This window comes from Hymenobacter sp. H14-R3 (assembly GCF_030063445.1).
GTDB lineage: Bacteria > Bacteroidota > Bacteroidia > Cytophagales > Hymenobacteraceae > Hymenobacter.
The window spans coordinates 1-49,779 of record NZ_JASITD010000029.1; the positions used below are offsets into that span (position 1 = coordinate 1).

The 49,779-nt window shown below is 59.8% G+C and carries 46 protein-coding genes; 33 read left to right on the top strand and 13 right to left on the bottom strand.

Translation table 11 applies throughout. The features are described from left to right. Positions 1 to 150 precede the first annotated feature (150 nt). Positions 151 to 1,230: an NAD(P)-dependent alcohol dehydrogenase gene (locus QMK33_RS19935; RefSeq protein ID WP_283566383.1), complete on the top strand. Its 1,080-nt coding sequence runs from the start codon at positions 151 to 153 to the stop codon at positions 1,228 to 1,230. Positions 1,231 to 1,325: 95 nt separating this feature from the next. Here the strand turns inward: QMK33_RS19935 and bglX are convergent, their stop codons facing one another. Beyond that, positions 1,326 to 3,647 carry a beta-glucosidase BglX gene (bglX, locus tag QMK33_RS19940; protein ID WP_283566384.1) on the bottom strand — a complete coding sequence of 774 codons (2,322 nt, stop codon included), beginning with the start codon at positions 3,645 to 3,647 and terminating at the stop codon, positions 1,326 to 1,328. A gap of 345 nt (positions 3,648 to 3,992) precedes the next feature. On the opposite strand from bglX, the gene QMK33_RS19945 reads away from it, so the two are divergent. The 4 genes from QMK33_RS19945 to QMK33_RS19960 all read left to right on the top strand — a co-directional run bounded on the left by QMK33_RS19945 (position 3,993) and on the right by QMK33_RS19960 (position 10,515). Further along, positions 3,993 to 5,639 (top strand): OmpA family protein, encoded by a 1,647-nt coding sequence (locus QMK33_RS19945; RefSeq protein ID WP_283566385.1) that lies wholly within the window; start codon positions 3,993 to 3,995, stop codon positions 5,637 to 5,639. A gap of 188 nt (positions 5,640 to 5,827) precedes the next feature. Then, positions 5,828 to 7,348, top strand: coding sequence for a T9SS type A sorting domain-containing protein (locus QMK33_RS19950; protein WP_283566386.1), 1,521 nt, complete (start codon positions 5,828 to 5,830; stop codon positions 7,346 to 7,348). 102 nt (positions 7,349 to 7,450) lie between these two features. Further along, positions 7,451 to 8,848 carry a PQQ-dependent sugar dehydrogenase gene (locus QMK33_RS19955; protein WP_283566387.1) on the top strand — a complete coding sequence of 466 codons (1,398 nt, stop codon included), beginning with the start codon at positions 7,451 to 7,453 and terminating at the stop codon, positions 8,846 to 8,848. Positions 8,849 to 9,072: 224 nt separating this feature from the next. After that, on the top strand, positions 9,073 to 10,515 hold the full coding sequence (locus QMK33_RS19960; protein WP_283566388.1) for an amidohydrolase family protein: 1,443 nt from the start codon (positions 9,073 to 9,075) through the stop codon (positions 10,513 to 10,515). Between the two features lie 152 nt (positions 10,516 to 10,667). On the opposite strand, the gene QMK33_RS19965 is transcribed toward QMK33_RS19960, so the two are convergent. Further along, positions 10,668 to 11,345, bottom strand: a complete 678-nt coding sequence (locus QMK33_RS19965) for a hypothetical protein (RefSeq protein WP_283566389.1) — start codon at positions 11,343 to 11,345, stop codon at positions 10,668 to 10,670. A 170-nt stretch (positions 11,346 to 11,515) separates the two neighbouring features. Between QMK33_RS19965 and QMK33_RS19970 the strand changes: the two genes are divergently transcribed. Next, on the top strand, positions 11,516 to 12,022 hold the full coding sequence (locus QMK33_RS19970) for a hypothetical protein (protein ID WP_283566390.1): 507 nt from the start codon (positions 11,516 to 11,518) through the stop codon (positions 12,020 to 12,022). A 165-nt stretch (positions 12,023 to 12,187) separates the two neighbouring features. On the opposite strand, the gene QMK33_RS19975 is transcribed toward QMK33_RS19970, so the two are convergent. Next, positions 12,188 to 13,084, bottom strand: coding sequence for a mechanosensitive ion channel family protein (locus QMK33_RS19975; protein WP_283566391.1), 897 nt, complete (start codon positions 13,082 to 13,084; stop codon positions 12,188 to 12,190). 146 nt (positions 13,085 to 13,230) lie between these two features. Between QMK33_RS19975 and QMK33_RS19980 the strand changes: the two genes are divergently transcribed. From QMK33_RS19980 to clpB, 11 genes are all read left to right on the top strand, one after another. Further along, positions 13,231 to 14,199: an NmrA family NAD(P)-binding protein gene (locus QMK33_RS19980; RefSeq protein ID WP_283566392.1), complete on the top strand. Its 969-nt coding sequence runs from the start codon at positions 13,231 to 13,233 to the stop codon at positions 14,197 to 14,199. Positions 14,200 to 14,215: 16 nt separating this feature from the next. Next, the gene (locus QMK33_RS19985) at positions 14,216 to 14,464 is read left to right on the top strand and encodes a hypothetical protein (RefSeq protein ID WP_283566393.1); all 249 of its coding nucleotides are present in this window, start codon (positions 14,216 to 14,218) and stop codon (positions 14,462 to 14,464) included. A gap of 148 nt (positions 14,465 to 14,612) precedes the next feature. Continuing rightward, a complete protein-coding gene (locus QMK33_RS19990; protein ID WP_283566394.1) occupies positions 14,613 to 14,927 on the top strand; it encodes a hypothetical protein in 315 nt (104 codons plus the stop codon). Positions 14,928 to 15,001: 74 nt separating this feature from the next. Further along, the gene (locus QMK33_RS19995) at positions 15,002 to 15,280 is read left to right on the top strand and encodes a hypothetical protein (protein ID WP_283566395.1); all 279 of its coding nucleotides are present in this window, start codon (positions 15,002 to 15,004) and stop codon (positions 15,278 to 15,280) included. Between the two features lie 40 nt (positions 15,281 to 15,320). Then, positions 15,321 to 15,560 carry a hypothetical protein gene (locus tag QMK33_RS20000; RefSeq protein WP_283566396.1) on the top strand — a complete coding sequence of 80 codons (240 nt, stop codon included), beginning with the start codon at positions 15,321 to 15,323 and terminating at the stop codon, positions 15,558 to 15,560. 101 nt (positions 15,561 to 15,661) lie between these two features. Continuing rightward, complete coding sequence (locus QMK33_RS20005) at positions 15,662 to 15,976, top strand: PIN domain-containing protein (protein ID WP_283566397.1); 315 nt, start codon at positions 15,662 to 15,664, stop codon at positions 15,974 to 15,976. A gap of 248 nt (positions 15,977 to 16,224) precedes the next feature. Beyond that, complete coding sequence (locus QMK33_RS20010; RefSeq protein ID WP_283566398.1) at positions 16,225 to 16,449, top strand: hypothetical protein; 225 nt, start codon at positions 16,225 to 16,227, stop codon at positions 16,447 to 16,449. Positions 16,450 to 16,459: 10 nt separating this feature from the next. Further along, positions 16,460 to 17,764, top strand: coding sequence for a putative endonuclease domain-containing protein (locus QMK33_RS20015; protein ID WP_283566399.1), 1,305 nt, complete (start codon positions 16,460 to 16,462; stop codon positions 17,762 to 17,764). Between the two features lie 307 nt (positions 17,765 to 18,071). Next, positions 18,072 to 18,239 carry a hypothetical protein gene (locus QMK33_RS20020; RefSeq protein WP_283566400.1) on the top strand — a complete coding sequence of 56 codons (168 nt, stop codon included), beginning with the start codon at positions 18,072 to 18,074 and terminating at the stop codon, positions 18,237 to 18,239. Beyond that, entirely contained in the window at positions 18,229 to 18,798 is a 570-nt protein-coding gene (locus QMK33_RS20025) for a hypothetical protein (protein ID WP_283566401.1), read from the top strand. The genes QMK33_RS20020 and QMK33_RS20025 overlap by 11 nt, the downstream gene beginning before the upstream one ends. 133 nt (positions 18,799 to 18,931) lie before the next feature. Beyond that, positions 18,932 to 21,538 (top strand): ATP-dependent chaperone ClpB, encoded by a 2,607-nt coding sequence (clpB, locus tag QMK33_RS20030; RefSeq protein WP_283566402.1) that lies wholly within the window; start codon positions 18,932 to 18,934, stop codon positions 21,536 to 21,538. Between the two features lie 50 nt (positions 21,539 to 21,588). Here clpB and QMK33_RS20035 read toward each other — a convergent pair whose 3' ends face one another. Next, complete coding sequence (locus tag QMK33_RS20035) at positions 21,589 to 21,861, bottom strand: hypothetical protein (RefSeq protein WP_283566403.1); 273 nt, start codon at positions 21,859 to 21,861, stop codon at positions 21,589 to 21,591. A gap of 321 nt (positions 21,862 to 22,182) precedes the next feature. Beyond that, on the bottom strand, positions 22,183 to 22,407 hold the full coding sequence (locus QMK33_RS20040; protein ID WP_283566404.1) for a hypothetical protein: 225 nt from the start codon (positions 22,405 to 22,407) through the stop codon (positions 22,183 to 22,185). Positions 22,408 to 22,614: 207 nt separating this feature from the next. Here QMK33_RS20040 and QMK33_RS20045 point away from each other — a divergent pair, with 207 nt between their 5' ends. Beyond that, positions 22,615 to 22,740 (top strand): hypothetical protein, encoded by a 126-nt coding sequence (locus tag QMK33_RS20045; protein WP_283566405.1) that lies wholly within the window; start codon positions 22,615 to 22,617, stop codon positions 22,738 to 22,740. Positions 22,741 to 22,811: 71 nt separating this feature from the next. Here QMK33_RS20045 and QMK33_RS20050 read toward each other — a convergent pair whose 3' ends face one another. Together QMK33_RS20050 and QMK33_RS20055 are read right to left on the bottom strand one after the other, a co-directional pair. After that, entirely contained in the window at positions 22,812 to 23,156 is a 345-nt protein-coding gene (locus tag QMK33_RS20050) for a DoxX family protein (RefSeq protein ID WP_283566406.1), read from the bottom strand. 4 nt (positions 23,157 to 23,160) lie between these two features. Then, entirely contained in the window at positions 23,161 to 23,511 is a 351-nt protein-coding gene (locus QMK33_RS20055; protein WP_283566407.1) for a DoxX family protein, read from the bottom strand. 582 nt (positions 23,512 to 24,093) lie between these two features. Between QMK33_RS20055 and QMK33_RS20060 the strand changes: the two genes are divergently transcribed. Next, a complete protein-coding gene (locus QMK33_RS20060) occupies positions 24,094 to 25,401 on the top strand; it encodes a flavin monoamine oxidase family protein (protein WP_283566408.1) in 1,308 nt (435 codons plus the stop codon). Between the two features lie 4 nt (positions 25,402 to 25,405). On the opposite strand, the gene QMK33_RS20065 is transcribed toward QMK33_RS20060, so the two are convergent. Then, the gene (locus QMK33_RS20065; protein WP_283566409.1) at positions 25,406 to 25,969 is read right to left on the bottom strand and encodes a hypothetical protein; all 564 of its coding nucleotides are present in this window, start codon (positions 25,967 to 25,969) and stop codon (positions 25,406 to 25,408) included. 17 nt (positions 25,970 to 25,986) lie between these two features. Then, a complete protein-coding gene (locus tag QMK33_RS20070; RefSeq protein WP_283566410.1) occupies positions 25,987 to 26,493 on the bottom strand; it encodes a hypothetical protein in 507 nt (168 codons plus the stop codon). A 465-nt stretch (positions 26,494 to 26,958) separates the two neighbouring features. Between QMK33_RS20070 and QMK33_RS20075 the strand changes: the two genes are divergently transcribed. After that, on the top strand, positions 26,959 to 27,564 hold the full coding sequence (locus QMK33_RS20075) for a HupE/UreJ family protein (RefSeq protein WP_283566411.1): 606 nt from the start codon (positions 26,959 to 26,961) through the stop codon (positions 27,562 to 27,564). 247 nt (positions 27,565 to 27,811) lie between these two features. After that, entirely contained in the window at positions 27,812 to 30,178 is a 2,367-nt protein-coding gene (locus tag QMK33_RS20080) for a M1 family metallopeptidase (protein WP_283566412.1), read from the top strand. Between the two features lie 80 nt (positions 30,179 to 30,258). Here the strand turns inward: QMK33_RS20080 and QMK33_RS20085 are convergent, their stop codons facing one another. Beyond that, positions 30,259 to 31,914: a hypothetical protein gene (locus tag QMK33_RS20085; protein WP_283566413.1), complete on the bottom strand. Its 1,656-nt coding sequence runs from the start codon at positions 31,912 to 31,914 to the stop codon at positions 30,259 to 30,261. 154 nt (positions 31,915 to 32,068) lie between these two features. On the opposite strand from QMK33_RS20085, the gene QMK33_RS20090 reads away from it, so the two are divergent. The 11 genes from QMK33_RS20090 to QMK33_RS20140 all read left to right on the top strand — a co-directional run bounded on the left by QMK33_RS20090 (position 32,069) and on the right by QMK33_RS20140 (position 44,230). After that, positions 32,069 to 32,941 carry a helix-turn-helix transcriptional regulator gene (locus QMK33_RS20090; RefSeq protein ID WP_283566414.1) on the top strand — a complete coding sequence of 291 codons (873 nt, stop codon included), beginning with the start codon at positions 32,069 to 32,071 and terminating at the stop codon, positions 32,939 to 32,941. An 88-nt stretch (positions 32,942 to 33,029) separates the two neighbouring features. Further along, positions 33,030 to 33,440 (top strand): DUF983 domain-containing protein, encoded by a 411-nt coding sequence (locus tag QMK33_RS20095; protein ID WP_283566415.1) that lies wholly within the window; start codon positions 33,030 to 33,032, stop codon positions 33,438 to 33,440. 232 nt (positions 33,441 to 33,672) lie between these two features. Continuing rightward, positions 33,673 to 34,320 carry a (2Fe-2S)-binding protein gene (locus QMK33_RS20100; protein ID WP_283566416.1) on the top strand — a complete coding sequence of 216 codons (648 nt, stop codon included), beginning with the start codon at positions 33,673 to 33,675 and terminating at the stop codon, positions 34,318 to 34,320. A 4-nt stretch (positions 34,321 to 34,324) separates the two neighbouring features. Beyond that, entirely contained in the window at positions 34,325 to 35,302 is a 978-nt protein-coding gene (locus QMK33_RS20105; RefSeq protein ID WP_283566417.1) for an FAD binding domain-containing protein, read from the top strand. Positions 35,303 to 35,380: 78 nt separating this feature from the next. After that, positions 35,381 to 37,708, top strand: coding sequence for a xanthine dehydrogenase family protein molybdopterin-binding subunit (locus tag QMK33_RS20110; RefSeq protein WP_283566418.1), 2,328 nt, complete (start codon positions 35,381 to 35,383; stop codon positions 37,706 to 37,708). 154 nt (positions 37,709 to 37,862) lie between these two features. After that, a complete protein-coding gene (locus QMK33_RS20115) occupies positions 37,863 to 38,468 on the top strand; it encodes a nucleotidyltransferase family protein (protein WP_283566419.1) in 606 nt (201 codons plus the stop codon). A gap of 110 nt (positions 38,469 to 38,578) precedes the next feature. Next, positions 38,579 to 39,964, top strand: a complete 1,386-nt coding sequence (locus QMK33_RS20120; RefSeq protein ID WP_283566420.1) for an AAA family ATPase — start codon at positions 38,579 to 38,581, stop codon at positions 39,962 to 39,964. A gap of 4 nt (positions 39,965 to 39,968) precedes the next feature. Continuing rightward, positions 39,969 to 40,793, top strand: coding sequence for an HNH endonuclease family protein (locus QMK33_RS20125; RefSeq protein ID WP_283566421.1), 825 nt, complete (start codon positions 39,969 to 39,971; stop codon positions 40,791 to 40,793). A 12-nt stretch (positions 40,794 to 40,805) separates the two neighbouring features. Beyond that, positions 40,806 to 42,137, top strand: coding sequence for a DUF2254 domain-containing protein (locus QMK33_RS20130; protein ID WP_283566422.1), 1,332 nt, complete (start codon positions 40,806 to 40,808; stop codon positions 42,135 to 42,137). A 124-nt stretch (positions 42,138 to 42,261) separates the two neighbouring features. Further along, entirely contained in the window at positions 42,262 to 43,680 is a 1,419-nt protein-coding gene (locus tag QMK33_RS20135; RefSeq protein WP_283566423.1) for an MFS transporter, read from the top strand. A 31-nt stretch (positions 43,681 to 43,711) separates the two neighbouring features. Further along, positions 43,712 to 44,230 (top strand): DinB family protein, encoded by a 519-nt coding sequence (locus QMK33_RS20140; RefSeq protein WP_283566424.1) that lies wholly within the window; start codon positions 43,712 to 43,714, stop codon positions 44,228 to 44,230. Between the two features lie 266 nt (positions 44,231 to 44,496). Here QMK33_RS20140 and QMK33_RS20145 read toward each other — a convergent pair whose 3' ends face one another. Beyond that, entirely contained in the window at positions 44,497 to 46,155 is a 1,659-nt protein-coding gene (locus QMK33_RS20145; protein ID WP_283566425.1) for an amidohydrolase, read from the bottom strand. Between the two features lie 188 nt (positions 46,156 to 46,343). Further along, positions 46,344 to 47,114 carry an AMP nucleosidase gene (locus QMK33_RS20150; RefSeq protein WP_283566426.1) on the bottom strand — a complete coding sequence of 257 codons (771 nt, stop codon included), beginning with the start codon at positions 47,112 to 47,114 and terminating at the stop codon, positions 46,344 to 46,346. A 190-nt stretch (positions 47,115 to 47,304) separates the two neighbouring features. Between QMK33_RS20150 and QMK33_RS20155 the strand changes: the two genes are divergently transcribed. Further along, on the top strand, positions 47,305 to 47,775 hold the full coding sequence (locus QMK33_RS20155) for a type I restriction enzyme HsdR N-terminal domain-containing protein (protein ID WP_283566428.1): 471 nt from the start codon (positions 47,305 to 47,307) through the stop codon (positions 47,773 to 47,775). Between the two features lie 354 nt (positions 47,776 to 48,129). Here QMK33_RS20155 and ald read toward each other — a convergent pair whose 3' ends face one another. Beyond that, positions 48,130 to 49,257 carry an alanine dehydrogenase gene (gene ald, locus QMK33_RS20160; protein WP_283566427.1) on the bottom strand — a complete coding sequence of 376 codons (1,128 nt, stop codon included), beginning with the start codon at positions 49,255 to 49,257 and terminating at the stop codon, positions 48,130 to 48,132. Positions 49,258 to 49,779: the final 522 nt, after the last annotated feature.

Consider the following 49,779-nt stretch of genomic DNA (forward strand, 5'->3'; position numbering starts at 1 on the left):
TTGGGCACGTGGACGGGCAAATGAGGGGACAACCGCGCCCAAAGCGTGTCCGAAATGCGAAATTCTTGAACTGTAGCCATACCCCTAAAATACAACTGATTTTTCCCTATTCGGATAGCCTCTAAGTAACCTTCCAACCCTTTTCCACGCATGCAAACTATCCCCACCAAAGCCTACGGCGCCAGCGGCTCCATTCTCAATAGCCTCAAGCCGATGACCATCGAGCGGCAGGCTCCCAAGGCCGACGAAGTGCACATCGACATCCTGTACAGCGGTGTGTGTCACTCCGACCTGCACCAGGTGAAAAACGACTGGCACAACACGATTTATCCCTGCGTACCGGGCCACGAAATCATTGGCCGCGTTATCGAGGCCGGCAGCGGCGTAACCAGGTTCAAAGCCGGCGACCTCGTGGGCGTGGGTTGCATGGTAGACTCGTGCGGCGTGTGCCCCTCCTGCAAGGAAAAGGAGGAAAACTATTGCGAAGGCCCCGTGAGCTGGACGGCCACCTACAACGGCTATATGAAGCCCGCCAACGAGGAATTCAACACCTTCGGCGGCTACTCGACCAACATCGTGGTGAAAGAGTCGTTCGTGCTCAGCATCCCAAAGGAGCTGGATATCAAAGCGGCCGCGCCTATTTTGTGCGCTGGCGTGACGACCTATTCGCCCCTGAAGCACTGGAAAGTAGGCCCCGGCCAAAGCGTGGGCGTGGTGGGCATCGGTGGCCTGGGCCACATGGCGGTGCAGATAGCGCGCGCCCTGGGCGCAACCGTTACGGCCATTACCCGCGATAAGAAAAAGCAGGAAGCCGCCGAGCAACTAGGTGCCCACGAGGTACTTATCTCGACCGATGCGGATGCCATGAAGGCGCACGAGTCGAAGTTCGACTTCATCCTCATCACCATCCCCGACGCGTTCGACGTGAACGACTACGTGAAGCTGGCCAAGCGCAACGGCGTCATCACCACGGTGGGCCTGCTGGGACCTTATGAGCTGCCGCTCAACAACATGGAAGTAGCTATGCACCGCCGCTCGGTGTCGGGCTCCATCATCGGCAGCATTGCCGAAACCCAGGAAGTGCTGGAGTTTTGTGCCGAGCACCACATTGCGCCCGAGGTGCAAATGATTAAGATGCAGGATATTAACGTTGCCTACAAGAATATGATGGATGAGGAGGTGCGCTTCCGCTACGTCATCGATATGCAGTCGCTGAAAGACGAGGCATAACCGCCCAGCTTATTGCAACTAGAAAAGGGCTGGTCGCTCATTGCTTTGCAGGCAATGAGCGACCAGCCCTTTTTTGCATTACTGCTGCGGCGGACTCATTTGGTCAGCGTGAAGCTGGCCATCTGCACATCGCGCGAGTTGCCGCCCACAAATACTTGAAATTCACCGGGTTCGGCTACGAACTTCAGGTCGTCGTTGTAAAATTTCAGGTCATCGGCCGTGAGGTGGAAGGTGAGCTGGCGGACCTCGCCTTTTTTGAGGTTGATTTTGAAGAAGCCTTTCAGCTCCTTCACCGGGCGGGTGCTGCTGCCCACCAGGTCGCGCAGGTAGAGCTGGGCCACTTCCTCGCCGTCGTAATTGCCGGTGTTGCGCACCGTCACGGCTACGTCGAGGCCCTGGCCGGGGCCGATGCTGGCCTGGCCCACTGTGGGCTTACCATAGCTAAAGGTGGTGTAGCTCAGGCCGTAGCCGAAGGGAAAGAGCGGGTCGTTGGGCGCATCGAGGTAGCGCGACTTGTACTTATCGAGCAGCACGCCGGCGTAGGGGCGGCCGGTGCTTTTGTGGTTGTAGTAAATCGGTACCTGCCCCACCGACTGCGGAAACGTCATGGTGAGTTTGCCGCTGGGGTTGTAGACGCCAAAGAGCACGTCGGCCACCGCGTTGCCGGCCTGCGTGCCCCCAAACCACGTTTCGAGGATGGCATCGGCGTGCTGGTTTTCCCAGGGCAGCGTGAGCGGCCGGCCATTCACGAGCACCACTACCAGCGGCTTGCCAGTGGCTTTCAGGGCTTTAAGCAAGTCGAGTTGGCGGCCGGGCAGGCCGATGTCGGCGCGGCTGGCGGCCTCGCCGGTCATGCCCTGGCTTTCGCCCACCACGGCCACCACTACATCAGCGCCCTGGGCGGCCTGCACGGCTTCGGCAATGGTGGTTTCGGCGGGGCGCGGGTCTAGTTGCAATTCGCCCCCGTTCTCGTTGAGGCGCTTGATGAGCTGGTCGTCGTCGGTCACGTTCACGCCCTGGCTGTACGTTACGCGCACGCCGGGGCCACCTACGTTCTTGATTCCCTGCAAGATGGAGATGGCCTGCTTGCCATCGCCAGCCCCGCTCCAGTTGCCAATCATGTCGCGGCTGCGGTCGGCCAGCGGGCCCACCACGGCAATGTTCACGGTGTTTTTGAGGGGCAGGGTCTGCTGGTTGTTCTTGAGCAGCACCAGCGTGCGGCGCGTGAGGTTGCGGGCCTCGGCCAGAAAGGCGGGCTTCATCATCGTGGCCTGCGCGCGCGCCTCCGTCACGCCCCGGTAGGGGTCGGTGAAGAGACCCAGCTTGTACTTAGCCTCCAGCACCCGGCGGCAGGCCTCGTCGATGGCGGCCTGCTTCACGGTGCCTTCCTTGAGGTTGGTAGCCAGCTGCTTCAGAAATACCTCGCCCACCATGTCCATGTCCACGCCCGCGTTCAGGGCCAGCTCCGACACCTTCTTTTCGTCGCCCAGGCCGTGGGCTTCCAGCTCATTAATAGCGGTGTAGTCGGTGGCCACGAAGCCCGTGAAGCCCCACTGGTTGCGCAGCAGGTCGGTGAGCAGCCACTTATTGGCCGTGGCCGGAATCCCGTTCACGTCATTAAAGGAGGACATTACCGAGCCAATGCCGGCGTCGATGGCTGCTTTATAGGGCGGCAGGTACTCGTTGTACATGCGCTGCCGGCTCATGTCGGTGGTGTTGTAGTCGCGCCCGGCCTCGGCCGCCCCGTAGAGGGCGAAGTGCTTGAGGCAGGCCATTACGTTTTCGGGCTGCTTCAGGTCGTTGGTAGGGCCCTGGTAGCCGCGCACCATGGCCTCGGCAATGCGCGAGCCGAGGTAGGGGTCTTCGCCGGCCCCTTCGGCCACGCGGCCCCAGCGCGGGTCGCGGGCAATATCCACCATCGGCGAATACACCCAGTTGAGGCCATCGGCGGCGGCCTCCTGGGCCGCAATGCGGGCGCCGCGCTCCAGCGCACCCAGGTCCCAGCTGGCGGCCATGCCCAGCGGAATGGGAAAGATGGTGCGGTGCCCGTGAATAACGTCGTAGCCCAGAATAAGCGGAATATGCAGCCGCGACTCCTGCACGGCCAGGGTTTGCAGCTTGCGGGCGGCCACCGGCGTGTAGGTGTTCAGCACTGCGCCCACCAAGCCCTTCTTGATGTTGGCGTCCACGTCTTTGCTCACCACCGGCCCCGTCACATCAAAGCCCACCGACACGAGGTTAAGCTGGCCGATTTTTTCTTCCAGCGTCATTTTCTGCATCAGGCTTGCCACGAACTGCTGCATTTTGGGGTCGGCGGCCTGGGTTGGGCGGGCGGGTGCCTGGGCCTGGGCGCGCGGGCCCGCCAGGCCCAGGGCCAGTAGCAGCGCGGCTTTCGAGAGCGGTTTGGCGTAGTTCATGGGAGAGTGAAGGAGAAGAATAAGGTGGAAAGGTAAAGTGGGAGCGGGGGTACTGGAAAGCGCACTGCCTATCGCAACCGGGTCACCGCGGCCTGCATCGGTACCAGCCCCACCAACAGGGCAGCTGGCTACCAAGCTTTATGAGCGTGCTTCTTCATAGTTGACAAAGCGCATAACCAAGCCGGATACCCGCCCCTTGGAAGATGAAATAGCACTATTTATGCCTGATTAACAATAAAATAGCGTCAACTACCAAGCTTTTTATTACCGTAAGATTAAATTCTGCGTAGATGGGCCAACGACCTTGGTTAGCCAACCACCTTCAAAACCATTTTCCTTCTCCTTATGAAAGAATTCTCTTCCATTCTTCGGAAGCTGTTGCCGGGCGCGCTGCTAGCAGCGACTGGCCTGACGGCCTCCTCAGTACAGGCGCAGAACGCCGACCACAAAACGGCTATCGGTGTCAACGTTAGCCACATGCAGTACCAGGGCAATGCGGGCGGTGATTTCTTCCAGGGCAACTGGCCGCTGCGGGTTGGCGGCGGTGGGCATATTACCCGCTACCTGTCGCCTTCCTTCGACTTGTCGCTGCTCGGCAACTACCAGAACTACCGTTTTGTGGCCGCTCGCCGCCCCAACCCGCAGTTTACCTCCAAAACCGGCATGATTGACTTGGGCCTGAAGCTCAAACTCAGCAGCCTCATCGGCGAAAGCTTCCCCATTCAGCCCTACCTGATGGGTGGTGGCGGCGTGTTTCTGGCTAGCAGCACGGGCAGCTACGAAACCATCCTGCCTAATGGCCAAACTGGCCCCGGCACTAACCAGTACTTCCAGAACGACATCCAGGCGCTGGAGGTATTTGGCCTGGCCGGTATTCGTTTCCGCTTGTCGCCGGCCATTGGCCTCGACGTGCAGGCCAGCCAACATTATCCGTTCACGGATAAGATTGACAATATCGGCACGCCCGATAACAAGCTGCACGACCGCTTTCTGGTGTACTCGGCTGGCCTGACTGTAGCGTTTGGCAAGCCCAAGGACACGGACATGGACGGTGTGCCCGACCGCAAGGACAAGTGCCCCGACACCCCCGCTGGCGTGAAAGTGGACGAAACCGGTTGCCCAATTGACACCGATGGCGACGGCGTAGCCGACTACCAAGACAAGTGCCCCGACGTGAAGGGCCTCGCGGCTCTGCAAGGTTGCCCCGATGCTGACGGCGACGGCGTAGCCGATGCCGACGACAAGTGCCCCAACACCCCGGCCGGCGTGCGCGTCGATGCTTCGGGCTGCCCGCTCGATGCTGATGGTGACGGCGTAGCCGACTACCTCGACAAATGCCCCGACACCCCCGCTGGTACCAAAGTGGATGCCAATGGCTGCCCGCTTGACCGCGACGGCGACGGGGTGCCCGACTACATGGACCGCTGCCCCGACCGTGCCGGCCCCGCCAGCAACAAAGGCTGCCCCGAGATGAAGGCCGAAGACAAGAAGGTGCTTAACGAAGCCACGAAGTACATCAACTTCGACTTCAACAAGGCTACCCTCAAAGCGTCGTCGTATGGTAAGCTGCAGCAGATGGTGCAGATTATGAACGACTACCCGGACTACAGCCTCAGCATTGCCGGCCACACCGACAGCAAGGGTGCCGATGATTACAACCTGCGCCTGAGCTACGAGCGCGCCGCTTCGGCCCGTGCCTACATGCTGAGCAAGGGCATCCCGGCCGACCGCATCGAAGCGCGTGGCTACGGCGAAACCAAGCCGATTGCCGACAACGCTACGGCCGCTGGCCAGGCCCTGAACCGCCGCGTAGATTTCGACCCCTTCCTCACCGGCGAAACCAACGCTGCCGAAGTGAAGTACGGTGCCGCCCCAACCATCGCGGAAGTGAAGGCCGAAGGCAAGAAGCTGCCCGGTAAGAAAACGACCGGTACCGGTGCCCCCCGCAGCCGCAAGGCGCCGATGAAAAAGGCTCCTATGCGCAAAAAGTAAGCGCTGACTAGCCACTAGGCTACGCGTAAAAAGCGGCCTGCTCCCAGTGAGCAGGCCGCTTTTTTTATGCGGTATTCGTTATTTTTCAGCTACATAGAGGTATCCTGAACCGAACGGCAGCGCTCCTCGTAAATTCGATTATGCATAAAATAATTATTTTGAGAAAACTATACTTTATACTGATTTTTTTGGCCTTAGCTCAGTTCGGCCACGCTCAGCCTACTGTGCCGGATTGCAGTACCGGGCGCTATGCCACCGATGTGTTCCCGGCCGTGACCAAGACGCCGGATGTCATATTCGGCTACAACACAGCCCGTGACTACAGCACTGGAGGTGACACTCCGGTGACATTGAAGCTCGATTTCTACGAGCCCATCGGTGATGACGCGGCCGTGGCGCGGCCCTTGATTATTCTGGCTTTCGGGGGTTCATTCGTAAATGGGCAGCGTACCGATTTGGACGACCTCTGCCGGGCGTTTGCCCGCAAAGGCTACGCTACTGCTACCATTGATTACCGATTGCTAAAGCCAAGTTTTTTCAATTTATTGCTGGTATATAACAACCCCGCCCTGCTGGCCGATGAGATAGTGCGGGCCGCCAACGACATGCGCGCCGCCGTGCGCTACTTCCGCCACGATGCGGCTACGGCTAATGCTTATCGTATTGACCCGGCCCAAGTATTTGTGGGTGGCTTCTCGGCGGGCTCAGTGGCGGCGATGCAGGTGGCTTACACGGATAATGTTACCGAAAACCCGGATGCGGGCATTCAGGCTGCGTACCAGAAATATGGCGGCCTGGAAGGTGATACTGACCTTGCCGGGGCCAATAAGCTACTGCCCGCCTACAGCTCGGCGGGCTTGGCAGGCGTGGTCAGTATTGCGGGCGGCATCAACGACGTGCGTATTGTAAGTGTCGGTAATCCACCGCTTTATAGTGCGCAGGGCACGGCCGATGAAGTGATTCCCTACGCCAGTTGCGGGGCGGTGTACAACACGCAGTACGTGCTTTGCGGAGCATCGCCACTGCAAGCCCAGGCCAGCCAGGTGGGCATTGCCAACAAGCTTTATCCGATAACGGGTGGCAACCACAGCAGCCCCCGCAGTGCCGCCAACAGCCCGCAGGTAGCAGCTGAGGCGGCCGCTTTTCTGCAACCGCTCGTGTGCCCGGCCGCGCCGCTGCCGGTAGTGCTCACCGCGTTTGCGGGGCAGGTGCGTGCCGCCGATTGCACCGGCCGCCTCACCTGGCGCACCGCCACCGAGCACCACAGCCGCCGCTACGAAGTGCAAGCCTCGGCCGACGGCCGGCAGTTTGCCGCAGTAGGTACCGTGCCCAGCCAAAACCGGCCGGCCGGTGCCGAATACGCGTTCCAAACCGCGCCGCTGGTGGGCCGCCAGTATTTCCGGCTAAGCATGCTGGATGAGAACGGCACTGCCGCTTACAGCCCAGTGGTAACGCTCACGGCGGCCTGCCTGGCTGCGCCGCTGATACTGGCCCCCAACCCGGCCCGTAGCCAAGTGCAGGTAAGTGGCTTGCCCGCCGCCGGGGCGCGGCTGTTTCTACACAACTCGCTGGGCCAATGCGTACTGCAAATAAATGCCGAAGAGGTTGCCACGCTGCCCATTGCCAGCCTGCCGCCCGGCGTGTACCTGCTGAAGGCAGTGAGCGCCACCGGGGCCGCCGCTGGCAGTGCGCGGCTGGTGAAGGAGTAGCCGGGCCTCCGCGAGCGGCCGGCGCAACCAATGCGGCCAGTAATAGTAAGATGAAGGAGTGATGATTCGTCGGCTTTCGAGCCGTTTACCTCCTTTTGCTAGATGTTGCTTTCCCGTTATACTGCCGCGCTGCTGCCCGCGCTCGGCCTGCTAGCTGCGTGCAGCAGTGGCCCCAGCCAAGCCGAAAAGCAGACCGCCGCCGCCGACACGCCGGCCACCACCGTCACCACCCCCCAGGATGCCACGGTGCCCCTGCCCGCGCCCTACGCCACGAAGTCGGTGAGCAAGCGCGTTGCTATCATCGACTGGCCCGCTGGCAAAACCCCCGTTGCCCCGGCCGGCTTCAGCGTAACCGAGTTTGCGGGCCAGCTCGAAAGCCCGCGCTGGGCCTACGTAGCCCCCAACGGCGACGTGTTTATTGCGGAGGCTACCACGCTGCCTAAAGGCGCTAAAAAGCAGATTGCCGCCGCTCTCCAGCTCGACAAGTCGCGCTCGCTGCAAGCCACCAGCGCCAACCGCGTCACGCTGCTGCGCGATACCAACGGCGACGGCAAGCCCGACGTGCGTACCGTGTTTCTGACCGGCCTCAACCAGCCCTTTGGCATGCTGGTGCTGGGCAACAGCTTCTACGTAGCCAATACTGACGGCCTGCTGCGTTTCCCTTATAAAACCGGCGAAACGAAAATCACGGCTAAGGGCCAGAAAATCCTGAGTCTGCCCGAAGGTGGCTACAACAATCACTGGACGCGTAACCTGCTGGCTAGCAAGGATAACTCAAAGATACTGGTAACCGTGGGCTCGGGCTCCAACGTGCAGGAGCACGGCCCCGAAAACGAGGTGCGCCGGGCTAATATCCTGGAAATCAACCCCGACGGCACGGGCGAGAAAATCTTCGCCAGTGGCCTGCGCAACCCCATCGGCCTGGCCTACTACCCCGGCACCTCCACGCTGTGGGCGGCCGTGAACGAGCGCGACGAACTCGGCGATGAGTTGGTGCCCGACTACATCACCAGCGTAAAAGAGGGCGGCTTCTACGGCTGGCCCTACTCGTACTACGGCCAAAACGAAGACCCGCGCCGCAAAAACGAGCGCCCCGACCTAGTGAAAAAAGCCCTCGTGCCCGACGTGCCCATGGGCGCGCACGTGGCCGCGCTCGGCCTCACGTTCTACGACAAAACCGCCTTCCCCGCCCGCTACCAAAACGGCGCTTTCGTGGGCGAGCACGGCTCTTGGAACCGCTCGGCCTACTCGGGCTACAAGGTGGCTTTCGTGCCCTTCAAGGACGGCAAGCCCACCGGTAAGCCCGAGGATTTCCTTACCGGCTTCCTGGTCGGCGATGGGTCGGACAAGGCCTACGGCCGCCCCGTGGGCGTAGTAACCATGCCCGACGGCGCGCTGCTGGTGATGGACGATGCCGGTAACAAAGTGTGGCGCGTGAGCGCCGCCAAAACCACCGCCGCCCAGCCCACCAAAGCCACCCCCAACGTAGCCGTGCGCTAAATGTAGGGTAAGCTTTAGCTTGCCCTTTTAACGCCCGGCTCGCTACGGCAAGTCAGCCCAAACCACGCATAATGTTGGCCCAGGTATTTGAGCACCAGTACTCAGCTACCTAGGCCTCTTGCCGTGCCCCATCGCCCCGCCGCAAAAGCCAGCAGCTTGCCAGCAATGCTACCTTGCGCCCCGACCTTAGCAGCCCGCCCCGTCCGTATTCCCTCCTTCACCCCATGACTAAAAAACTACTAATCACCACCTTGTGCGGCGCCCTGCTGGGTGCCGTACCCCTGAGCCCAACCCTGGCGCAGACGCCCGCATTCACCCCAGCGGTGCAGGCATTCATTAAAGTGAGCGCGCCCGTGGTGGCCCTCACCGACGCTAAGGTGATAGATGGTACCGGCCGCTCGGCGCTGCTGCACCAAACGGTGGTGCTGCGCAACGGCCGCATTGAGCAGGTCGGGCCCTTCAAAAAAGTGAAGGTGCCAGCCGGGGCCGAGGTCATCAATTGCGCGGGCAAAACGCTGATTCCGGGCCTGGTAATGCTGCACGAGCACCTGTATTATACCATGCCAGTGGGCGGCTTTTTTAACATTGCTCAGATGCCCTACTCGTTTCCGCGCCTCTACCTGGCGGGCGGGGCCACCACCATTCGCACGGCCGGCAGCATCGAGCCGCAAACCGACCTGGCCATTCAGCGCCTCATTGGCGAGGGCAAGTTTATCGGCCCCGACATGGACGTGACCGCGCCCTACATGGAGGAGCCGAGCCTGGATATTCCGGCCCTCAACACCATAAAAGGCCCCGAAGATGCCGCCGCCAGCACCAAGTTTTGGGCCGATAAGGGTTGCACGTCGTTCAAGATGTACATGCACGCCACCCGCGCCGACCTGGCCGCCGTGGTGCGAGAGGCTCACGCCCGCCATCTCAAAGTAACCGGCCACCTCTGCGCTATTACGTACCGCGAGGCCGCCGAAATCGGCATCGACAACCTGGAGCACGGCTTTATGGCCAGCTCCGATTTTGCGCCTGGCAAAGCCGCCGATGCCTGCGATTACCCCACCGCCCACCAGGGTTTGCTAAGCCAGCCGGCCAATAGCCCCGCCGTGAGCGAGCTGATTAAGCTATTGATTAGCAAAAACGTAGCCCTCACCTCCACTCTGCCCGTGTTCGAGCCCTACACCGGCCGCGAGGTAGTGCTGGGCGGTGGCCTGGGTGCGCTCATCCCACAGCTGCAAGCGCGCGAAACGGCCGTTTGGCAAGCCAACCAGGGCAAGGACTCGGCCAGCGTGGCGCTCTTCAAGAAGGAGCAGGGCTGGGAGAAAGAGTTCTACGACGCGGGCGGGCTGCTGGTGGCCGGCACCGACCCCACCGGGGCCGGCCGCACCATTGCCGGCTACGCCAACCGCCGCGAAATCGAGCTGCTGGTAGAAGGCGGTTTCACCCCGCTCGAAGCCATTAAAATCTGCACCCTCAACGGGGCTAAGTACCTAGGGCGCGACCGCGACATCGGCACCATCGAAGCCGGTAAGCAAGCCGACCTCGTGCTGGTAGCCGGCGACCCCGAAAAGGATATTCGCCAGCTCCGCCAGATGGAAATCGTGTTCAAGCACGGCGTAGGCTTCGATTCGCCCAAGCTGTTTGAGTCGATGCAAGGAAAGGTGGGGCTGAATTAAGTAATTGACTATCAATAGAAAAAACATCATGCTAAACGCAGGGAAGCATCTCGCTCGCGCCAGGTAGGTTACTAACCCAACTGGCGCGAGCGGGATGCTTCCCTGCGTTCAGCATGACGTTCTTCTATCTTATTGACAGGCAATAAGTTGTCTTATTCAGCTGGCAGCGAGGCCTCGTACGTGTTGGCGTACTTGAAATCTTCCATCCAGTAGTCGGAGCTGATTACGTCAAACACCACGCTGTTAGCGGTTTTGTCGCTGGGCGTGATTTGCCACAGAATGGCTGGCGCTTCGAGAAACTCGCCGCCCGCCAGCTGGTCGCCAAACAGGCGGTGTAGCAGCGCGCTGTCCGACAGGCCGGGGGCCAGCAGGCGCAGCAGCGGCAGGGCGGGCTCCGCGTCCAGGGCCGCCAGGTCGGCGGGGTCGGTAGCCGTTATTTTCACCTTAAACTCCACGGCCTGCGGGTGCGGAAACTTGCCGTTGTAGGCATCGTAGAGTAGCTGAGTGGCGTTGAAAAAACCCTCGTGCAGCTCCAGCTTGGGGTTTTCTTCCCATAGCTTTTCGGTTTCCATCTGGTGCGCCAGCTGCTCAATCTGGCCGTCCTTCAGTTCCTCGGAAAACAGGTAAGTAAGCACGGCTTCGGCGGCGGCGGCGGGCTCCAGGTCGGTGAGGGCCATCTGGCACATCTCTTTGAGCTCGGCCGGGGCCAGGGCCTCGGGGTTGTCGTAGGCAAGCTGCTGAAGCAGCGCCAGGTAATCAGCATTCTGCCAGGCGTTGGGGAGTTCGGAAAGGTGCTGAAAGGAAAGCCGCTCGACGGTGAAAGTAGACATAAGTAAAAGGCAAAAAAGTGGGGTACTGCCCGGCCTCCTTACGTATAACTCTCGCCAGCAACCGGATTAGCCCTCGGGGTAATTTGATAGCTGCTTGTTTAAAAGAATTTTATATTCTGAGTAGCTTGCTTCCCTACTCGGGCCAGTACCTCCTTCCTAATACGCTGCATATGCCCTCCTCCAAACTTCATGCTGTAGACCTTACTTACCTCGGAATTATTGAGCCAAACAATGGCCGAATGCTATGGGATGTTGAGTTAAGAATTAAGGACCAGTTAGTTACCGAAAAATACCTTGGTAGCTGGCCCACCGTTACTATCGGCAACCACAACGAAAGCGAATCGCCGGACGGGCGGTTTTTCTTTATTCCCACTGAGAGCGGTGGGGTGGTAATCGATGCCGAACAGGATTTTAAACCCAATCATATTTCCTGCAAGGGGCAAGGGGCTAGCAGCTTTATTGGTAATTTTTATGATGATAACTGGCTGATTATCGTGCACCGCAACGAGGTGATACTCTTCGACTTGCTGACGTTGCAGCAGCATAGTCTCGATTTCCCCTCGGTGTCTGTGTGGTGGGCTGTCTCTGTCGATGACCAGCATTTGCGCATTACGTATCGCGAACCGGGCGGCAAGGAGGATAAAGAAATGGTAGTCAGTAAGCAAACAGGGAAATAGTTGCGCTGGCCCCCGGCAGGAGCTTCTGCTTCTCAGGTATGCTAGTTAAAGCCGTGTCCTTCACGATAATAAACTAATCACTATCCACTTTTGTGCGCTTAGTTGCTTGCTGAACTGCTCCAGGGCATTGCCGACACCGCCTCCACCACCGGCCGGTCCCGCTGCTCAGGCCTTGGGCAGCAGCCGGCCGAGCTGCGCCAGCAGCGCGGGCGAAATATCGAGCGTCCGAATCGGGAACGGAATGGCAATGCCCGCCGCATCGAAGGCCCGCTTGATGCGTATAATGGCCTCGCTCTTAGCGCCTACGTAGTCGACCTGCCGCTGGTACGGAATCCAGAAGCGCAGCACAAACGTGATGGAGCTGTCGGCAAAAGCGGTGAACATAACCTCCACCGGCCGGTCGGTGAGCAGGTTGGGGAAGTCGGCCATGCAGCCCAGCACCGTGGCGCGCACCTGCTCCAGGTCGGCATCGTAGCCCACGCCGCACTGCACATCGACGCGGCGGCGGGTGGTCACGGTGAAGTTGATGACCGAGCTTTCGAATACTTTGCGGTTGGGCACGCGCACCAGCTCGCCGGTTACCTGCCGCAGGTCGAGGGTGCGCAGGTTGATGCTCTCAATGGTGCCAAAGTAGGTTTCGGTCTGAATAACGTCGCCCACCGTAAACGGCCGCTGCACCGCGATGATGATGCCGCTGATAAAATTGGCCGCAATATCCTGAAACGCAAACCCCAGCGCCAGCCCGATAATACCCACGCCGGCCAGCAGCGAAGTCACCGTTTTATCCAGGCTCAGTACTTCCAGGGTAAAGAAAATGCCTACCACCAGCACGCCCACGTAGGTGGTGGTTTCAATGAGGTTGTTGAGCGAGCCGCTGGCCGACACCCGACCCAGAAACTTGTTCACCAGCCGCCGCAGCAGCCCCGCCGTAAAATACGTGATAACCAGTATCAGCAAGGCAATCAGCAGGTTGGGCAGCAGCAAAATAAACTGCTGCACCCAGCGCGTCAGCTTGTCCGACAATAAATGGAAGGCCCGGTTGAAATCAGTTACGCCAAACATGAGGTTCTAAAAGGTTGCCCGTAACATACGGCGCCCGGGCCGCCAATGGCTGGGCTTGCCCCGCCCTACAACGCGCGGCCGCCTCCTTACGTCTTACACCCTACCCGGGAGGCTGGCACCGTAACCAGCCCAGGCAGGCCCCGCCTTTGGCAGCAGCAAACGCAACTACCCCACTTGGCCCCGATGCCGCCCCCGCCCTCGTGGTGCTGGCCGGGGCCACCGGCGACCTCGGCCACCGCATTGCCCTGGCCCTGCTGGGGCGGGGCGCCCGGGTGCGCGCGCTCATCCGGCCCGGTAGCGCCGCCCGCCCGGCCGTTGCCACCCTGCGCGCGCACGGTGCCGAGGTGCTAGAAGTCGATTTTGACGACGCCAATGCCCTCGCCCAAACTTGCGCGGGCGCGGCCTGCGTGGTATCGGCCCTCTCGGGCCTGCGCGACGTGATAGTGGATGCGCAAACGCACCTGCTCGAAGCGGCCGTGGCGGCCGGCGTGCCCCGCTTCATTCCGTCCGACTATTCCATCGACTTCACCAAGCTGCCCGCTGGCTCGAACCGCAACCTGGACCTGCGCCGCGAGTTTGGCCGCCGGCTCGACCAGGCGCCCATCCGGGCCACGTCCATCCTCAACGGCATGTTTATGGATTTGCTGACCGGGCAGGCCCCAGTTATCCTGTTCAAAATCAAGCGGATACTTTATTGGGGCAGCGTCGACCAGCCGCTGGATTTCACTAGTATTGCCGATACGGCGGCCTTCACGGCCGCCGCCGCCCTCGACCCCACCACGCCCCGCTACCTGCGCGTGGCCGGCGAAGTAGCTACTGTGCGCGACCTGCAAGCCAGTGCCAGCGCCGCCACCGGCCGGCGGTTTCGCCGCCTGCGGGCCGGCGGCCTCTGGCTGCTCAAGCTGATGAGTAGGGTAACGCGCCGCCTCGCGCCCGCGCCGAATGACGTGTTTCCGCCCTGGCAAGGTATGCAGTACCTGCACAATATGTTTACCGGCCTGCCCAAGCTCGCGCCTCTCGACAACGACCGCTACCCCGATATCAGGTGGACGAAGGTGCAGGATATGCTGACCGCAAAAAAAGTAACGCGGGCAGCCCGCCAACCTGGAAACTAACTTAACATCCATAAATATGAAATCCTTTCTGCTACTGGCTGCGGCCTGCGTGCTTACTGCCAGCGCCGCCCAGGCCCAAACTGCCACCCGCGGTAATGTACCCGGCTCGCTGCCCGTTACCCCGCCCGAGGCGACCTACGCGGGGAGCCCCCGGGCCCACCGCCACACCGAAAAAGTGCCCGGCACCACCCACCGCGAAAAGAAACGGCTGCGCAAGCTGGCCAAAGTGCCCACTAACCCCGAGGGCACCATGAAAACCAAGTAAGGCAGCGCACCCCCCACGCCCCAGCCGCAACCAGGAGCATCCGAAGCGAGCGCTTCTGGTTGCGGCTGGGCTACACCAACCAGCTGCTTGCTACCCGTGCGAAAACGTCTGCGCAGCGTCTGAATACCCATCATCTACCTGTTTTCTTATGAAATCCTTCCTGTTTCTGGCCGGCATTCTTGCCGGTAGCACTAGCGCCGCCCTGGCCCAAACCGTATTGCCGTCGGGCGCGGTAGCGCCGAATGGAGTGGTATCGCCCACAACGGGCGTTCCCATAACGCCCGCTACCGTGCCGGGTAGCGCGCCCCTCGGCACGCCCGCCACCCGCGACGGCGGCAGCCCCCGCGCCGCGCGCCACGATGAGAAAGTGCCCGGCCTGAGCCGCCAGGACCGCAAGCAAATGCGGAAAATAGATAAGATGCACTACACCTCCGACTCGGAGAAGCAAAGCGGGAAAAAATAACCATCAGCGCCGCCTCGCTGCCGGGGCGGCGCTGGCGCAAGGGAATCCACCTGGATTTCTGGTAACTTGCTGTTATGAAAGTTGCCCTTGAATTAGCGTTTCCTGATGAGCAGGCTGCTTCCGTAATGCGGCTATTGCAAGCGGTTCCAGGGCTAACGATGCGCTTCCTGCAAGTTGACCAATACAGGGAGCAAAGCACGCTGCAAACCGCTGATAAAAAGCAAACCGCTGCCGAAGAGCAAGTTTTATTGCACGAAGTATTCGGCTCTTGGAAATCAGCGGAAAGCGGGGAAGAAATAGTGCGCCGTATCTACGCCGACCGGCAAGACCAGCCCCGCGAGGTAGAGGTATGAGCCACTAAAATAGCAGTACCCACCAGTTACTAAAATCTGTATGCCAACTACACTCCTTTTAGAGCCTACCAATGATACTGACCTGCACTTGCTGCTAAGCCTGGCGCAGCGGCTGGGCGTGAAAGCTACTGCCTCGCCAGCGGCTACCCTGTCGCTGGAGGAACGGGAGCGTCGCTTTCTGGCCCTGTTTGGTGCTTGGCAATCGGATGAAACAGGCGACGAAATCAACCAGATGCTGCAAGCATCCCGCCAGAGTAACCGCCCCGACGTAGCGCTATGAGCGCTGGCTATTTGCTCGATACCAACATCTGCGTACACTTTCTGCGCGGCGAGCACCAGCTCCAAGCCAAATTTGCCGCGCTCGGTTTAGCGTAGTGTTTCGTGTCTGAAATAACCGTGGCCGAGTTGCTATTTGGGGCAGCCAACAGTGCGCCCGTTTGGCAGGCTCGCCAGCGGCAGCAAGTAGCAGAGTTTCAGGCATTGTTTGCCGAACAAGTACTACCTATCGGCCCTGCGCTGGTCATATTCGCCGAGCAAAAAGCCGCTTTGCGGCGCACCGGGCGGCCGATAGATGATTTTGATATTCTGATTGGTAGCACGGCGCTGGCTCATGGCCTTGCCCTTGTCACGCGCAACATCCGGCACTTCACCAACTTTTCTAACCTAGTGCTAGAAAACTGGATAGACCAACCGTAGCGCCCTCCGAAATACCCGCCTATAGCCCGCCGCGCCGCCCGGCCACTGGGGCGGCGGCGGGCGCTGTCGATACTCTGTTGTTTGCGCGCTCTCCAACTCACCCGGCCCAAGCGGCCCCGCCGTGGCCCCGGCACTACGGGCGCGGGGGTGGCTGGATGATACTTCCTTTGCTGACCCCCGCCGCGCTATGCGGTTGCCGCTGAAGAAACGGGCGCTTCTGTGTAGCTTGCCGTCTCTCAAAAATAATTATGACAACGAAAGCGAAAGAATACAGAAAATCTGGCTATAGTGTTGTAGAGCACGAAAGGGAACATAACGGATTTTTGTTGGATGACGGGTATCACGTATATTTTGTGACACACCTTTTTGAACCCCCTATTTATCTTGCAGAGTGGAACCAACACTATGCTACCGGAATCATTCGTGAAATTGCCGTTGATGCATTAAGAGCACTTATATCCGCCGCAAAATAATTATTTACTCATGCCAGACTACCCAATCGTCAAAATCCCTCAGCGATTTCTGAGGATAAATAAGGCTGTTCCTTCGACACCTTCTATGCCAGTGCTACCTTCGGAACCGGTTGCTCCAGCTACCCTTGAAGCACCTAATCTAGAGATTTTTAAGGAAAATTTTGCTTCCTCAGGTTGTTTGTCCTCGTTAATAATTTGGGGGATTGGAATAGCTATGGTAATAGTGTTTGGGGAAGTAGGAGGCAGTAGTTCCAAAGTTGAAGGTATAGCATGGGTAGGAATGGCGCTAATGTTGTTCGGCGTGTTCCGTCCTCGTCATACCGCTAAAAAGAAAGCGGAAAAAAGAAATTCTGAAAAAGTAAAATTGCACAACGCTTCTTTGGAAAAATATAAAAAAGAAAAGCAAGTATATGATGATGAAAAAGAAATATATAAAAAAAATATAAAAAGATATAATTCTGATAAATTCATTTACGAAGATTTTATAAATAAAAGCAAGAGCGATTACTATGAGTGGGATATTTACAAGTTTAGAAAAAAGCTTCTGAATAAAGCTTTAAGTGAGGCTACTCAGCCTGTTGTCTACACAAAAAAGCAATATAAGTCAGGGGTAACAGAAGATTGGTTTTTCGATAAACTAGTCGGCTTTTTTTCTGAGCATAACTATTACGCACCATTGCCAATAAAAACGGCTGGTGGACCAGTCGTGCCGAAGGGTGAATTTGGTGTTAAAATATTACGCCAATATGTTTTGCCAAATAGTGGAACAGAGCGGCCATTCATGCCGGATTTTATCTTGTCAATTGCAAGCACTAAACAGAACGTAGTGATAGAAATTGATGAGCCCTACGTTGGCAGCGATGGCACCCCAATACATTGCATCGATTCTAAAGATGATTACCGGGATAAGTATTTTTTAAATAACGGTTGGATTGTAATTAGATTTGCTGAAGAGCAAATTATAAAGCATTCTTTTGAGTGTTGCTGGTTTATAGCAGATACATTGCTTCGAAATACTTCTTCTTCTGAGGTGGTAAGTATTCACAATGAAATGATAAGCTATTGGGATGAGATTGTTTTAACAAAAATTCCACAATGGACAACAGAACAGGCCAATAAAATGGCTTTTGCTCGCTATAGAAATGCATACTTGCCAAACCAACTTTCAGCTAGAATAAGAGAGGAGGAGTATATTCCTCTGACATCAAAAGAAGTTGAAATTCGGACTGATTTCAATGGAGAAGAATACGATAAACGGCAAGAAGAGCAGCGTTTAGTTGACGAAGAGGAAGGCAACAATCATCTTCCCTTCTAATGCAGAAAATTTGGCATCAACTTATTGCTAAACTAATTAATTACCCGCCAAAAAGTCCGCTTCCCCCCTCTAGCACCCGGTTTGCTACCGCTTACGTACAGCTTCCTAACCCGGAGCATCACCTAAGACCCTGGCGAACCAATGGACTTTAAGAACTTTACTATCAAGGCGCAGGAGGCCGTGCAGAAGGCCACCGAACTGGCCGGCGTGGGCCAGCAGCAAGCCATCGAAACGGGCCACCTGCTGAACCTTCTTTAGTATCTTCGCGGTAGTACGGAGAACCTGCTACTTAGAAGCTTAGTAACTTATGGGCACTACTGATAACAAAAAGCCGCAGCCTACCCCGGCTGCCGCCCCGACCAAAGAAGAGAGGTTGGCCCAGGCCCGCGAGTATGCCAAGCAATTCAAGTTTGACACGCTTTCGGAGGAGGACTTGATTCGCTTACGCCGCAACGCTTACAAGTATGCCATCTGAGCGCGAGCTAGGCGAAGGCTATCCGTTTCATTACCGCAAAGGGCCGTCCCAAAAGGATGGCCCTTTGGTTTGCACGCATTACTACACATTTCGGACGCGCAAAAACCGGCGCTATGTGGTGGAAGCCGAGCAATACCAGCACCACGTGTACGTACTGAAATATTATCCGCTGGCGCTCAAAGCATCGCCCAATCGATTTAAGCTGCTAGTGAATGATGGCGATGCTTTCCGCATCCTGACTACCTGCACGCAGATTTTCTTGAATATCTGCCGGCGCGATGTCTTGGCTTCGGCTGGTTTTGTGGGGGAGGCATTGGTAGGGGAGGGGTCAGTCAGTACAAAACGATTCCGCGTCTACCTCAAAATGGTGACGGCTTTTATCGGTCCGATGCGCTTTGTCCACCACCCGCTGCCCGCTATCAGCGCGTATTTTCTGGAGTGCCGCGCCAACCACGAGCCTGGTTTGCTGGCTACCGTGGAGCAGATGTTTCGGGATTTATATATTGTGCCTGAGGCAATGGAAAACGGCAAACCCACCGCGCCGGACGGACCAGCCTGAAATTATGGCGTAGTGAGTTGGTGATAAATTGCATTTTTCCGCCAAAAAGTCCGCTTTTCCCTCTAGCACCCCGTTTGCTACGCCTTACGTACAGCTTCCTAACCCGAAGCATCACCTAAGACCCTAGCGAATCATGGACTTTAAAAACTTCACTATCAAGGCGCAGGAGGCCGTGCAGAAGGCCACTGAGCTAGCGGGAGCCAACCAGCAGCAGGCCATCGAAACCGGCCACTTGCTGAAGGCCCTGCTCCAGAACGACGAGAATACCCTGGCCTTCCTAGGCAAGAAGGTGGGCGCGAACCTGGCCAACCTCGGCCAGCGGCTCGATGCCCTCGTGACGGCCTACCCCAAGGTGAGCGGCGGCTCGCCCTACCTCGCCAACGACGCGGCCAACGCCGTGCAGCGCGCCAACACCCAGATGCGCGACATGGGCGACGAGTTCGTGTCCGTCGAGCACCTGCTGCTGGGCATCCTGGGCGGCAAAGACAGCGTGGCTACGCTGCTGAAAGACAATGGCTTTACCGAAAAAGACTTGAAGGCCGCCATCCAGGAGCTGCGCGGCGGGCGCAAGGTGACCAGCCAAACGGCCGAGGAGCAGTACCAGAGCCTCAACCGCTACGCCGTGAACCTGAACGAGCGCGTGCGCCAGGGCAAGATGGACCCCGTAATCGGGCGCGACGAGGAGATTCGGCGGGTGCTCCAGATTCTGAGCCGCCGCACTAAGAACAACCCCGTGCTGCTCGGTGAGCCGGGCGTGGGCAAAACCGCCATTGCAGAGGGCCTGGCCCAGCGCATCGTGGCCGGCGACGTGCCCGAGAACCTGAAAGACAAGACGTTAATGAGCCTCGACCTGGGCCTGCTCGTGGCCGGGGCCAAGTACAAGGGCGAGTTTGAGGAGCGCCTCAAGGCCGTTATCAAGGAAGTGACCGACTCGGAGGGGAAGATTCTGCTCTTCATCGACGAGATACACACCCTGATTGGGGCCGGCGGCGGCGGCGAGGGCGCCATGGACGCGGCCAACCTGCTCAAGCCCGCCCTGGCCCGCGGCGAACTGCACGCTATCGGCGCCACCACGCTCAAGGAATATCAGAAATACATTGAGAAAGACAAGGCCCTGGAGCGTCGCTTTCAGGCCGTGATGGTCGATGAGCCGAGCGTGCCGGATGCCATCAGCATCCTGCGCGGCATCAAGGAAAAGTACGAGCTGCACCACGGCGTGCGCATCACCGACGATGCCGTGATTGCGGCCGTGGAGCTGAGCAGCCGCTACATCACCGACCGCTTTTTGCCCGACAAGGCCATTGACCTCATGGACGAGGCCGCCGCCAAGCTGCGCATCGAGATGAACTCCATGCCCGAAGAGCTCGACGAGGTGCAGCGCCGCATTATGCAGCTCGAAATTGAGCGCGAGGCCATGCGCCGCGAAGAAAACCACGACCGCGAATCGGTGCTGAGCAAGGACCTGTCGGAGCTCAACGAGCAGCGCGACTCGCTGCGGGCCAAGTGGGAAGGCGAGAAAGCAGTGCTCACTGGCATCCAGACCGAGAAGGAGAATATCGAGCGCTACAAAACCGAAGCCGAGCAGGCCGAGCGCCAGGGCGACTACGGCCGCGTGGCCGAGCTGCGCTACGGCAAAATTCAGGAGGCCGAGCAGCAACTCAAAACCTTGCAGGACGAAGCCGCGGCCAACAAAGACGGCGGCATGCTCCAGGAAGTCGTGACCAGTGAGGACATTGCCGAGGTGGTGGCCAAGTGGACGGGCATTCCGGTGAGCAAAATGCTGCAAGCCGACCGCGACAAGCTGCTCAACCTCGAAGCCGAGCTGGGCCGCCGCGTGGCCGGCCAGAGCGAGGCCATCGCCGCCATTTCGGATGCCGTGCGCCGCTCGCGCGCCGGCCTGCAAGACCCTAAGCGGCCCATCGGCTCATTTATCTTCCTGGGTACCACCGGGGTAGGTAAAACGGAGCTGGCCAAGGCGTTAGCCGAATACCTGTTCAACGACGAGAACGCCATGGTGCGCATCGACATGAGCGAGTACCAGGAGCGCCACGCCACCTCGCGACTCATAGGGGCGCCTCCCGGCTACGTGGGCTACGACGAGGGCGGCCAGCTCACGGAGGCCGTGCGCCGCAAGCCCTACTCGGTGGTGCTGCTCGACGAAATCGAAAAGGCGCACCCCGACGTCTTCAACATCCTGCTGCAAGTGCTTGATGATGGGCGCCTTACCGATAACAAAGGCCGGGTGGCGAACTTCAAGAACACCATCATCATCATGACCTCGAACACGGGGGCCGACATCATTCAGCGTAATTTCAAAGACCTGAACGAGTACAACCACGAGGAAGTGGTGGACCGCACCCGCGACGAAGTGGTGGAGCGCCTGCGCCAGCACATGCGCCCCGAGTTCCTGAACCGCATCGACGAAATCGTGATGTTCCAGCCCCTCAAGCGCAAGGAAATCCGCAAGATTGTTGATATCCAGTTCAAACAAATTCAGCAGCGTCTGGCCGAAGCCGGCATCGCCCTCGAAGCCACCAGCGAGGTGCTGGACTACCTCGGCGAGCAGGGCTTCGACCCGCAATTCGGCGCCCGCCCGCTCAAGCGCGTGTTGCAGCGCGTGATTCTCAACGAGCTTTCCAAGGAGATTCTCTCCGGCAAAGTGTCGAAAGACGCCGTAGTGGAGGCGGTGCTGGAAGACGGCGCGGTGAAGTTTGAAAACGTGGAAATACCGGCGGTGTAAGGAGTTGATTCCGAATAGTAAAGCCCCGCTAGCACCTTGCTAGCGGGGCTTTATTTTTTTGGCAGCCTGGCATAGATAGCTTCCATTCGCTCCATGTGCGCCGCAACTGTTTGCGCCCAGTGTGGCAAAGGTCGTAAACGCTGAAGCAGTGTACCAGCCAGAAAGTCAACCAGTTCCTCCGGCTCGGTTTCTGAGTTGTCGTACAGTTGCAGCCTGTCAAATACCTGGTAGCTGGTCTTGAGCAGGGATAAGCTATTGTAGTAGCGCTGCTCGACAAAGGCAGCGGCTACGTGATGTCCGCCTTCTGCTACGCGCTGGGCCACTCGCTCTAGGCAAAGCGCAACCGATTTTAGCCCAACGTAACGCAACTCGGTAGCCAACTGATTTGAGTGCGTTGAACAGTACGTAGTCCCGGGTGCTTGCCGCGTTGGTTTCAATAACGAATGAGCGCTTCTGGCGCACCCATTCCTCTTGTTGCTGGCGCAGTATTGCCTCCACTGCGTGCAAATCCTGGTGTTGCTGATACAATGCATCCCCATTCAACCGCGGAATATCTGGGGCCTCGTGCTTATAGAGAGAGGTTTTGCCAGCGCCATTAGGACCAGCCAGCACATAGATGGTAGGCGCCAAATTGCTCATGAAGGCTACCCGGCCACTACCTCAATTACGCCTGTGGTGGGCCATTCGCGCACCAAGCGGCCTTGCGCATCCATATAGGCCACGTAAGAGTTAACAGCCTTAGCCCGTGCTACTACTCCTGCCCGGAAACTCCGCTTGAATTCGGGCGACGCTACCCGCTCGGCCATGTTGGCGAGGTTGTCAAGTTGCTGGGCAACCAGTGCAGCGGGCGAGGACGAGTCGGAAGCCATGGGTGAAGTGGTAGAGGTTGGCAGCAAGTTAACAAGTAAGGGCTGCCAAAAGGACGCAGGCTAGCGCAGCGTTGGTAGCTAAGTTCAAGCAGATTCAGCAGTGCCTGCAAAAGGCTGATATCATTCTTGAAGCCACGGCTAAGGTGCTCGACTGCCTCGGCGAGCAGGGCTTCAATCCGCTAGCTTGGCGCTAGGCCACTCAAGCGCATGGTTCTAAATGAGCTTTCCAAGGAGATTCTCTCCGGCAAATTGAGTAAGGATGCCGTGGTAGAAGCCGTGCTGGAAGACGGCGCTGTGCGATTTAAGGACGTGGAACTACTAGTAGTACAATAGAGTGGCTTTAAATGAGAAGACCCCGCCGGCGTTATGCCAGCGGGGCCTTTTTGCATCACCCGTCAAGCTAGCTAAGCGGTGTAGCTCTGCCACGCCACGTAGCATATGTAGCCGTTGAGCAGCATGAACAGGAAGGACGGCAGTGACAACCAAAAGCCATCCCTTATTTTTACCCGCACGCCGAATCCCAGCAGCATAAGGAGGGTCAGGCCCCCCGAGGCGAAAATCAGAATAGGCGGCGCAACTAGGCCAACGAGCAAACCAACGGCCCCCAGTATCTCCAATACCGCCGTCAACGGCCCAAACTTTTGCAGCCCGTAGCGCACAAATTCCTGCTGTAGCTGCGCAGATTTGAAATAGCTTATTCCGTAAAATAGAAAGGCACTACTGGAAATCCAGATGAGGACAGTCGTCATTAGGCTATACTGAAAGCACACCCGCATAAGCCGCTGCCACAAACAACGAGAGCAACAGCAGCAGCAAGGAGGGCACGTATTTGTACCAAGGATTATGCACTTTAAGGTGTGCCAGTTGAGCGCATACCATCAGGAAAGCCATTATAAGTGCCGGTACCAGCACCAGCTTCGGAAACCAGATACCTGCTAGCAGCAGCGTCGCCAGCGAAATTTTGGTTGCACCCACCATGTTGCGCACCAAATCTGGTAGCCCATACTGTTTGAATTCCTTTACGATATTATCAAAACGAAACACCCACACCACAACAATGGAGAGGGCGATGATGATTTGGGCGAGGATAACCAGTGCACTCATATTTAGTAGTATTTTCAGAATACGCGTTCACGCCTGCCAGTACGGCAGCCCCTTCGCTGGCAGGCTTTTGCAGCCTCGCCGTATCAATGATAGTTGTATTACTTAACGCTTTAGTAGTCACTCTACGCATCCGGCTGCTATTTAGTTGATTATCAGAGTTAATTCATCTTCATGAACTTGTGCTTTAAGTGAGTCCAAACTAGCGCTACTGCCGCCGCGCCCGGTAGCGGTAGCGCCAAACCAAAGCGAGCCGCGCAAAACCACCGTATCTCATTCGCACCCGGCACGGCGGGGCCGGGCGCGAATGGGCAGCCTGAAGCGAATCGAGCCAGCTGTATCTTCACTCACCCGGACACGGCCGCTATCACCGCTTATGTGGCGTGAAACCCGTGGGTGCGCTTTGGCAAGCCGGTGATGAGGCATACGCGCACTACGGTAGTTGGCGAATAGGAAGGTTTTAATCGGGCTGGGTCGTTGGGTACACGTGCTTTGGGAAGAGTAGCATGCTGCCTGTTCCAACTAAAAAGCCCTGCGGGCGTTACGCTGGCGAGGCTTTTTCATTTGCGGGCCTCTACGCTCTCTATGGTTGCCGACGGTACGCCCTCCACGACAGATATTCTTATTATTGGGGCCGGCGCGGCGGGCCTGCTCGCCGCCCGCGAGCTGGCCGCCGCCGGCCGGCGCGTGTGCCTGCTAGAGGCCCGCGACCGGGTGGGTGGGCGCGTGCACACGCTAAAACCGGCCGGCTTTACCCAGCCCATTGAGGCAGGAGCCGAGTTTATGCACGGCGACGTGCCCTTGACCAAGGCGCTGCTGCAAGAAGCTGGCATTGCGTGGGTGGCTACGGCCGGCCGCACCTACCAACTGCAAGCCGGTGAAGTAGCATCCGATACCAGCTACTTCGCGCAGCTGCCGCAGCTGCTGGAAAAGCTGGAAGAGCTACCCCAGGATATGCCGCTGGCCGCGTTTCTGGCACAGGAGTTTGCGGGCGAGGCGCACGCGACGCTGCGCACGTTTGCCACGCAGTTTGCCGAGGGCTACGACGCCGCCGATGCGCAGCGCGTGAGCGCCTGGGCCCTGCGCGACGAGTGGGCCGCCGGCGGCGCCGACGATTCGCCGCGCCCAGTGGGCGGCTATGGCCCGCTGCTGCACTGGCTGGCCGGGGAGGCGCAGGCCGCCGGGGCCGCGCTGCACCTGGCTACCCCCGTCGAGGCCATCGCCTGGCAGCCGGGTGCGGTAGAAGTGCGGGCGGCCAACGGAGCTATCTACCGCGCCCGGCAGGTACTGTGCACGGTGCCGCTGGGGGTGTGGCAGCTAGCAGCTGGGCAGCCCGGCTACCTGCGCTTTGAGCCGGAGCTGGCTATGCACCGGGCGGCCGCCGCCCAGCTTGGGTTTGGGGCGGTTATCAAGGTCGTCCTCGAATTTCAAACGCCCTTCTGGCACGGTCGGCTGCCGGAGCTGGAGTTTCTGCTCTCCGATGCCCCCGTGCCCACGTGGTGGAGCCAGCTGCCCGCCGCCACGCCGCAGCTCACCGGCTGGCTGGCCGGGCCCGCTGCCCATCACCTGCGCCACGCCCCGGCCGAAGCCGTGTTGCAGCAGGCCCTGGAGTCGCTCAGCTATCTATTAGATAAGTCTTTGCACGAAATTGAGGCGCAGCTTGTAGGCTACTACGTGCACAACTGGGGCAACGAGCCCTACGCGTACGGAGCCTACTCGTACCCCACCGTGGGCGGGGCCACCGCTCGCGCCGCCCTGGCGGCCCCGGTGGCCGACACCCTGTTTTTTGCGGGTGAGGGCGTGTATGAAGGCCTGGCCGCCGGCACGGTAGAGGCGGCACTGGTGAGTGGGCAGGTCGCCGCCCGCACGCTGCTGGCCCGGTGCCCACGCTAGGTGGCTAGCGAGCTGGGCCGGCCCCTACCTGCTCGCGGGCCCGCTGCTGCGCAATGGATTCGCGCAGCACGGCCGCTTCAGCAAAGTGTCGGTCGTTGAGCAGCCTGCGGTAGCGGGCCGGAATGGGCTGCCCAGCTGCGTAAGCCCGGTCAATAGTAATTAAGTGACTCTTGTTAAAGCGGTTAGCATGCACGATAAAGCCCACTACCGTGGCCCCTAGTATAACGCTGCCGAGTGGCGGCGAAATAGCCTCACTGGCTACCTGCTGCCGCCCCTGGCTATCGGTGCTGGAAATAGGCAAGGCCAGCGAAACCCCCACAATAAACGGGATGGTGTATAAAAAGCCCGCGTAGCGCCGCTTGCGAAACAGCGATAGCAGCGCCCCGGTAGTATCGGCCCTGGCCGCGGTACCGGCTTGGTAGCTTGGTAGATACCAGTTATTAAACACGAGCACTGCCCCCGAATCGGCCGCCGCTGCCCCCAGGCGGGGGGCCGGGGGCGGGCTGGTTTGGGCCGCCAGGGGCTGCGCGAGCGCGAGCGCAACAAATAAATACAAGAGTAGACGCACAAAAATCATGTAATAAGCTAGTTAGCTGGCTTGTATTTCACTTCTTTGTAGCGCACAATCGGCTCTTTAAAAAACCGGGGCCGCAGCTTGCGACGTAGCGCGTGGGGGAGGGGCTGGCCCGCGGCGTAGGCCGTGAGCACCCCGTTGAGGTGGGCATTGCTATAATGCATCACCTTGCCCACGCCGTAGGCAACCAAGGGCGTGGCAATGAGAAAAGCCGCGCCCATGTTGCTGCCGGTGTCTTGCTGCTGCGCGCCGTAGCCGCCGTAGTTGGTTGTGGTGTTGCTGGCCGTGCCAATGCGCACGGCCGAGAGCAGGGCCCCCACCACCCAGCCCACTCCCCCCACCTGGCGCTTACCGTAGAGGGTGATAATGGCCTGCGCGGTGTCATTAGTGAGGTATTGGCTGCGCAGGCGCTGCTTGAACTGCTGCGACGCCAGGCTCTCGTCGGTAACAGGGTTTTGCGCCCAGGCGGGGGCAAAACCCAGGCAAAGCAGCGTGGCAAGAAGTAGTTGTTTTAGCATGAAAAGAAGATAGGGCTTGAAAATCGACGCAAGGTATGGCCTAACCGTCGCCAGGCAGCGAAAGCTTGTGTAGCCCTCTACAGGTAGAACTTTACCTGCTTGGGGGCTAGCGGTACGGGCAGCAGCCCTGGCATAAATAAAGGTCGTAAAATTGTGATTATTTATAGTTAAAGAATTTTTTATCGCCTGTATTCTCCTTCACTTTGTTTTTTGAGAGCTGCTTATTTCTTGCCATGGAGATTGCAGTGGCCAGGGCAGGGGCATGGGTGCTACCTACCCAAGCCAGGTAGCGCTGCTGGCACGTACTCAGCGGCCGCGCTGACCTGCGCCTGGCCGGCAGCTTGCCAAATACCTGCCTCTTAGTTAGTTAAATGTCTTTTGTTCAATAAGTTATGCGTTACGCTGGGAAGCGTAATTTGGCGCTGCGGCAGATTTTTACAGGATTTCTAATGAAATTTGCCGTCGATGTCCGTTTTCACTACTTACCTCCAACTGGGGTTTCTGCACATTTGCAGCTGGCAGGCCACCGACCACCTCACGTTTTTGCTGGCGCTGTGCGCGCCCTACGTGCTGGCCGACTGGCGGCGCGTGGTGGCACTGGTTACGAGCTTCACGGTGGGCCATTCCATCACGCTGGCGCTGGCTACGCTGGGCGTGGTGGGCGTGAACGCGGCCGTGGTCGAAATGCTGATTCCCGTTACCATCATCCTCACGGCGCTGGTCAATATGAAGCAGGCGGGCCCGGCGTTGGCCCGGCAGTCGCGCCGCGAAACGTCGGTGCTGTGGGCCGCGCCCAATGCGCTGGCCGCCGCGTTTGGGCTCATTCACGGCCTGGGGTTTTCCAACTACCTGCGGGCGCTGCTGGGCGCGCAGCGCCGCCCGGTGGCCGAGCTGCTGTCGTTTAACCTGGGCGTGGAGCTGGGCCAGCTGCTGGTAGTGAGCATTATCCTGCTGCTGGGCTTCGTGCTGCTGCGTATGGTGGGCGTGGCCCGCCGCGACTGGCTGCTCACCGTGAGCGGCGCGGCGCTGGGCGTGGCTACGCTGCTGCTGTTGCAGATGGCGGGCAAATAACTGACTATAAGAGTTTTGTATCTATCTGGTGGCCACGCAGTGAAGCACTTTGCTCACGCCGCGGGGGTTATTAACCTAATGATGCGAGCGAGATGCTTTACTATGTGGCCGCCAGATGGGCACGACGGCCTCTTTGCTTGTTGTGTACTGATAATTACTAACTGTTCACTGCTAACTGCTAATCGCCCGCAACCCTCGGCTTATCTTCGCCGACCTTACCGACTGACTTCTCCCTTACCCATTTTATATGCGCATTTCGCTACTGGCCGCCGGGCTGGGGCTGCTGCTGGCCCCGGCGGTTGCCCAGGCCCAGTCGACCAATTCGGGCACCGATAAATTTGCCCAGCTCGGTACCGAGCTGCCCACCCCCAACGAGTACCGCGCCGCCAGTGGCGCGCCCGGCTCCAAGTACTGGCAGCAGCGCGCCGACTACAACATCAAGGTGAGCCTCGATGACCAGAAGCAAGCCATAACGGGCTCGGAGACAATTACTTACACCAATCTCTCGCCCGATGTGCTGGCCTACCTGTGGGTGCAGCTCGACCAGAATATTCTGGCCAAAAACTCCATCACGGCCTCCACCAACGTGGGGCAGGTGACCAACGGCCGGCTCTCGTTTCAGGACTTGGATGGCCAGCTCGCCACGGCCGAGTTTGACGGCGGCTACAAGATTGCGGCCGTTACCAGCGCCAATGGCCAGGCCCTGAAGTATACCATCAACCACACCATGATGCGCATCGACTTGCCCACGCCGCTGCGGCCGGGCCAGGCGGTGTCGTTTGGGGTGAAGTGGAGCTACAACATCAGCGACCAGCTGAAAATCAACGAGCGCAGCGGCTACGAGTATTTCCCGGAGGACAAGAACTACCTCTACGAAATGGCGCAGTTTTACCCGCGCATGGCCGTGTACTCCGACGCCACGGGCTGGCAGAACAAGCAGTTTTTGGGCAACGGCGAGTTTGCGCTGCCCTTCGGTGATTACAAGGTGAGCATTACCGTGCCCGCCGACCACGTGGTGGGGGCCACCGGCACGCTCCAAAACGCCTCGCAGGTGCTCACCGCTGCCCAAATGAAGCGCCTGGCGCAGGCAAAGGGGGCCAAGAAACCAGTGCTCGTAGTGAGCCAGGAGGAGGCTACGCGCAACGAAAGCAGCCGCGCCACGGGCACCAAAACCTGGACGTTTGACGCCAAAAACGTGCGCGACTTTGCCTGGGCCAGCTCGCGCAAATTCATCTGGGATGCCCTGGAAATTACGCAGGCCGGCAAGCCCGTGCTCTGCATGAGCTACTACCCCAAGGAGGGCAACCCGCTGTGGGGACAGTACTCGACGGAGGTGGTGGCGCACACCATCAAAACGTATTCCAAGTACAGCATTCCGTACGCGTATCCGGTGGCCATTTCGGTGCACGGGCCGGTGGGCGGCATGGAGTACCCCATGATTTGCTTCAATGGCGGCCGCCCCGAGAAGGACGGCACCTACTCGGCCGACCGTAAATACGGGATGATTTCGGTGATTATCCACGAGGTGGGCCACAACTTCTTCCCGATGATTGTGAACTCGGACGAGCGCCAGTGGACCTGGATGGACGAGGGCCTCAACACCTTTTGCCAGTACCTGACCGAGCAGGAGTGGGAGCGCAACTACCCCAGCCGTCGCGGCGAGCCCAAGGATATTGTGAACTACATGCGCACCGACAAAAGCCTGCAAAGCCCGATTATGACCAACTCGGAGTCGGTGCTGCAATTTGGCAATAACGCCTACGGCAAGCCCGCCACGGCCCTTAATATTCTGCGGGAGACGGTAATGGGCCGCGAGCTGTTCGACTACTCGTTCAAGACCTACGCCCAGCGCTGGGCCTACAAGCACCCGCAGCCGGCCGACTTTTTCCGGACCATGGAAGACGCCTCGGCCGTGGACCTCGACTGGTTCTGGCGCGGCTGGTTCTACGGCACCGACCGCTGTGATATCTCGCTGGACGGCGTGAAGAGCTACCGTCCCAACACCCGCAACCCCAGCGTGGAGGGCCCGCGCCTCCAAAACGAGCGCAAGGCCCAGGTGCCCAGCATTTCGGTGCAGCGCAACGCCACCGACATTAAAACGACCGCCGTCGACGACAAGCCCGAGTTGAAGGACTTCTACAACGGCTACGACCCCCTCACGGTGAGCCCCGCCGACCAGCAGCGCTACCAGCAGTACCTGACCGGCCTCACGCCCGAGCAGCAAACCCGCCTTGGCGGCAACCTAAACGTGTACGAGTTGAGCCTGCGCAACGTGGGCGGCCTCGTGATGCCCGTGGTGCTTCAAATGACCTACGACGACAACAGCACGGAGCTGATGACGATTCCGGCCGAAATCTGGCGCAAGAACAACGAGCAGGTTACCAAGCTCATCGTATCGCCCAAAAACGTGGTCTCCTTCGTCATCGACCCCTTCCAGCAAACCGCTGACACCGACCTGAGCAACAACGCCTACCCGCGCCAGGCCACGCCCTCGCGCTTCGATATTTTCCAGAGCGGCCAGGCGGGCAACAACGCCCAGCAGCCCCGCAACCCCATGCAGCAGGCCAAGGAATCGCCGGTTGAAAAGCGCGAGAACAAGCCGAATCCGCAGTAAGTAATTGATGGATGGTTAGCTACGAAAAGCGCCTGCCGATATCGGCAGGCGCTTTTTTTATGGAGCGGGGCAGGGGCTGGCTATTCTACCGTGAGGCGGCTAGCCCACTGCGCGCCACTGGGAGCCATGGCTTGTACTACGTAGAGGCCAGGCGCCAAGCCGGCTAGCGGCAGGGTGGGGCCCGCCACCGCGCGGCGGGCAATCCGGCCCAGGCCGTCGATAAGGGTGAGCTGGGTGCCGTTGGGCAGCGCCGGCAGCGTTACCGAGGTAGCCAAGGCGGCGGGATTAGGGTAAAGGACTAGTGGGGCGGCTGCCTGCCCGACGCGGGTAGCCGTAATAACGCTGCCCATGTACGCCACAAACGGCGTGCCGCTGCCGCTAGTAGTGGCCGTGGAGGTAAGCGCCGTGCTGCCAAATAGCCCTTGGTTGGTGAGCAGGCCCGCCACCACCGGCCGGCCGGTGCCGTCGAGCGCAATGGCGGTGGGGATTTCGTCGCCGGTGCCGGCGCTCTGCTGGGTCCAGCGCAGGGTGCCATCGGCCGCGTAGCTTACCACGAGGGCATCGAGGCCGCCGGCACCCGTGAGGGTTTTGCCGGGCAGCGTGCCCTGGCCGCTGAAATGCCCGGCTAGGTAGATGTTGCCGGCCGCGTCGGCCGCTACGCTCCGGTAGGCACCGGCCAGGGTAGCTTGCAGGTCGCGCGCCCATACCACCGCGCCGGCCGTGGGCTCCAGCACCGACACAAAGCCCGTGGTAGCTGTGATAGCCCCCACCGAAGCGGGGTTAACCAACGAGCCCGCCGGGGCGGTGAAGCCAGGCACTACCAGCCGCCCGCCCGCGTCGAGGCCCGCAAAAGTGGCGAGGTCGGCCCCGGTGCCACCCACCCGCTGGGCCCACTGCGGCGTACCCTGTGGGTTGAATTTTACCACCAGCCCATCATAGTCACCCTTACCGGCCGGCAGGGCCAAGCTCCCAAAGCCACCCGCCACGGCCGGGCAGGTCCAGACCAGGTACACATTGCCGCCTGGCTCGGCCACCAGGTGGCTGAGGGGGGTGCCCGTGCCCGCCGGCACGCTAGCACCCTGCTGGGCCCACTGCACAGCCCCCGCCGCTGATACCTTCACCACAAACTGGTCGAGGCCGTAGGTTGTAGTGAGGGGCGTGGTGAGCGAGAAACTGCCAAACGTGGCACTCAGGGCGAAGGTGCCGCTCACATAGTAGTTGCCCGCCGCGTCGCTGGCCAGGCTGGCGGGTATCAGTAGAGTGGCGCTGCCTACCTCGCGTACGTATTGCACCTGGCCCTGGGCATCGAGCTGCGCCAGCACCAGTGATGAGCCAAAGTTGCTGGTGTTGAATGTGGTAGTGCCCAGTTTGGCACCGTCGCCAACCAGGCCCAGCAGCATTACCCTACCACTGGCATCCACGATAACTTTCTGAAACGAGTCGTTGCCATCGCCGCTTAGCTGGCGGTACCACAGCAGGGTGCCCGTAGGGCTGTACTTGGCCACTACGCCGTCTTGCAGGCCCTGGCTCGTGAGCACGGTGCCCGGGGCTAGTGTCGCGCTTTGCGAGAAGGCGCTTGCCAGGTATATATTGCCGGCCGCATCGGTAGCTATGGAGGGCGCGAAGCTAAAGGCCGGGCTGACGGGCAGGCTCGTGGCCGAAGTCCAGCCAGGAGCTGATTGCGCGCTGGCTTGCAGGGCCAGCGTACTCAGAAGCAGCGTAAAAAAGTGTTTCATGCAGAAAAAAAATTGGGAAAATAACGCTCAAATATACCGGTGCAGCTTTCTCCTGGCCTATCCGTAGAAAAGTATTATTTCGTGACGGCCTGGTGATAAGCAGAAGCCATCCCTAAAAGCAGCTGGTAGCTTTGGATCATTCGCCGTTTTTTATATGAAGCCCGCCACCTTGCCCATGCTGCCGCTGGCGGCCTTTCCGCCGCCGCCCACGGCCCCCGCCGGGCACCGGCCCTACTATGTGCAGCAGCTGGCGGCCCACGCGGCGCAGTTTCCGGGGGTGAGTGCGCCGCACGCCCACGATTTTTACCTATTGCTCTACATTACCCGCGGAAGTGGCACACATACCATTGATTTACAGAAGTATAGCTTGCAGCCGGGGGCGCTGTTTTTTCTGGCACCGGGGCAGGTGCACGGCTGGGCCCTGAGCGACGATGCGGCGGGCTACATCGTGTTTTTTGAGGCTGAGTTTTACCAGCGGCGCTACGCGGCGGGGCGCTTGCAGGGCTACCCGTTTTTTGATGCGCGCCACGCGCCGGTGTGCTACCTGCCCACCCCGGCCAATGCCGTGGCGCCGCTGCTCGACCAGCTGTGGCGGGAGGTGGCCCCGCCCGCCGAGCCCGACGACGAGGTGGTGGCCGCCTACCTGTTTCTGATGCTGGAGCTGGCGGCGCGCCACTACCCGGCAGCCCCCGCGCCCGAGGCGGCGCTGGGCGGCCAGCAGGTGCGGGCGTTCAGCGCACTGCTCAATCAGCATTTTCGGCACGAAAAAACGGTGGCGTATTATGCTGAGCAGTTGAGCGTTACGCCCAATCACCTCACGGCCATTTGCCGGCGGGTGGTGGGGCACCCGGCCCGTGACCTCATTTTGGCCCGCGTGATGGCCGAGGCCCAGCGCCTGCTACGCCTCGCCGCCAGCCCGGTGGCCGAGGTAGCGGCCGCCCTGGGCTACGACGATGCGTCGTACTTCAGCCGGGCCTTCAAAAAACACGTAGGAAGCACACCCGAAGCCTTTCGGCGGCAGCGTTGATTTGTGCGGTTTTTGCCCGCCCGCCGCTCTGGTAGGCAGTTGGGGTGGCCGGTATCTTTGCCTGGTCATTATCACTGACGCACTTTTTATGGCTACTTCAGGCGCTCCCATCGAATCTTCTACCCTGGCCTTGCTGGCGCTGCGCTGCCCGCGCTGCCACCAGGGCAAGCTGTTTTCGCACGATGCTATCAACCTCACCAAGTTCACTGACATGCCGGCCGAGTGCTCCGTGTGCGGGCAAACGTTTGAGCCCGAGCCGGGCTTCTATTTCGGGGCCATGTACATCAGCTTTGGCTTTGCGGTGGGCACGTTTGCGGTAGTGGGCATCTTGCTATACTACCTCTTCAACGACCCCGATACGTGGGTGTATGTAGTGGCCGTTGCACTTATTACGCTGGTATCCACGCCGTTGGTGTTTCGCTACTCGCGGGCCATTATGCTGTATCTATTTGGCGGGGCCCGCTACAACCCTAAGTGGAATACCCAGTACTCGCGTTAAGGCCGTGGCCTGGTGCCGTTTGCAAATAGCCTGCCTTTCTTAGGGCGGGCTTTTTTGTGCGTGGGTGGGCAGCAGCCCTTTGCTTGTAAGCAGCTTAACCTGAGCTACGTCTGAGCTTACCCAGAAGTGCACCGGTACCCGCAGCGGTCAGCTGAAAATCAAATGAACAGGCTTGGAGGTTTACACGTATTAATTGGTATTGTCAGTCAATTACCTATCCCTCGCTGCCTTTATGCACTCCGACGACCAAACCCCCGACGCGGCTGGCCCTTTGCCGCAAGGCCCTTCGCGCCGCTCCTTTCTTAAGCAAACCGGCGGCTTGCTGGGGGTGGCGCTTGCCCCGCCCATTGCCAGCCAGGCCGAGGCGCTGGCCGATAAAATGGCCCCCGCCAGCCCCATCATCTCGGGCCAGGCGAGCATGAGCCTGAACATCAACGGCCAGGCCCGCAACCTGCGCCTGGAGCCCCGCACCACGCTCCTCGATGCGCTGCGCGAGAACCTCGACCTCACCGGCACCAAAAAGGGTTGCGACCACGGCCAGTGCGGCGCTTGCACGGTACTCGTTGATGGTAGGCGAGTTAACGCCTGCCTCACGCTGGCTGTGATGACGCAGGGCAAGCAAATCCAAACCATTGAGGGCCTGGCCCAGGGCGACGAGCTGCACCCCATGCAGGAGGCGTTTCTCAGGCACGATGGCTTTCAGTGCGGCTACTGCACGCCGGGCCAGATTATGAGCGGCGTGGCCTGCGTGAAAGAAGGCCACGCCACCACCGACGACCAGGCCCGCGAGTGGATGAGTGGCAACATCTGCCGCTGCGGCGCATACCCCAATATTCTGGCCGCCGTGCGCGAAGTGGCTGGCCAACAAGCAAAAGGCTAATTCGATGAATAACTTCGCCTACACCCAGGCCGCCTCTACCAAAGAAGCCACTGCCGCCAAGGCTGCCGATAAGCAGGCCGCTTTCATCGGCGGCGGTACTGCCCTTATCGACCTGATGAAATCGAATATTGAGCAGCACTCGCTGCTTATCGACATCAATAAGCTCTCGATGCTGGGCATCGAAAATGCGGCTACCGGCCTGCGCATCGGTGCACTGGAGCGCATGAGCGACGTGGGCGAGCACCCGCTGGTGGTGCAGAACTACCCCGTTATTTCGCAGTCGCTCCTGGCCTCGGCCTCGCCGCAGCTGCGCAACATGGCTAGCATGGGCGGCAACCTGCTGCAACGCACGCGCTGCGGTTACTTCCGCGATACCGCGTTTCCGTGCAATAAGCGTCAGCCCGGCTCGGGCTGCCCCGCCCTGGTGGGCGACAACCGCACGCTAGCTATTCTGGGCGGCAGCGCTAGCTGCATTGCTACTCACGCCTCCGACCTGGCGGTGGCTCTGGTGGCCCTCGAAGCTAGGCTGACGCTGGAAAGCCCCAAGGGCACCACCCGCACCGTGCCGCTGGCCGATTTTTATAAGCTGCCCGGCGCTACGCCCAACATCGAAAACCACTTGCAGCCTGGCGAGCTCATTACGGCCATTACGGTGCCGGCCGCGGCGCACGCCCGCAAGTCGCACTACCTCAAGGTGCGCGACCGCGCTTCGTACGCCTACGCGCTGGTATCGGCGGCCGTGGGCCTCGATGTGCAGGGTGGCACCATCCGCTCGGCGCGGGTGGCGCTGGGCGGCGTGGGTACCGTGCCGTGGCGCGTGCTGGCCGTGGAGAAATACCTGGTGGGTAAGCCCGCCACGGAGGAAAATTTCCGCGCCGCCGCGGCCCTGGCCGTGCGCGATGCCAAGCCCTACGAGCACAATAAGTTCAAGCTGGAGCTGGCGCAGCGCACCATCGTGCGCGCTTTGCTGGAAGTAGTGTAGTCATTAGCGAATACGCGCCGCTTCGTCCTTGCGAGCGATTTTAACGATTTATAATTGCTTACTGCTTAAGAAATTACTATGTCTGCTGAACCCCAATTTTTTGACAAGCCCGGCGGTTTCGTTGGCAAGCCCATTGTGCGCGTCGAGGGCCGCGAAAAGGTGACTGGTAGGGCCAAGTATTCGGCTGAGTTCCCGCTGCCTGGCCTTACTTACGGTGTGCTCGCCACCAGCACCATTGCCAAGGGCAAGATTATGAGCATCGAAACGGCCGCCGCCACCCGCGAGCCGGGCGTAATTGCCGTGCTCACCCACCAAAACCTGCCCAAGCTGGCCAAAACGCCCAATACGCCCGAGGGCAAAAAGGACACCGGCTCGCAAATGGGCTTCATGCCCCTCACCAGCGACGAGATTTTTTACGCCGCCCAACCTGTGGCCCTGGTGGTGGCCGACACCCTGGAACACGCCATGCACGCCGCTACGCTGGTGAAGATAACGTATCAGAAAGCAGCACCCATTGCCAGCTTTCACGACCCCAAGGCGGAGCTGTTTGACCCGCAGAAAATTCAGGATGGCAAGGCCGATGGCCACATCAGGCGTGGCGATGCCAAGGGCGCCTTTGCCAGTTCGGCCATTCAGCTGACCGCGACCTACAACCACCCGGTGTACAACCACAACCCCATGGAGCCGGGCTCGACCACGGCCGTGTGGGACGCGCCCGACCGCCTCACGGTGTACGAATCGACGCAGGGCGTTACGCGCACGCAGTCTACGCTGTCGGCCATGCTGGGCCTGCCGCGCGAGCAGGTGCGCGTGATTACCAAGTACTTAGGCGGCGGTTTCGGGTGTAAGGGCTCGATGTGGCCGCACACCATCCTCACGGTGCAGGCGGCCAAGGCGGTGGGCCGCCCGGTGAAGCTGATGCTGACCCGCCCGCAGATGTTTACGAGCATGGGCCACCGCGAGGACCAGACCCAGACCGTGCAGCTCGGGGCCACGGCTGATGGCAAAATCACGTCCATCGTGCACACCAAAACCTCGACTACCTCGCCCTGGGACAACTACGCCGAGTCGAACGCCAAGATTCTCGATATGCTCTACGCCACGCCCAACTTTGAGGCGACGTACCAGCTGGCGCGGGCTAACGTGATGACGTCCACCTTTATGCGCGCGCCGGGCGAGGCCCCGGGCTCGTTTGCCATCGAGTGCTCCATGGATGACTTGGCGTACAAAATAGGGGTAGACCCCATCGAAATCCGGCTGCGCAACTACGCCGACCACGACTACAGCACCGGCAAGCCCTGGAGCAGCAAAAGCCTCAAGCAGTGCTACGCCCGCGGGGCTGAGCTCTTTGGCTGGAGCAAGCGCAACCCCAAGCCCGGCGCCACCCGCGACGGCCGCTTTTTGGTGGGCATGGGCATGGCCACGGCCAGCTACCCGGTGCACAACTCGCAGGGCACCGCCCGCGCCCGCCTGTACGCCGACGGCCACGCCGTGGTGCAGAGCGGTGCCACCGACCTGGGCACCGGCACCTACACCGTGATGACCCAGGTGGCCGCCGATTCGCTGGGCCTGCCCCTCGAAAAAGTGCGCTTCGAACTCGGTGATACTCAGCTGCCTACGGCCCCCAACTCAGGCGGCTCGGTGGCGGCCGGCACGGTATCGTCGTCGGTGTACCTGGCGGCGCAGGACGTGTGGCAGAAGCTGATAAAGATGGCGATTGTCGATAAGAAATCGCCGCTCTATAAGGCCAAAGCCGAGGATGTAGCCGTTGAAAAAGGCCGGCTATTTCTGAAGAAAGACCCCAAAAAAGGAGAAGCTTTCGGCGACCTCATGAAGCGCGCCGATATCACGGATATCGAGGGCATGGCGCAGGGTAAGTACGGCTCGGGCTACGAGGCCGCCAGCGCGGCCGCCAACGCCGACCCGGCCCACAAGGACGAGGCCGCCCAGCACGCCATGCACTCGTTTGGCGCGCACTTCTGCGAGGTGCGGGTCGATATGGACCTGGGCACCATCCGGGTTTCGAAGTGGGTGAGCGTGATGGGCGCCGGCCGCATCCTGAACGCTCAAACGGCCCGCTCGCAAATTATCGGCGGCGCCATTTTCGGCATCGGCTCGGCGCTGATGGAAGAAACGGTGCGCGACCAGAACTTCTCGCGCTACACCAACGCCGACCTGGCCGGCTACCACGTGCCGGTAAATGCCGATATTCCAAACATCACCGTTGAGTTTGTGGATGAGCACGACCCGTTCATCAACGCGATGGGCGTGAAGGGCATCGGCGAAATCTCGATGGTGGGCGTGGCCGCCGCCGTGGGCAACGCCGTTTTCCACGCCACCGGCAAGCGCCTGCGCGACCTGCCCCTCACGCCCGATAAGGTGCTGATGAGCGGGGTAAATAGCTAGGGCAGGCAGCGAAGAGCAAAAAGAACGTCATGCTGAACGAAGTGAAGCATCTCTATCGGGTCGTTGAACGATGCGGGCGAGATGCTTCACTTCGTTCAGCATGACGTTCTTTTGAGGTAATCGTTATCCCATCACCAGCAACCAAAACCTATCCATGCACAACGACCCTATCGCCAACGTGGGCCTGCTGCTGCTGGCCGCCGGCTCGTCCTCGCGCCTTGCCCGCCCCAAGCAGCTCTTGCCCTACCACGGCCAAACGCTGCTGCGCCGCGCCGCCGAGGTGGCCGCTGCCAGCCCCTGCCGCCCGCTGGTGCTGGTAACCGGCGCGCTCCACGATGAGCTGCTGCCCGAAATCGACGGCCTGCCCTTCCACGTAATCCGCAACGATGCCTGGGCCGATGGCATGGGCGGCAGCATCGCCGCCGGCCTCGCCGACCTCGAAACCGCCGCCGAAGCCCCCCCAGTAGACGCCATCGTGGTCATCCTCTGCGACCAGCCCCTGCTCACCGAAGAGGTTATTGGCCAGCTCATTGTGCAGTTTCAGGCCACCGGCCAGCCCGTGGTAGCCTCCACCTACGCCGGCACTCAGGGCGTGCCGGCGCTGTTCAGCCGCGCGGTGTTTCCGCAGCTGCTGGCGCTGCGCGGGGCCAGCGGGGCCCGCGAGCTGTTACAGCAATACGCCCACCTGCCCACCGTAGACTTCCCCGGCGGCGCTACTGACGTAGACACCGAGGCGCAATACGCTGCCCTGGCGCAGTAGCGCGGCCGCTACGAGTCCGCATGTAGAACTGCCCAATTGCTAAACAGGCCCGCCGAACTTCGGTGGGCCTGTTACTTTTGACCATATTCCGACTTTCTTTATTTCGTGCAATGGCTGCTAAATCCGCTTCCCCGCCCCCGGCCTATTTCCTCTCCCTAAGCCTGGAAAACGTGCGCAGCTTCGGCGAAAAGCAGACAATTTCGTTTGCGCGGGAAGATGGCCGGCCGGCGCAGTGGACAATTATTTTGGGGGATAATGGGGTGGGAAAGACGACGGTATTGAAGGCATTAGCGAGCGTAATTCCATCACAAGGTGTGCCCGTAATTGATGAGAAATTATTCTCTCCTCAATATTTTGCCACTAGGAAAAGTAATCTGCGAGATGGTTGGACGCTAAATAGGGACGGAAATAGCGAAGTAGCTGTGGTCGAGTCAGTGGCAATAATAAGCCACATACTTACAGAGGACAGACACATATTTGAAGATAATTTGTTAGGTATTGCCTTGAAGAGTAATTATGGGAAAGGAAAAGGCTTTACGGGAGGTTCATCATCAGTATTCAGTGAAAATAGTCTTGGGCTAATCTGCTACGGCTACGGAGCAGGCCGCACCATTGGCAACTCTACTCTCAGCGAAACCCCCGAAACCGTTGATACCTGCGCTAGCCTTTTCGACGACCGCGCTGACCTGTTGAACCCCGAAGAGTGGTTTCTATTTGCCGATTACCGAATGGTAAAGGATAAAGACCCGCTTACCACCCAAAACTTCAATTTGATAAGAGCCGCTCTCCTCAAAATAATGGAGGAAGGCGAAGTAACCGACCTGGAAGTGGCCCCCGTGCAAAGCAACGGCGGCAGTCCCCGGCAAGGCGTGCGCTTCAAAACGCCCTACGGCTGGGTGCGCCTGCGCGACATGAGCCTCGGCTACCAAACGTTAGTTGTCTGGCTCACCGACTTTGCCGATAAGCTTTTTGTCCGGTATCCCGATAGCAAAAACCCGCTCGAAGAGCCGGCCATCGTGCTCATTGATGAAATCGACCTGCACCTGCACCCCAGTTGGCAGCGTAAGCTTGTTAAAACGCTGAGCGAGATTTTTGTCAACACCCAATTCATTGCCACCGCGCACAGCCCGTTTGTAGTGCAGGCGGCCAGTGATTCGAACGCAAATGTGGTGCTGCTGAAGCGGGAAAATGACCAAGAAATTGTGTATCAAGGCCATAGGCTGCCCGATGTGCGCCGCTGGCGCATTGAGCAGATTCTGAGTAGCGAATTATTTGATGATACGCCGCCCATTTCGCCCCAAACGGAAGCCGACCTCACTCGGCGCAATACGTTGCTATTGAAGAAGCGCCTGACTAAAGCCGAAAAAGAAGAGTTGGCTCGCCTGACGGCTGAACTGACCGGCTCGCCTGTTGGGATTACCCGCGCCGAGCGCCGGGCAGAAAGCTTGCTCGCTGAGCTAGCCCAAAACCTGGGTGAAAACGACTTGCTGCCCTAACTGTATGATTCGCATCATTAAGAGCGCGACAGTACCGGTTCCATTAGCCACGCGGGGTAGCACCGACCGGCCACGGTTGGAGAAAAAATATGCTGCCGACCCGGCGGCCTGCCAGGTGCCTGGCAATAAGCTACTGGAAGCGCGGGAAGGCATTTACAAAGACGAACGCGTGAAACTGCAACTGCGCATCGACCAGCACGATAAATGCTGCTATTGCGAAACTAAAGGTTTTGCCGCGACCAGCTACGAGGCAGTGGAGCACTTCCGGCCCAAAGGCGGCTACCAGCAGGCAGCGAGCGACCCGTTAACTAAGCCCGGCTACTACTGGCTGGCTTACGAGTGGCATAATCTCTACCTGGCCTGCACGCGCTGCAACACCGATTATAAAGGCAATCTGTTTCCGCTGCGCTACCCAGCAGCGCGGGCGCACAGCCATGCGGATGCGCTGAGTATGGAGGAGCCTTTGCTACCCGACCTGGCTACCGAAGACCCTACCCGGCACCTGACGTTCAGGGAAAACGCTGCCCAAGCGCTGGATGCACGGGGCCAAGCTTGCATCGACGTATTTGGCTTGGATAGACCTGCGCTAATCAAGCAGCGCCAAGACCATCTGTGCAACCTGCACAATGCCCGCATCGTGGGGGCTTTCGACCTCTCCGCGCCGCTAAGCACACGCGCCAGAAAATTCTTGCGAGACTTTGGCTATACCCTGGCCGAAGGCAAGCAGGTGGTAGCCAATGCCAAGCAACAATGGACCGAAGCTGCGTTCGACTCAGCCCAGTTTGCCAGCATGGTGCGGGCTAAATTCCCAGGTAAGCCCATCAACTAAACCCTGCCCGCCATGCCTTTTCGCCTTCGCCAAATCTGGCAGCAGCTGCGCGAGTCTTTGTGGTTTGTGCCGCTGCTGATGGTGGCGGCCGCGCTGGGGCTGGCCTTTGGGCTGGTGCAGTTCGACCAGCACGCCAGTGCCAGCGGCACGCGGCGGCTGCCGCTGCTTTTTGGCATTGATGCCGCTGGGGCCAGCGGTATGCTCACGGCCATTGCGGGCTCGATGCTGACGGTGGCGGCGCTCACGTTTTCGCTGCTGCTGGCCGCCCTGGCGCAGGTCAGCAACCAATACTCGCCGCGGGCGCTGCGCAATTTCATGCGCGACTTGGTCAATCAGTTTGTGATGGGCTACTTCGTGAGCGTATTTACCTACTGCCTGGTGGTGCAGGGCACCATTCGGGTGAGCCACGCCGGGCACTTTGTGCCTACCACGGCCGTGCTGGCGGGCCTGCTGCTGGCGCTGGGCGGGGTGGGGGCGCTGCTATTTTTTATGCACCATGTGGCCGAGGCCCTGCAAACGGGTACGCTGGTGCAGCAGATTGTGCGCGAAACCGAGGCGCAGATTGCGCAGCTGTTTCCGCACCGCTTCGGGCACGAGCTGCAACCCACGGCGCGGGCCGCCGCCGAGGCGTTTGCCGCCGTGCCGGAGGGCTGGTTTCCGGTGTGCTCAACGGCGGCCGGCTACCTGCAACAGCTTGATGCCCAAGGTCTTTTGGCCTGGACTACCCGCCACCGCACGGTGGTGCGGCTCGATGTGCACATCGGCGATTTTGTGGGCAACGGGCAGCGGCTGTTCAGTGTGCGGGCCGGTATGGAGCGCGCTGCTACCCCCGCCGCCGACTGGCCCGCCGACCTGCTGGGCTACGTGAGCCTGGGCCGCCACCGCAACCCCGAGCAGGATGTGGCCTTCGGCTTGCAGCAACTGGTGGATATTGCCCTCAAGGCCCTCTCGCCGGCCGTGAACGACACCACCACGGCAATTATGGCCATCGATTACCTGGGCGAGCTGGTGGGGCGGTTGGCCCACCGCACCTTCCCCGATGCGCTGCGCTCCGATGGCCAGCACCTGCGCGTGCTGGTGCGCACCTACTCTTTTGCCGACTACGTAAAGCTGGCTTTCGACTTGGTGCGCGAAAACGCCCGGGGCAACCCGGCCGTGCTGCGCCGCCTGCTGCGCGCCCTGGCCCTGGCCGCCGGCCAGGCCGCGGCGCCCCACCGCCGGCTGGCCCTGCGCGAGCAGGTGTTGCTGGTAATGGCCTGCGCTCAGGCCAGCCTGCCCACCGACTACGAGCGCGCCGAGGTGCAAAGCCTCTACGACGAGCTGCGCCCAGCCTGGGAGGGGTAGCGTGGCCGATGCGAGTTCGCGCGTGGGGCCACCGAACGTTAGGCGCTAAACAACGTTCCTACGCGCGGACTCGCAGCGTTCGTGCTACTCACCCGTATCTTGGCGGCAGCCAATTTCCCCCCTCATGACTCCCACTTCCGGCAACGTCGAAAAAGACAACAAGCGCATTACCACCGGCTGGACCTTCTACGACTGGGCCAACTCGGTGTACCCGCTCGTTATTACGAGCTCAATATTTCCCATTTACTGGGGCAGTATCACGAAGGAAATCAACCCTACCGACATGGTCGATTTCCTGGGTTTCCAGGTGCCGGGCTCGTCGCTGCTGACGTACGCCATCTCGGCGGCCTTCCTCCTTATTGCGCTGGTAAGCCCGTTTCTTACGTCGCTGGCCGATTACTCGGGGCGTAAGAAGCTATTTTTGCAAATATTTTGCTATATCGGGGCCGCCAGCTGCGCGGGGCTGTATTTCTTCACCAAGGATACGCTGACGATGAGCACGTTCATCTTCATTGCGGCCACGGTAGGCTTTAGCGGCAGCATTGTGTTCTACAATTCGTACCTGCCCGAAATCTCCTCCGAAGAGAAGTTCGACTCGCTTTCGGCGCGGGGCTTTTCGATGGGCTACATCGGCTCGGTGCTGCTACTGGTTATTTGCCTGGGCATTATTATGGGGCCGCACATTGCGGGCGGGCCCGAGGGCGTGGCGCTGTTTGGCATGAGCACCGGCATGGCCACGCGGCTGAGCTTTCTGCTCACGGGCATCTGGTGGGTGGGCTTCGCCCAGATTCCGTTTTTCACGCTGCCACCCGACAAGGGCCGCCCCGCCGACGCGCCCGTGTCCAAAGATGGCTGGCTGCTCAACGGCTTCCGCGAGCTGGGCAAGGTCTGGGACCAGCTCAAGCAATTGCCCAATCTCAAGCGGTTTCTGCTGGCCTACTTCACCTACAACATGGGCGTGCAAACGGTGATGTACGTGGCCACCATCTTCGGCGATAAGGTGCTGAAGCTGGATAGTACTTCGCTCATCGTCACCATCTTGCTACTGCAAATAGTGGGTATTTTGGGGGCCTGGCTCTTCGCCAAGCTCTCCGACCGCATCGGCAACACGCGGGCGCTCAGCTGGGCCGTATTCATCTGGATGCTCATCTGCATTGCCGGCTACTACGTGCAGGCGGGCTGGAGCTTCTTCGCGCTGGCCGCCGTTATCGGCCTCACCATGGGCGCGGTGCAAAGCCTCTCGCGCAGCACATACTCCAAGATTATCCCCGAAAACACGCCCAACAACGCAGCGTTTTTCAGCTTTTTCGACGTGGTCGAGAAGCTGGGCATTGTTATCGGCACGCTCTCGTTTGGGCTTATTGGGCAAATCACGGGCTCGATGCGCAACAGCATCCTGTCGCTCATCGTGTTCTTCATCCTGGGCCTCGGCTTCCTGCTGAGCCTGCGCGGCAGGAAGCTGCGCGACGAGCCAGCCGGTGGCAGCGTGTTGCCGCCCCCGCCGGCCTCTTCGGTGGCCAGCACTCCACTAGCCACGCGCTAAAAGCGCCAACTAAAAGCGCAACCTTTGCAGCATGATTCATCCTCCCCAACCTAATTTGCAAACTGCGCTTGGCCACGAGCTGAAGCACGAGCTGGCCATTACGCGCCGCGTGCTGGAGCGCGTTCCCACTGAGCAGTTTGGCTGGCAGCCCCACGCCAAAAGCATGACCCTGGGCACGCTGGTTGGCCACATGGCCAACCTCATCGGCTTCCTGGAAATGTCTATGCGGGGCCCTGCCTTTGACCTGGCCACTAATAAGATGCCCGATAGCCCTACTACCGCGGCCGACGTGCTGGCGCGCTTCGACCTCAATGCCGAGAACCTGCACAAAGCGCTGGCCGACGTGAGCGACGACGCTTTCAACGACATCTGGAGCCTCACGCACGGCGATAAAACGCTGCTCTCACTGCCCCGTACGGCCGTGGTGCGCACCCTGGTGCTCAACCACCTCATCCACCACCGGGGCCAGCTCAGCGTGTACCTGCGCCTGCTCGACATCCCAGTGCCCGCCATCTACGGCGGCTCGGCCGACGAAGCCCCGAAGCGCTAACAAATTGACTAGCAATTAATTAATTTATTGATACCTTATCAAAAAGGCCGGCTTACCCGCATGGGTAGGCCGGCCTTTTCTGTTGCCTATCAACCTGGCTCAAGGTACGTGCGCCGGTCCGCTGGCGCAGCCGGCCGACCGATTGACTCGTGCGCCGCCTGGTCAGTCGTGCGGCCATCGTTCACGCGCCAACCAAGCGGTCGTGCAGGCATCGTTCACGCGACAACCGGTCGGCCGGCTGCGCCGGCGGACCGGGGGCTGATGGGCTACTTCTGGCTGAATACGCGCTTACCGCCAATCCAGGTTTGCTGCACGGGAACGGTGCGCAGCTGCTCTTTGGGGGCGGTGAGGAGGTCGGTTTTCAGCACCACGAAGTCGGCGAGCATGCCCGGTTTTATCTGGCCTTTGCGCTTCTCCTCGAAGCCGGCGTGGGCGGCCCAGGTGGTCATGCCGCGCAGAGCGTCGGGGCGGCTGAGGGCGTTTTCCATCTGGAAGCCGCCGGCCGGGTAGTTCTTGGCATCTTGCCGCGCCACGGCCGCGTGGAAGCCGTAGAGCGGGTTTATATCCTCCACCGGAAAGTCGGAGCCCAGCGCTACCTGGCCGTATTGCTTCAGCAGCGCCTGGTAGATGTAGGCGGTTTTCAGGCGCGCCGCGCCCAGCCGCTCGCCGGCCCAATACATATCGGAAGTAGCGTGCGTGGGCTGCACCGAGGGCACAATGTGGTACTGGCCAAACTTCGCAATATCCGAAGGACTAACCACTTGCGCGTGCTCGATGCGCCAGCGCCGGTCGGGCTGGCCGGCCAGCGCCGCGCCATAAATATCGAGCAGCAGCCGGTTACTGGAGTCGCCGATGGCGTGGGTGTTCATCTGAAACCTAGTAGCGGCCAGTTCCTTGGCAATGGCCCGGTAGTACCCAGGGTTTTGCAGCAGGAAGCCTTTTTCGGCGGGCCGGTCGGTGTAGGGGGCCAGCAGCGACGCACCCCGCGAGCCCAGCGCCCCATCGGCATATATCTTGAAGGAGCTAATGGTCAGGTTATCACTGAAATACGGGCCTTTGGGCAAGTAGTACGCCTTGTTTTCGGGCGTGGGGTTGAGCATGGCATAGAGCCGCAGGTGCAGCTTGCCGGCCTGCTGCATGGCCGCCATGCGCTCGATATCTTCCCGGTCGAGGCCGGCATCGGCGAGGCTGGTGAGGCCCACGGCCAGGCAGTTTTGCTGGCCTTGCAGCAGCAGTGCCTCGGCTTCGGCAGCGCTGGGCTCGGGTATTTTGGTGGCTACGAGCTTCACGGCGTTATCAACCAACAAGCCAGTGAGCTGCCCTTTCGCATCGTGCCCAATCACACCGCCACTAATGGGCGTACGGGCCGTAACGCCCGCCAAATCCAGCGCCTTTTGGTTGACTAGCGCCGCGTGCCCATCTATTCGGATAAGCAGCACCGGCACGTCGGGAAACAGCGCATCCAGCGTGTCCTTGGTGGGGTAGTGCTGGCCGGGCCAGTCGTTTTGGTCCCAGCCGCGGCCGGTGAGCCAGGCCGTGCCGGGCTGCTGCTGCCGGTGCTGCGTAAGGCGGCCCACCGTTTCGGCCCACGAAGCCGCGCCCACCAGGTTAGCCGAACTCAGCCCCAGCGCGTAGCGGTAAAAGTGGCAGTGCGCGTCGTAAAAGCCAGGGTAGACAAACTGCCCCTCGGCATCCACCGTTTGCGCGGCCTGGTAGCGCCCTCGCAAGTCGGCCGACTTGCCCACGGCCACGAAATGCCCATCGCGCACCGCAAAGGCTTCGGCCTGGCTGAAAGCAGAATCCACGGTGTACACGTGGGCATTCGTCACCAGCAAGTCAACTACTTCACGCTGAGGCTGGCAGCCAACAAAGCCAAGCAAACCACCAACTAGCAGAGTACTCCCGAGTTTATAAATAAGCCGCATAGTACAAAAGGGTACGCAAAGTTCAAGGGCTAACCGAAAGGGCAAAGCTAAGCCCGTTCTCGCCAGAGAACGGGCTAGCCCAAACACCCCCAAGCACCTCACAGCGCGCGCCCAAAAAAAAGCGTAGTCAGCCCGCGTAGCGGGCGTATCTGCGAAATCCGTTAAATCCGTTTGAATCTGCGGTCGGGTTAGTCGAATTTCATGTGCTTCACCGACTCGCCCGAGTTCTTGAGCTCCAGCAGCGAATCGATGCCGATGGCCAGGTGGCGCTTCACAAAATCGGTAGTCACTTTGGAGTCCGACTCGGCGGTTTTCACGCCCTCGGGCGTCATGGGGTTGTCGCTCACGAGTAGCAGCGCACCGTGCGGAATGTCGTTCATGAAGCCGCACACAAAAATGGTGGCCGTTTCCATGTCCACGGCCAGGGCGCGCACACGCTTGAGGTACTCCTTAAACTCCTCGTCGTGCTCCCACACCCGGCGGTTGGTGGTGTACACGGTGCCGGTGTAATAGTCCATTTCGTGCTTCTTAATCATCGAAGAAACAGCGCGTTGCAACCGGAACGAGGGCAGCGCCGGAATCTCCTTGGGTAGGTAATCATCGGACGTGCCGTCGCCCCGAATGGCCGCGATGGGTAGCACCAGGTCGCCGAGCTTGGTCTTTTTCAGGCCGCCGCACTTGCCCAAAAACAGCGCCGCCTTGGGCTTGATGGCCGAAAGCAAATCCATGACCGTGGCCGCCATTGGCGAGCCCATGCCGAAGTTGATGATGGTGATGCCGCCCGAGGTAGCCGACTGCATGGGCTTATCGGTGCCGCGCACCTCCACGCCAAACTGCTCGGCAAACATGTACACGTAGTTGCTGAAATTGGTAAGCAGGATGTACTGCCCAAACTCGTGCAGCGCTACGCCGGTATAGCGTGGCAGCCAGTTGTTTACGATGTCTTCTTTGGTCTTCATCAGGAAATGAGTAAGTTGTAAATGCGTAAGTGGGTAAGTTGAAAATGAGTGGGTGGGTGAGCTAATAGTGTACTCGGTTGCCCAGTTACTCATTAAAAATAAAAAAGCCGCCTACCCAACTGGGTACGGCGGCGCGATGGGTGCTGAACCCAGGCGAAATGCGGCAGCCAAACCCATACCTTTGGAGGTGATGCAAGCGTTAGACCTGCCGCCTTTCGACCACAAAATTAGGCAAAATTCGGCGAATATCCCCGAGATATGGGACGAGCTGCGCCGCAAGTACGTGGTGCTGACCCCCGAAGAGTGGGTGCGGCAGCACGTGGCGCACTACTTAATGCGGCACATGGGCTACCCCCGCGGCCTGCTGAGCCTGGAGCGCGGCCACCGCTACAACCAGCGCCAGAAGCGCACTGACCTCGTGGCCCTCGGCCCCAACGGCCGCCCCCTGCTGCTGGTAGAGTGCAAGCGCCCCACGGTGGCTATTACGCCGGCCGTGGCCAGCCAGGTAGCTACCTACAACCAAACCATGCGCGCCCCGTTGTTGCTGATTACCAATGGCTTGGTGCACTACTGCTGGCAAGTGGATTTTGAGCGGGGCGCCAATGAGCGGCTGGCCGAAATCCCTGACTACGATACTGCTAAATTATTGATTGAAAACTAAGTACAAGAAATTCTGGGTGCCAGCAGCTGGTTGCTGGCACCCAGAATTTTTTCCTCTTCAATGAAGAATGCTTACCGTGGCGGGCTGCCCTCGTTGGGCAGGCTGCCCGCTCGCCGTCAGAACGAGCGGCGCGAATAGCGAACGGACAGCCGGCTCAATGCCGGTAGCCCGCCCAATGGCTCCCTGCGCGATTGGGGCTTCAGGTATCGGCAAAAGCTTATGGGCCAGGGTATTGACGCTAGCGCATAAAAAAGCCTGCCGGATGCGTATCCGGCAGGCTTTGGTAGCGGGGGGGGCTGCAAGTTTGTACGTGAGCCGTTCTACGCGCGGACTCGCAGAGTCCACGCTACATTGCTATACAGTAGCGCCTTCCAGCACCGAGTTTACGTCCACGAGGGGCAGGTTCCAGGCTTCGGCTACGCCTTGGTACACCACGTCACCGTGCACCACGTTGAGGCCGAGGCGCAGGGCCGCGTCGCGGCGGCAGGCTTCCTGCCAGCCTTGGTTGGCTAGCTTCACGGCGTAGGGCAGGGTGGCGTTGGTGAGGGCCAGGGTGCTGGTGTAGGGCACGGCACCGGGCATATTGGCCACGCAGTAATGCACCACGTCATCGATGATGAAGGTGGGGTCTTCGTGGGTGGTGGGGCGGCAGGTTTCAATGCAGCCACCCTGGTCCACGGCCACGTCGACAAGCACGGTGCCGGGGCGCATGGTCTTGAGCATGTCGCGGGTGATGAGGTGCGGAGCCTTGGCCCCGGGAATCAGCACGGCACCCACCACGAGGTCGGTGGTTTTGATGGCTTCGCGGATGTTGTACTCGTTGGAGTACTGCGTCACCACGTTTTTGGGCATGAAATCATCGAGCTCGCGCAAGCGGTTGAGGTTGATGTCCATGATGGTAACCTGCGCGCCGAGGCCGGCGGCTACCTTGGCAGCCTGCGTGCCCACGATGCCCGCGCCCAGCACGAGCACGTGCGCGGGCTTCACGCCGGGCACGCCGCCCAGCAAGATGCCGCGGCCTTTGAGGGGTTTCTCCAGGTACTTGGCTCCTTCCTGCGGGGCCATGCGGCCGGCTACCTCGCTCATCGGAATGAGTAGCGGCAGTGCGCGCGAAGGCAATTCTACCGTCTCATAAGCCAGGCAAACCGCCTTGCGCTCAATCATGGCGTGGGTCAGTTCCTCGCCGCTGGCAAAGTGGAAGTAGGTGAACAGCAGCTGGTTCTCCTTGATGAGCGGGTACTCTTGAGCAATCGGCTCCTTCACCTTGATAATCATCTCGGCTTGGCCGTACACGTCGGCAATAGTGGGCAGCAGCTGCGCCCCAGCCTGCTCATACTCGGCATCGGAGAAGCCCGAGCCTTCGCCCGCGCTCGCCTGCACCAGCAGCGAATGGCCGTGCTTGCGCAACTCAGCTACGCCGGCGGGCGTGAGGCCCACGCGGTTTTCATTATTTTTAATTTCCTTCGGAACGCCGATAATCATGGGGCAGGGGAGGGGAGAAGTGGGGGGAGATAACGTGTGGTAAAGATACGGAAAAGGCTGCCCGCCCGGCCGCGGCCGGGCTTTGGGCAAGGCCGAAAAATAGGCCGTGCGGCTACGTTACCGCAGGTGCCCAAAACGATAATTTGGAAACAAAATGAAAATAGTTTATGCCCGGGAGACTGAAAAAATTAAAGGCTTGGTATTCAGGTTTAAGAGCGATAAACTAAGCCTTGCATTAGGTAAGTGATTGGTTAACAAATACATTTAGTTGTTTAGACGACTGAAATCTGATTATTCTACTTTAAAGTAGAACATTCTTTAGTGCGCTTTTTGAGGCTGGCTTTTTCCTTTACCCCACCACTTATCTGCTAATGAAACACTTTTTACAACCTTGGCTAGTGCTCAGTCAGGGGAATTAGCTACCCTAATTTTCTGATAGTGGCGGTCGAGTTTGACGCGGGCTTTTTCGAGGGTAAACTGCCAGTGGACGGTGGCCTGGGCGGCATTGCGCTCGGCTACGCA

Excerpts from the sequence above, each read along its gene's own strand:
- QMK33_RS19935 (WP_283566383.1), top strand. The coding sequence starts at position 151 with ATGCAAACTATCCCCACCAAAGCCTACGGCGCCAGCGGCTCCATTCTC.
- bglX (WP_283566384.1), bottom strand. The coding sequence starts at position 3,647 with ATGAACTACGCCAAACCGCTCTCGAAAGCCGCGCTGCTACTGGCCCTG.
- QMK33_RS19945 (WP_283566385.1), top strand. The coding sequence starts at position 3,993 with ATGAAAGAATTCTCTTCCATTCTTCGGAAGCTGTTGCCGGGCGCGCTG.
- QMK33_RS19955 (WP_283566387.1), top strand. The coding sequence starts at position 7,451 with ATGTTGCTTTCCCGTTATACTGCCGCGCTGCTGCCCGCGCTCGGCCTG.
- QMK33_RS19960 (WP_283566388.1), top strand. The coding sequence starts at position 9,073 with ATGACTAAAAAACTACTAATCACCACCTTGTGCGGCGCCCTGCTGGGT.
- QMK33_RS19965 (WP_283566389.1), bottom strand. The coding sequence starts at position 11,345 with ATGTCTACTTTCACCGTCGAGCGGCTTTCCTTTCAGCACCTTTCCGAA.
- QMK33_RS19970 (WP_283566390.1), top strand. The coding sequence starts at position 11,516 with ATGCCCTCCTCCAAACTTCATGCTGTAGACCTTACTTACCTCGGAATT.
- QMK33_RS19975 (WP_283566391.1), bottom strand. The coding sequence starts at position 13,084 with ATGTTTGGCGTAACTGATTTCAACCGGGCCTTCCATTTATTGTCGGAC.
- QMK33_RS19985 (WP_283566393.1), top strand. The coding sequence starts at position 14,216 with ATGAAATCCTTTCTGCTACTGGCTGCGGCCTGCGTGCTTACTGCCAGC.
- QMK33_RS19990 (WP_283566394.1), top strand. The coding sequence starts at position 14,613 with ATGAAATCCTTCCTGTTTCTGGCCGGCATTCTTGCCGGTAGCACTAGC.
- QMK33_RS19995 (WP_283566395.1), top strand. The coding sequence starts at position 15,002 with ATGAAAGTTGCCCTTGAATTAGCGTTTCCTGATGAGCAGGCTGCTTCC.
- QMK33_RS20000 (WP_283566396.1), top strand. The coding sequence starts at position 15,321 with ATGCCAACTACACTCCTTTTAGAGCCTACCAATGATACTGACCTGCAC.
- QMK33_RS20010 (WP_283566398.1), top strand. The coding sequence starts at position 16,225 with ATGACAACGAAAGCGAAAGAATACAGAAAATCTGGCTATAGTGTTGTA.
- QMK33_RS20015 (WP_283566399.1), top strand. The coding sequence starts at position 16,460 with ATGCCAGACTACCCAATCGTCAAAATCCCTCAGCGATTTCTGAGGATA.
- QMK33_RS20020 (WP_283566400.1), top strand. The coding sequence starts at position 18,072 with ATGGGCACTACTGATAACAAAAAGCCGCAGCCTACCCCGGCTGCCGCC.
- QMK33_RS20025 (WP_283566401.1), top strand. The coding sequence starts at position 18,229 with ATGCCATCTGAGCGCGAGCTAGGCGAAGGCTATCCGTTTCATTACCGC.
- clpB (WP_283566402.1), top strand. The coding sequence starts at position 18,932 with ATGGACTTTAAAAACTTCACTATCAAGGCGCAGGAGGCCGTGCAGAAG.
- QMK33_RS20040 (WP_283566404.1), bottom strand. The coding sequence starts at position 22,407 with ATGGCTTCCGACTCGTCCTCGCCCGCTGCACTGGTTGCCCAGCAACTT.
- QMK33_RS20045 (WP_283566405.1), top strand. The coding sequence starts at position 22,615 with ATGGTTCTAAATGAGCTTTCCAAGGAGATTCTCTCCGGCAAATTGAGT.
- QMK33_RS20050 (WP_283566406.1), bottom strand. The coding sequence starts at position 23,156 with ATGACGACTGTCCTCATCTGGATTTCCAGTAGTGCCTTTCTATTTTAC.
- QMK33_RS20055 (WP_283566407.1), bottom strand. The coding sequence starts at position 23,511 with ATGAGTGCACTGGTTATCCTCGCCCAAATCATCATCGCCCTCTCCATT.
- QMK33_RS20060 (WP_283566408.1), top strand. The coding sequence starts at position 24,094 with ATGGTTGCCGACGGTACGCCCTCCACGACAGATATTCTTATTATTGGG.
- QMK33_RS20070 (WP_283566410.1), bottom strand. The coding sequence starts at position 26,493 with ATGCTAAAACAACTACTTCTTGCCACGCTGCTTTGCCTGGGTTTTGCC.
- QMK33_RS20075 (WP_283566411.1), top strand. The coding sequence starts at position 26,959 with ATGTCCGTTTTCACTACTTACCTCCAACTGGGGTTTCTGCACATTTGC.
- QMK33_RS20080 (WP_283566412.1), top strand. The coding sequence starts at position 27,812 with ATGCGCATTTCGCTACTGGCCGCCGGGCTGGGGCTGCTGCTGGCCCCG.
- QMK33_RS20085 (WP_283566413.1), bottom strand. The coding sequence starts at position 31,914 with ATGAAACACTTTTTTACGCTGCTTCTGAGTACGCTGGCCCTGCAAGCC.
- QMK33_RS20090 (WP_283566414.1), top strand. The coding sequence starts at position 32,069 with ATGAAGCCCGCCACCTTGCCCATGCTGCCGCTGGCGGCCTTTCCGCCG.
- QMK33_RS20095 (WP_283566415.1), top strand. The coding sequence starts at position 33,030 with ATGGCTACTTCAGGCGCTCCCATCGAATCTTCTACCCTGGCCTTGCTG.
- QMK33_RS20100 (WP_283566416.1), top strand. The coding sequence starts at position 33,673 with ATGCACTCCGACGACCAAACCCCCGACGCGGCTGGCCCTTTGCCGCAA.
- QMK33_RS20105 (WP_283566417.1), top strand. The coding sequence starts at position 34,325 with ATGAATAACTTCGCCTACACCCAGGCCGCCTCTACCAAAGAAGCCACT.
- QMK33_RS20110 (WP_283566418.1), top strand. The coding sequence starts at position 35,381 with ATGTCTGCTGAACCCCAATTTTTTGACAAGCCCGGCGGTTTCGTTGGC.
- QMK33_RS20115 (WP_283566419.1), top strand. The coding sequence starts at position 37,863 with ATGCACAACGACCCTATCGCCAACGTGGGCCTGCTGCTGCTGGCCGCC.
- QMK33_RS20120 (WP_283566420.1), top strand. The coding sequence starts at position 38,579 with ATGGCTGCTAAATCCGCTTCCCCGCCCCCGGCCTATTTCCTCTCCCTA.
- QMK33_RS20125 (WP_283566421.1), top strand. The coding sequence starts at position 39,969 with ATGATTCGCATCATTAAGAGCGCGACAGTACCGGTTCCATTAGCCACG.
- QMK33_RS20130 (WP_283566422.1), top strand. The coding sequence starts at position 40,806 with ATGCCTTTTCGCCTTCGCCAAATCTGGCAGCAGCTGCGCGAGTCTTTG.
- QMK33_RS20135 (WP_283566423.1), top strand. The coding sequence starts at position 42,262 with ATGACTCCCACTTCCGGCAACGTCGAAAAAGACAACAAGCGCATTACC.
- QMK33_RS20140 (WP_283566424.1), top strand. The coding sequence starts at position 43,712 with ATGATTCATCCTCCCCAACCTAATTTGCAAACTGCGCTTGGCCACGAG.
- QMK33_RS20145 (WP_283566425.1), bottom strand. The coding sequence starts at position 46,155 with ATGCGGCTTATTTATAAACTCGGGAGTACTCTGCTAGTTGGTGGTTTG.
- QMK33_RS20150 (WP_283566426.1), bottom strand. The coding sequence starts at position 47,114 with ATGAAGACCAAAGAAGACATCGTAAACAACTGGCTGCCACGCTATACC.
- QMK33_RS20155 (WP_283566428.1), top strand. The coding sequence starts at position 47,305 with ATGCAAGCGTTAGACCTGCCGCCTTTCGACCACAAAATTAGGCAAAAT.
- ald (WP_283566427.1), bottom strand. The coding sequence starts at position 49,257 with ATGATTATCGGCGTTCCGAAGGAAATTAAAAATAATGAAAACCGCGTG.